This window comes from Antarctobacter sp., from assembly GCF_965277915.1.
Taxonomy (GTDB): Bacteria; Pseudomonadota; Alphaproteobacteria; order Rhodobacterales; family Rhodobacteraceae; genus Antarctobacter.
In genome coordinates this window covers 1703027-1753909 of the sequence record NZ_OZ255849.1, presented here as the reverse complement: position 1 = coordinate 1753909, position 50883 = coordinate 1703027, and the positions used below count along the sequence as shown (strand labels likewise).

Genomic DNA, 50883 nt, shown 5'->3' with positions numbered 1-50883 from the left:
TGATGACCTTGGCAGGGCCATGCACGATCTCGGGACCGCGCTCGCCCACGATCCCGAATTGTCCACGCGGGATGCTTCCGCCGCTGTCGAATAGCCCTGCAAACAAACTGCCGAAGAAACCGCCACCGCCACCGCCCCCAAATCCGAACATCGACATGAGCAGGCTGCGAATGCCGCTGGACAGGAGATCTGCCGCCAACTGGCGGAATACGTTGCGCAGCGCCTCGCCCATGTCTTCGCCTTGTACGATGGCGTTCGCCATGGCGTCGGACACGCTGTCGATGCCGCGGACAAAATCTTCGAAACGCGCGCGCTCGAACTCTTCCTTCACGTTGGCCACGGCGCGGGCATAAGCTTCTGGGTGGTCCTTGAAAAAGCCGTTGGCGTTCAGCTTTTCCAGCAAGGCCAATTCCGCGTTGTATTTTTCGAGGGCAGTACGCGTCTGCTCGATATAGCGTTCTGCAGCCCGGGCGTAGTCCTGGGTCTCCTTCGACGTCTTCGACGTTCCGCCACCGCTGCCGCCCTTGCCGCTGACAAGTTGCTTGTTGTAGCGCTCGATCGTGTCCTCGATCGGGATGTAATCAACGCTGGCGCTGTAATGGTCGCGTGACCCACGACCGCCCTCCATGAACAAGCGGGGGTCCTGCCCGCGCCCGCTGTAGGTCTTGGACTCGGCTGCAGAGATCTGGTTGAACAGCGCAGCAGCGGCGGCCAGGTTGCTGAGCAACTTGCCGGATTCTTCCGTTCCATTGGCGATGTTGGTGGCAATGTCCACGGCAGCAAGATCAAGAGCAGCTCGGACGGCCGCCAAAAGCTGATCGTAAAGTGCCTGCCCCTCTTCATCGGCATCGCCCAGGTTCCCGCTGACATCGCTGATGTACCCGGCCAGCGCGATCATCGCGTCGGCCCGGGCGCGCGCGTCGTCGGTCTGTTCGATCTCGGCGAAACGGGCTGCGACTTCGCGCGCCTCGCGTTCCGTGATGCCCAGCATGGCCGCCAGATCGTCGAAGTTCCGGGTCACAGACCGCAGGTTTCCGGCTCGCTCCTGCAGTTCCAAGATCCTGTTGTTCAGCCGCAGGAACGCCTCGTCTGACAGCTTGCCGCCCGAGGTTTGCAAACGGTCGATTTCGGTCCGCAGCGCTTCCAGCGTGGCCTCTGCCGCCCGGATTTCTTCCGGCTCCAATCCCAGCACACCGCCAAGGCCGAGCCCCTGCCCCACGGCCCGCGTCGCGGCCTGCTGGGCCTCACGCGCTCGGATCTCGGCGATCTCGCGCTCGATGGCGATCAACTCGCGCGCGCGATCCGCCATGCCACCGTATTCGTCGATCAGCGATGACCGGCCACGCCCGCTTTGTCCTCGCGCATCGTCCAGCCGCTGCATGGCGGCGGACAGCGCCTTGACCTTGCGCTCGACATCCTCGGCACTGTCCCCGATCGAAATCAGATCGCCGACCATCGGCCCCAGCACCGTCAAGGCGATACCTGCGGCGATGCCGATGCCACCAAAGGCCATGCCCACGTCTGCCGCCTGGATCGAGAACGCCCGCAGCCAGTCGCCTGTTGCGGCCCCCTGCTGCGCCACCTGGCTCAGCTGCTGGCCCATCATCCGCAGACCACCATTGGAAAAGCCGCTGACCGCCTTGTTGGCCCGGTTGGCACCGCGCACGAACCCTGCGTTCTGCTTTTTCCATGCGGTCTCAGCTTGCTTTGCCGATTTCAGCGACTGGGATTCCATCCGCTTCAGCGCCGCGAGGTATTCCTTTTCGGTCAGTCCAATTCGGACCAAGAGGTCTTCGTCAGCCACTCACAGAATCCCCAAGTCACGCATCCGCGTTTCGCTCATGACCGCGCCTGTCCCGGTGTCCTTGGCGCCATGCGCGCGGGCGTAGCCCCTGGCGCAGGCCGCAAACTCCCAAGCGCTCATTTCATCCACTTGCGCGGGCGTGAATCCCATCACGGCGCCGCCACCGTAGAATTCGGAGAAGCTCCATTTTCCTGGGGCGTCTCCGTCGCCCCTTTGTCCTCCCCCACCTGATCGTCCTCAACCTGGAAGAGCGCGTGCGCCAGAACCGCCTGCGCGGTCAGTTTGAACTGTACGAGCGGATGAAGGTCGATCAGCGGCGTTACCAGCGTGGCGGCGACGTCGGGCGCCATACCTCCGCCGACAAGGCCCCAACGAATTACCTGCACCAGGTCGTCGGCCTCCCAGCGGCCAGAGTGAAAGCGCAGATAGATTTCCTCGGGGCCGGCCTTACGCGCAGACTGCAACGCGCGCAGCTCGCCCAATCGCAGGCGGAACGGATGCGATCCGCCCGGCCAAGTCAGCGTGATAGGCTGCATCAGGCCAAGGTCCCGTAGACAACTGCGCCGTTACGCTCCAGCGAGATTTCGGCCGACACGACCTGCCCCTTGGTGCGCGCGTTGTTCATGCCGGCCAAGATCATCGGGTAGGTCTCGGTTTCGGTGTCACCCGAAGTGCCGTCTGCCGTGATCACCAAGTGGGTCACCCGGACATTCTTCGTTGCCCCACTATCGAACCAGTTGATCATCTGCTGGTGATTGGTGCGCGCCCAGACGCCGGTTCCGCTGATCGTCGCGTCCTGCGAGCGAACCGACCGCTTGATGCTGTGCGGCAGGCTTTCGTCGGAGCAATCCGGGACCTCGGACGTCTCGGTCTGGTTTGTCCTGCTGATGGTATAGTCGACCATCCCGCACACCTTGGTGTAGACCCCGCTCCCAGCGGTGAACTCGACTTCGAACACCAGTTCGTCAAAATCGGCCGTCGGTGCATTTGCCATGGCTTGCTCCCTTAATCCTATGCCTTGCCCAAGGGCCTACAGGGCGTTGATGTTGCGAACGGCGCGGCGCAGCGTGCTGCGCAGCCCCGACAGGATGCGGCGCCGGTTGGACCGGTAGGTGCCGAAGAAAAACGATGCGCCCGAGATCCGGCCCGTGGGCCGACCGGTCTTTTTCTGGACGCGCGGGGCTGTGCCGAATTCGAACCAGGCCGCGCTGATGCCGCTGCCGGATTTTGCCTTGGCGTAGACGGTGACGACCATCTGGTCGAACTCGTTGCGGCCCACCTGACCGACCGTGATCGACCCCGCCGGGGCCTGCCCCCAGGTCCAGGCGATGTCGACCTTCGCGGCCACCGCCGGGTAGGATAGCGCCAGCATGGCGCGCATTTCTGCCACGACACGGTCCGCCCAACGTTCGATCGCGCGGGTCAGCTTGTCGTGGACTTCGGTTTCCATCGCCCGCATCTTGCGGGTGAACCGCGCGCTATCGACCACGCCGCGCCCGACCGATGGAGACCGCCATGTTCCGAACCGCCCTGACCTGCCTTGCCTTCGCTTCGAGCGCTGCGGCGCAATCCACGCCCGAGGACAAGCTGGCCGTGGCCTGCGCGGGATGGCAGGCCGACCGCCTGATGCTGGCCACGGTCGCGCAGAAGAACGGCGAGATGATCGTGGCCCTCGACAACATCAGCACCGGAAACCCCGGCAAGAAGCTTGCCAGCGCGATGTCCGACAACCTGAACACGATCAACGGCGCGATCGACAAGGGCAGAAACGCCACAGCCACGGTCATGGAAACGGTCTGCCGGGCCGACTAGGCGCTGCGCGCCAGGATCGCGACCTGGTAGGTGGCCGCGCCGCCCGAACCGTTCGCGATCCGCAACTCGTCGGCGCTGCCGCCGGTCACGGTCCCGATGCCTGCGGCGTCCCCCGCCCCGATCATGACGAACCCGCCGGGCTTGATCGGCCCGATGGTCGGCGACGTGCCGCCAAGGAACCCCTCGAAGGCATTGGTGGCGCCGCCGATGGTCAGGTCCGAGGCATTCGCCGTCCCCGTGCGCGGCGCGTTGATGATCAGGATCGCGACGACCTCTGCCGCGGCGACGGTCGCGCCGAACGCATCGGACAGGGCACCCGCAAGGTCGAGATCGTCATTCGACGATTCCGAGACTTCGCGCTCATCCACGAAAACGATGTCGGCCTGGTTCGCGCCGGTCCCGTTGGCGGTGTTCAGAACCGCCTCGACCACGGGCGAGAACTTGTCTGTGCCAAAGTCATTTCCGCCGCGCTGGACGATGTCCATCCGGGCCGTCACGGTTGCTTTCACGGTCATCTGTCTGTCTCCTGTCTGACGGGTGAATTACCCGGTGATTTCCGTTTCGATCTGCACGATCCCGTGCGTGGTGATCCCGTCCGGATCGTCGATCACCCGCGCCAGGATCACGTCGCAGCGCGACAGGTCGTGCGGATGCGCAAGATCGAGTTTCGCCTGGTCGAGGGCGCCCACGATCGCATCGACCAGGTCCTTGCAGGGCACGCGGTCGTATGCGTCGCGGGTCCATGCGTCGATCTGCAGGACGGCCACCCGCCGCTTGAAACAGTCTTGTCGGAGGGGCTCGAAACTCTCGGGCCCCATCGAGATGTAGGGTTTCGGTGTTCGCGGCTCGGGCCGGTCGAGCACTTTCTGACCAACGATCGCGGCAACGCCCGGATCTCCGCGCAGGGCGGCGACAACCGCCACCTGAAGGGCGCGAGACGCGCTCACACCGCCACCCCGCTTTCGACAACCAGGTAGACCCACGCACGGCTGGTGATCGTGTCGACCTCGACCACGTTGTAGACGCCGGCGATCAGCTTGCCGGTGTCCGGGTCGCGCTCTTCCCGCAACGGGTGACGCATCCGCCAGTCGGCCCTGATGCCCCGCGTTCCCGTGGATGAGGCGACGCGAACCTTGAACCGCCGGGTGCCCTCGTTGGCACCGGCCAGGACTTCCTCGTCACCGCGCTGGTAGATGAACTGCGCCGAACGACTGAATTGCTCGACGAATGTCCGCGTCATCCCGCCCGAGTCTTTCGGCGCGGTCACCGGCTTGTCAAAGGCGACGCGCTCTCGCAGCGGCCCCACGCCGCGCCCCTTCACAGCCATAGCCGCCACGGGTTCAGCATGGCCTTGACCTGCCCTGGAATGTCATGGCCGGCATCGCGTCCGGCCAGGAACCACCAGTTCACCATCAGCCGGATGGCCTGCACGATGTCCTCTGGCACGTCATATGCCGTGTCACCGAAGCCGACCACCAGGTCGATACGCACTGCCCCCTTGTCCGGACGCGGGACGGGCCAGGACTCACCATACGGCGGATGCAGTTCGACCGGCAGCCCCGCCGGGATCAGGCGGTACGCACTGGGTGCCAGCGTCTGGTCCACGCCTGCGCCATCCGTGTAGACGACCTGGTCGACACTCTGGATCGGGTCGACCGGCAACGGTATCCCGCCAAATCCGAAACAGTCGCGCGTGAGCCGCACGGTCTGCGTGATGAACCGCCGCTTTGTATAGCCTTCGGCCAAGCTCACGGCGGCAAGGCACAATCCGTCGATCAGGCTGTTCTGGTCGTCCTCATCCGGCTCCAGTCGCAGCTGCTGGCGCAACTTGTCGTCCAGTGCATCCAGAAGGACTGCAGGCTTGGAAATCGTGGTGATCATTCTGCCATCTTTCAGCGGGCCGCGTCACCACGGCCCGCATCGCCCGATCAGGGCGTCACGATCGCGGCGACGGTCGCGGCATCGCTGTCCGACGCGGGCGCATAGCGAGGCGACATGCCCAACACCAGGGCCGCGACATCGGACGTGGCCGTGCCCACGGTCATCGACAGGCGCGCGTGCGTGAAATCGTTCGCCAGGTCGAGGTCGTCGGAATGCAGGTTGATCACCACCTGCTTGTCGTCGTCGCTGCCCGCCTTGGTCAGCTGCGTGATGTCGGTTCCGCTGACATCCTTGGCGCCGGTGCCACTGGAATCGGTCGCCTGTTCGAATTTCGCGTCCAGTGTCGCAGAGGCGCCCAGCGTGCCTGCCATCACGACCCCCATCAGCATCTGGAACGTGCTCATGTCGATCCAGTCTGTGGTGTAGGTCGCGGCGGTGTTGGCGTCGGGGTCGATCACGCCGACAACGGCGGCCAGATCGGAGGGGTTCAGCATTTTCATGGTTCTGTCCTCGGTCAGGAATGAAGGAAGCCCCGCGGCCTGCGCGGACGCGGGGCCGCCGGATCAGGCGCGGGCGGCCAGGGTGACGAAATGCGACTTGGTCGCGTTGCCGTTCTTGGGGCTGACCGGCGCCGACAGGTGCGGCTGACCGCCATAGCGGAAGGTCCAGCGGAACGCCTCGGTGTTGTAGTCGAAGTAGAGGTGGATCGACGATGCGAACTTCACCCCCTCCGACCGGCGCACGCCGTAATAGCCCTTGGGCGAGATCAGCTGGAGGTCACCCTTGTCACCGACGGTCTTGGCGAATTCCGAGAACCGGACCGGGCGGCCCAGCAGGAACCCGCCCGGCGCGCCCGCGAACCCGTTCGGCGGGATCCAGATCGGCTTGTCGCCGATGGTCATGGTCATCAGCTCCGGGATGCAGTCCTGGTTGGTCAGCCAGAACGGGCTGTCCCCCGGCACCGTCATCAGGCGAGAGTACATCTTGACCACGTTGGTGGCATTGATCGTATCCGCCGACTGCCCGCTCTCCTTGGCCACGGTGACCAATGCATCGGAATTGAACCAGCCCAAAGGCTGACCGGCACCGGAACCTTCGACGATGGCCAGGTTCTTTTTCCAGGCAATCGCCATTGCGGCCTTGCGGGTCAGGCGGTTGCGCAGGCGGGCCGCGTCTTCCAGCAGTTCCTCGGACGCCGTCGCCATGCAGTAGAGCTGGTGCAGCGGCACGTTGCGGCCTTCGTCACTCAGCTGGCTGGCGGTCATCTGGTTGCCTTCGGCGCGCCAGTAGGCCTTGATCCCTGCCGTCCCCCAGGGCGTGGTTTCGTCTGCAGCCAGCTTGACCTCGCGCGCGCTGGTCGGCTCTTCGTCGATCATTGACCCGAATTCGTCGAACTCGGTGACCAACTCCCAAACCTCGTCGCGGAAGGCCGGCGGCAGGCTGTAGCCCTCTCCGGACGATCCGCCGCCCTCGTGCGAATTGGCCAGAGCGCCAAGCCGTTCGTCGACCACACCGCCGACACGGCCCGCCTGCACGGCACCGTGCACCGCCGTGGCGAATTCACCCAGGTCGGCGAAACCGGCGGTCAGCGCCGGGTTGGTGTCGTTGACGGTGTTGTGCCCCGCGGGCGCGGGCGTGGGTGCGCCTGCCGGCAGACCCTGCATGGACCGGCGTCGCTCCGCCAGCTTTTCGGCCTTGTCGATGTCGGCGCGCAGGCCCTCGATCTCGTCCTCGATCGCGGCGAACCGCGCATCCTGGTCCTCGGTGAAATCACCGCCTGCGGCCTCGGCCGCCTTGACGATCTCTGCGCCCTCCGCCTTCAGCTCGGCGAGGCGCTTCTTCAGTTGTGCCAGTGTCATGTTGGCCACTCCTTTTTCGCCGGGAATAGTGTGTCCGCCCCGTGGCGCCCGGCGCGCCACAGGTCGCTGCTGCCAGCCCCGCCGGGCAGGTCAGTCGATCAGGGAAAGCCGCGCGCGGGCGACAGAGGCGCGGCGCGGACGCCGGGCCTCTGCCAGCCGCTTCACGGCAGCGTCGAAGGTCTCGACACGGTCGGCCATGCCCAGGCGCACCGCGACGCGCGCGTGATAGGCCCGCCCGCCGCCGAAATGCGCCTCCGCCTCTTCGGGGTCCGCCCGGACCACGTCCTTGCCGACACCGCGATGGCGGGCAACGGCATTGACGAACATGTCATAGGCGTAGCGCGCGCCCTCCTGACGATGGCGGCGCGCCTCATCCGTCAGGGGGCCAAATGCGCCTTCCGCCTTCCGCGCGCCCTCGGAAATGATGGTCCTTGTGACCCCGGCCTTTTCCAGCGCCTTGGAAATATCGTTGTGCTGTCCCAGCACGCCGATCGACCCGACAGTGCCCGACGGCGAGACCACGATCTCGTCTGCGGCACTACCGATCCAGTAGGCAGCCGAGGCCATCATCGTATTGGCCACCGCCACGATCGGGCGTCCGGGACGGCGCGCGGCATAGACCATGTCTGCGGTCTCCGACACCATGTCGACGATGCCGCCCGGGCTGTCCACGTCCATGACGATGGCCGTGGCATTCGGATCTCCCGCCGCCTGCGCAAAGGCCGCCCGGAACCCCTCCAGCGACGCGGCGCCGGACATGCGCGACATCATCCCGCCCCGTGGCACGATGGTGCCGTGAAGGCGCAGGACGTGCACCGTCCCGCCGCGCCCCCTGACCGGCTCACCCGCATAGCTGGCCTTGCGGGGCTCTTCGTCCCAACCACCTTGGCCTTCGGCACGCAGCGCCAGCATATGCGCGATCTCTGCCGCCTTGGCTTCGTCGATGGCCCAGGTGCTGGCAGCCACAGCCGCCAGCACACGCGAAATCTCATGTGCCATCGCGCGCCTCAGAAATTGCCGACCGCGATCCCGTGGATCACGTCGTGTTCTGCCAGGCCCGGCCTGGTGCCGCTCTCGACCTTGAAGGCCTGCTTGATGTTCTTCATCTCTCTTGCCCTTTTCTCTGTTCCGGTTGGTCAGGCGGCGTCTTTCACCAGCTCCAGGCGCGGACGCCCGCGCGATCCCCCGGCCGACGCCCGCAGGAAGGAAATCGACCGGTTGATCGACTCCTGCGAATCCCGCTCGCGTTCGCTGGTCCCCGTGCCCACGGGCACCATGTTCAACGGCTCGACATACCGGTCGCCCGCCGGGCCGATGCTGTTGCGCTTTTCCAGCGCCAGCACGTCGTTGACGCTCAGCCAGCCCCATTGCCGCCCCAGGGCATAGGCCTTGTAGCGTGCCTCCAGATCGCCACGCAGAAGCGTCTCGACGTTGAATTCGAAGTACACGCCCGGCACGCCGATCAGGTGCTTGGTCACGCTGCGCTCGATCAGTTCCAGGATTGGGCGCAGGGTGTCGGTGACGAACTCAAGGCTCTGGTGCTCGATGTTCGAAAACGTTGCCTTGTCCAGCAGGCCCACCTTGTGCGGAGGCACGCGCCAGATGCGCGCAAGGTCGATCCACAATTCCTTGCGGGTTTCCAGGAACTGAGCCTCTTCCGCCGTCAGCCCCATGCGGTGCGGTTTCAAGCCATATTCAAGAAGCGACGGCGTATGCCGGTTCCTGCCTGTCGCCCATTTCCGGATGGCGTCCAGCATGTTCTCCCGGCTTGCTTCGTCGCGGAAATGGCTGTCGGTCGACAGGGCGTATGGCGGCGTTGCATCGTTGGTGAACAGGATGTTGGCGTAGCGCTGCAGCGCGATCCCAACGGCCACGGCCTCGCGCCCGTCCTCAAGAATCGGCGAGGTGCCGCGGATCCCGTCCAGCAGTGGCGGCAACGGAATGTGCCAGACCTCGTCGCGCAGCAGCTTTCGCTCGCGCCCCCAGCGGTCGCGCACGGCGAAACGGACAGATCCATCCGGCAGTTCCTCGACCGTCATCCGCTCGGGCGACGGGTCCAGCCGCCGCAGGCCGACCGTCTGCCCCATGTTGTCAAAGATCCGCTCGGCCAGGAAATCTCCGTGCGCCGCCAGGTCATCGACGATCTGGTAGACAAATTCGAACCCGGTGCGATCTTCGTTCGGGTCCTGCAGCAACATTGCCGCAGGGTGATCGTCAATCCGCTCGACCTTGGTTGCGCTGATCTTGCGGAATGCCCCGTGTTCCAACCCGGCCACCGAGTCCGCTAGGCATTTCAGCGCGCTGCGCACCACCGGGATTTGCCGGGCCCGCTTAACCGTCACGGTCACGTCGATTTCCGATCGGGCCCCGGACATGCCGGTGAACCAGCGGTCGTCGCCCGCGTCCCGCTGTGTCATGTCGCTGGCGGACAGGCCGCCCCGATTGCCCCAAAGCCAGCCCATCATGCCACTTTGTACCCCGCCGGAATCACGATTTCCTTGTCCGACCCGCCCGCCACCGGGTTGCGGCTGATCAGCATGAAGGCGTTCAGCATGGCGATCACCGGGTCGATCTTGGCCCGCCCTGCCGCCTGTTTCGTCACCGTCACCGCCGATCCCCTCTGTTCGATCTTCACGTTGCCCATGCACCAGCCCATGATCGGCTGGCCGCAATGGCGCAGTGTCCCGTCCTTCAGTTTCCGTTCCATGCCCCAGATCGCTGGTGACAGCCTGGCGCCCTGCCCCACGGCGACGACCTGCCCGTCCTCGATCTCGCGCAGCGCCAGTTCATCGACGATGGCCGACACACCCCAAGGGTCGAGGCCAATGGCCCCGGCATCCGGCAGCAACTGAGCGTCCTTCAACCGCTCTGCGACATCGGCCACACCGATCACGTCGCCGGTCGGGTCGTCTTCTTCGAGGATCGTGAGGTCTGCCGCCTCCGCGAAATCCTGCAGGCGCGGCGCGATTTCCTTGCGTTGGCGCAGGACCTCCGGATGCGCCCAGGCATGCACCCAGCCCAACCACTGCCGCGTCTCGGCACAGCGCCCGATCACCGCAGCGCCCAACAGGTCATCCAGCCCGCCGCCGTCGACGCCCATCACCGCCACGTCGCTGCGCGCGATGATCTCGTCCAGCGTCAGGGTCTGATCCCCGGCCTTTTCCCAGAACCGCGCCGCCATCCATTCGCCGCCCAGCCCGACGCCGATCTCGACATTCAGGTGCAGGCTTGCAAACAGCGCCAGTGCCGCGGGCCCGTCCTTCTTGGCTTTGCGGAACTGTTCCTCGAGGAAGGCGGTGGAGACCGAAACGCCGAGGTTCGGATTGACCGCGCCCCAGATGTCCGGGTTTTCCCAGGCCTTGTTTTTCATCAGCTTGGGCGGGAACTCGTACAGCACCGGCAGCAGCGGCGCCTGTTCCTCGCCGTCGCGCACCCGGCGCGCCCAGGAGAGTTCTTTCTTGAACTCGCCCGCCGGCGGTTCCTTCGACTGTGTCGTGATCGTCAGCAGGAACCCCTCGGGCCGCGCCGCGAACCCGCCGCGCAATTCGGCCAGGATTTCCGCCGCCCGGGGCTTGGCGCCCAGGACGTGCATCTCGTCGATCAGGATGCCGCTGGCCTTGGACCCCGTGACCACGTCCCCGTCGGCCGAGACGATGGCCAGCACCGCCCCGGTCTCGATATGCTCGATCCGTTTCAGGTGATCGCGGATATGGAACAGCCGCTCGATCTCGGGGTCGGACTTGATGATCCCCTTGACCGCCCGAAACGAATAACTGGCGATCTGATGCGAGGCCGAGATCAGGTAGAACTCGGCATCCGGGCGGTCGTTCAGCAGGATCGCCACCAGCATGATCGCCGCCGCCGTTGGCGTCTTGCCGTTCTTCTTGGGCACCAGCACGAAGAACTCGCTGATCGCGCGGCTCCGCGTGGCCGGATCGTAGGATCCGAACAGGGCCTCGACCAGCTCGAACTGCCAGGAACTGCAGATCTCCGCAAAGCGCGGTTTCTCCGGCATGTCCGGCATCCGGAACCGCTTGAACAGCGCCAGCGCCTTCGCGGCAGAACGCTCATTCAGGGGCAGGTCCGGAAAAATCGACTCGCCGGCCATCAGCCGGTCCTGCCAGTCAGGGCAGGCCGTCGACCATTCGCTTGGCTGGGCGTTCATCTCAGTGCGGACCGAAACCCGGTTTCAACAGATCGTTTTCGTCGATGGTTTCCGCCGCTGCCCGCCGCCGGGCCTCTTTCTTGCCCTCGGGCGGGCTGTCGTCGCCCGCCGCCTGCATCTTTTCGTGCAGCAGCTGGCGGTCCCGCCGATCCACGATCCTGGTCAGTTCTTTCATGGCCCCGACGTCACCATCGCGCGCTTTCTTGGCCAGCGTCTCTGCCCGCCACAACTCGAACCGCGAACGCTGCATGTCTCGGCGTTTCAGCTCCGAAAAATAATACTTCCGCAGGGTCGGCAGACTGACCCCCAGTCCTTCGGCGATCTCCTGGTCGCTGTAGCCCATCGCCAGGCCCATGATCACCCTGTCGGCGTTTCCTTGCGACCAACGATGGGCAGGCCTCCCACGACGCCCTGACGGCAGCGTGGTGAGGTCCCCAAACAGGTCCCTGGTCAGATTTTCGTCTTCCACAAAAAAATCTCCGCATGGGTAGGGAGCGGGTTTCCCCTTTCGGCCCGAATCAGCGATCCGACCCCCCCTACCCTCCGGCACCGCCGTCAATGGAATTCGACCCGGCGCCCGTATTTTTCTCACCGCCCCGAGTCGATCTCTTCCCGCTGCTTGTCCCGGCTGTGGCACGTCCAGCAGAGGCACTGCAGGTTGCTCCGATCCCAGAACCGCACCTCATCCTCCCGGTGCGGCTCGACGTGGTCCGCGACCAATGCCCGTTTCTCCAACGAGGCAAAGCCACACCGTGCGCAGGTGAACCCAGCTTCCAGCAGCACCTGCCAGCGCAGGTCCTGCCACCGCTTCGAACTGTACCAGGCGCGAGAACGCTTCACCGCAGCGCGGGCCTGGTCCCTTGTCCGATCCATCGTCGACAAGCGCGGGGCAAGGCCGGTCAGCCTGCCTGCCATCGGTTTCAGCCGCGCCATCCGATCTCCTGCTGCACGTATCCAAGGGATGGGGCGCCGCCCAGCCGCTGCAGCGCCCCGGCTCTGCTCGCGCCTGTCGGCTGGCGCGCTCGGGGTATCCCGAAACGAGAAGCGCCCGGCGGCATCTCTGCCCCGGGCGCACTTCTGTTCAGCGGCACTATGTCAACATGAGCGGATCTCAGTCAACCCCCTTTGTCCCACGGCGCCACCGCAGGCAGCGCATCGGTCAACTCGAAGAGGTCGAACGTCACCCCGCGCAACCCGGCCTGCACGTCCATCAGCGCCCCGCGCCAATCCAGATACCGCCGCCGCGCCGCCGCCATCTGAGAGGCCGAAGGCTCCACCGTCACGGGACAGACCGTCACCGCCTTGCGCACCTCGCCGCGCCGCGTCCGATATCGCACCTCGCCGATGACCTCGGTCTTGGCCAGCCTCTGGTTCTGGTTCGCGCCGCGCCAGCCACAGGGCACCATCCGCTGAGGCCCGATGTCCCAGCGCGGACAGGCACAGCAGCGCGCCAGTTCGGCAACCTGCACCGCCACCGACCACGGCACCGACCGCCGCAGCACGCTGACCACGACCTCGGCGTCATGGTGCGGCAGGCTGCGCCCGCCCGACTGATCGACCCGCAGGCACGACCCCGGCTCACCCGTCGACAGCGCCATCGCTTCCATGATCCGCCGGGTCGAGTCGCAGCCGACAGAGGCACCGCCGCCGACCTCGTCGAACTCCAGCGCCGCTTTCTCGCGCGCAAAGGCCCATTCCAGCAGCAGCCGCACGCTGACCCGCTCGCGCCCGTCCGGTCCAATCGGCTGCCCACAGCGCCCGACACCTTCCGCCCGCACCGCCGCGCGCGCCCCGATCCCGCGATAGGCCATCATGCCGACACCCCCGCGCTCATCGCCGCGATGGCCCGGCACCGGTCCACCACGGCCAGCCGCCGCTGGCGCCAGGCCACCTGGTCGGGCGGCAGATCATCCCCGCGCGACAGCTTGCGCTCCAGATCCCGCAGATGGCGGATCGGGTCCTCCGCCTCATCCTTCAGCATCTTGCAGGCATAGGCCGCCGGCCAACGCCGCGTCCGCTTGACCGCCGCCAGCAGCTCCGGCGCCCAGCCCTCGGCAATCGCGTTCTGACCCAGCGCATGTGCAAAGACCGCCCGCACCAGCGGCGAGGCGCTGTCCTCCGGCGGCTGGATCTCTGCGGCCCAGTCCAGGATCACCTTGGCAATCGGGAACCGGTCCTTGCCCTTGCCGCCCGGATGCGCCGCCACCTGTTCCGCCAGCGCTTCCAGGCTGGCCTCGGTCATGTAGGCCAGGCGCTCGCACAGATCCTCGACCATGTCGTCGAACTCCGCCTTGGTCAGGCTGGACGGCTTGGCCAGCCCCAGCCGCTTCAATCCATCGACCAGCACCCGCTTCACACGCGCCTCGCCGTCCTTCTGCTCTGCGGCGTCCATATCGCCCCCTTTCTCAGCCCTTGTCCCGACTTATCCACAGCAACTGGCGCCCGATCCGTGGCGCCACGCCATTCTGTTCTTTTCTTCTGTGTTCTGTTCTTCTCTCCTCTATGCAGCACAGTTCCATTTCGTGCGGACTTGTGGCGCCATGTGGAAATCTGTGTTCGCCACAGATGGCCGGATTTTCCGTTTGTTTTCAGCGCCCCTTGTTCAGACGTCCCTCAGCCGCCGCCGCGCGCAACGCCCGTTCCACCGAATGCTGGATCTGGGGAAAGCGCCGCTGGCCGTGATGGTTGGCCGCAAGCCAGTCGTCGATCCAGCAGACCAGCGCCCAGTCCTTGGTCATCGGCTCGCTGCACCCGCATTGGCGCAGCGTGCCCACCAGCCGCCGCCGCCGCTCCTGCACGGCCTTGTCGTCATTGGCCAGCTTGCGCGCCTCGCGCCGGTCCAGCGCATCCTGCGCCACCTCGATCACCACCGGGTGCCCCAGGACAACACCGCCGTCGTGGCTGTACTCGCGCCACCCATGCAGCGGCGTGATCTCCTGGTTCATCAGCTCGTGCCACTGCCCGTCAGAGATCCGCAAGAGCCGCGCCAGCATCCGGTGATCCACCGGCAGCGACCCGATCGGGTTCTGCTTGCGCGCGTAGAAGAACAGGTTGAGCGCCGCCGCCTGCACCTCCAACGAGGCCGTCAGGTGCAGCCGCGACGACAACCAGCGGTCGTGCCAGAACTTGGTGAAATAGTCGGTCGCGCCGGACGGGTCGCACAACTCCTGCGGATACTCCGGCATGTCCTCCACCTCGATCGGCCGCAGATGCTCTCTCACGCCGCCACCTCGCGCAGCTTCAAGGCCCAGTAAGCCGCCAGCCGCAGCTGCAGCGCATCCTTGGCATCGCCATAGGCCAGCGCATCCCCGGCAAGCCGCGCGTCCAGCAGGGCCTCGCAGGCCGCCCGCACCGGGCCGAGCGCGTCACCCGCAAGCAAGCCCGGCAGTGCCTCGCAGGCCGAGGCCAGCGGCGACAGCAGGTGCGAGTCCCAGGTCATTCCGCCCCGGTTGGCCGCCAGCGCGGCGGCGCAGATGACGAACCGCGCCCGCGGGGTCATGCGTCCACCTTCTCTGGCAGCGTGGCCAGCCAAGCGTTGACTTCGCTGGCAGGGAGGACGCAATGGCCAGGTTCACGCCCCGGCCACGATCCTCGGCATTCTTCCTCCCGATACTTTTCGCGAGCCTCTTCGATCAGAGCCCGGCACCCAGCATTTGTAACGGGGTAAACTGCCCACTCTCCCTCAGATCGTCCGGCATTGCCACCGTACTTGCGAGGCATGTCGTCGATGATCCCGTGAAGAACGTCCTTCCGTGCACCGCGCAACGGCATAAGCCGCCAGTAAGTGTCCGCCCCTCCACTCATCCCGCATCCTCCGCCATTGCCTTCTCGAAAACCGCCACCTGCGCCGCCAGCTCGAACAGCCCGGCAGAGGTCAGCCCTTCATCCCCGCCGACCATGCCGCTCAGCAGCACCTTGTCCGGCGCGGGGCTGTCGGGCGCGGAAAAGACGCCGAACGTCCCCTGCCCGCCCGCCAGCACCAGCTTGACGCGCAGATGCGCCAGCGGCACCACGAGCCGCAGAGTACCCGGCGCGCTCATGACGCCCGCACCCGATGCCAGATCCCCTCGACGGACCGGATCGGCAAGGCATGCGTCGCCGCCACCTCGGACAGGCGCCGATAGCTGCCCTTGCGCCCGATCCGGGCCACCGCCTGGACAACCTCGACACCGAACCGCGCACGCAGGTGATCCAGCGGGTCGGGTTCTGCCTGGACGACAGGCTTGGACGGCACCGCCGCCACCCGCGGCGCGTCCGGCACAGCCGCCACCCGCGGCGTCGCGTCCAGCGGCGGCAGGGCGCCGCGCTTGCGCAGCCGCACCTGCCAGTTGCGCACCGTCGCCACCGAAATCCCCAGCGCCTGGGCGATTTCGGATTGCGTACAGCCCGCCCGCGTCTTTGCGACAATCGCCTCCGCCCGGCGCCGGATTTCCTCGCGCCGCTCTGCGCCGAACTTGATCCCCGCCCGCGACGCGGCCGAGACCACGGCGCTTTCCGTCGCTCCGATTTCGCGCGCGACAGCGGCAGAGGTACACCCTTCCCCGGCCCGCTGGCGGATCAGGTCGATGTCCGACGTGCCCAAACGGTCCGTCGGCGTATTCGCGGCCAATTTCATCGCCCGGCGGTTGCGCCAGACGGTGTTCACCGCCAGCCCCAGCGCCTCGGCGATCTCGCGGTCGCTGCGTCCGCGCGCGTGCAGCAGGCGCAGCCGGTCCCGGTTCACAATGGCTTGTCCCATCAGTCCCTCCTGTTCAATCGGGGCATCACAGCGGATCCCCCTGCGGCGGGCGGTCATCGACCGCAAAGAACGCCTCGCCAAAGTCGACGACGCAGGCCATGCCATCCGGCCCGACCCGCAGCGCCGTCCATTCGCCCAGTTCCGGATGCGCGTAGATTTCCACGACAGAGCCCTGCGACAACATCACCGCCACCCGGCGCTGGCCGAACCTTTCCGCCAGGTCGCGTTTGATCCGGTCACGCGCCTCGCAGCCCTGCACCGCCTGTGCCTGCACGCCGGAAGCCAGCAACAGAAAGGCCCCGGCGGCCATGAGGCACCGCCGGGGCAAGTGCCGCGCGCAAGACGAGGCAGAAGCGCGCGGGGAAGTGACCGTGAAACCAAGGCGCAGGCCGGAAGCATCCTTGGGAGGAGTCTGCACGCCCCCGGCCTGCTGACCGGCGCCATGCCCAAGCGCCGGTATTCCGTGAGTGATGGGCGGGCAGATCATGGGCATCCCGCCAGCTTGGACCGCGCCGCCGTCAGCGCCTCGATCGCCTCGTCGACCTCGACAATCGCCTGCCCCGTGTCGCGGGCAGAGTCCGATTGCTGGGCGGCAAGAATGGCCGCCACGGCCTCGCCGGATTCCTTGCTGATGACCCCGGCATGTTCGAACAGATGGCCCGAGGCCCGGTCCCTGTCCGGGTTCAGCCGCCGCGCCATCATCCGCGTGACCGGATAGCGCCCGGCCGCATCCTCCAGCGCCCAGACATAGGCCAGGGGCCACTGCAACTGCCCGCTCAGGTACTTGGACAGGGTGCCCTTGCCGACCTGACCGCCAAGACGGGCATTGATCGTCTCGGCGGCCGCGTCGAGGCAGCCGAACGTACCGTCGATCAGCGCCGACATGGCGGCATTGATGGCCCGCGCGTCACTCATCCGGAAACCTCGTTTCCTGTGCAGGCGTGCGCAATGCAGTCAGGCTGCTTGCATGGGACAGACAGACCGACATCGTGTTGACGAAACCAAACCACGGGGCGAAGACTACGGGCGCGCCGGGATGCCCCCCGGACACGCCCAACCACATGACGCCACAAGGAAAACGTCACATGGAAAGAGACGAAGACATCGATCCAACGGTCGCCAAACTGACCGCCGAAATGCTGGGCATGAAGCTGGTCCTCTCGAAGCTGATTGCACAGGTGGCCCAGGACTACGAAGACCCGACCCGCTTTGCCACGTCGGTCACTTCCCCGCTGAGGGGACTGGCGGACGCGGCTCAGCCGGACGATCCCGCCGCAACTCACATCACGAACGCCCTTTGCGACCTCGCGGACTTCCTCGAAGAGAGTTCGACAAGCTAGATCACACATCCCGGCCCCCATTACGCCTGACGCACGTTATTTCGACACCCCGCGCCGCTTCCCGCGACCGCGACTCTGCAGCCGCAATCGCGCGCTCCCATTTCAGCCGCGCCTTGCGCCGCGCAACCTCGGATCGGTACCGGATCACGCGCGCCGCAAGCCAAGCAGCACCGAACCCGGCGAGCGCGCCGACCAGAACGGCAAGGAAGAGGAAAGCAGCGAAGGCGGCGGTCATGCGGCAGTCTCCTGCTCATTGTCCGGATCAGGAACCCAAGACTCGGCCGGAACGGCCCCGCCGGTCAGCCGATGAATACGAACGGCCAGAACCAGTCCGGGCACTTTCTTGCCGCCCAGCAGGTCACACAGGTAACCGGGGGAGATTTCGAGCCGGCGCGCCCAGGCGGCCTGGCTATCTCCGGAGTTTTTGATGAAGTCAGCGAACATCTTGCGAAACTTCTCACACAGAGAAGATTGACCCGTCAAGGAGGGAATTCTTTGTCAGCGAATATTCTCTCCCAGCGTATTGCTCGGAGCGCCCAGCCAAAGGACAAGGCGCGCATGGGCCCGATTATCCTCAAGCAGTTGAAAACGCTGCGCATGACGCAGACCGCGCTGGCCGAAAAGGTCGGGATCAGCGCTGGCTATCTCAGCGAACTGATTTCGGGCAAGAAACAGCCCTCCATGTCGACGCTCAGCGCGATCGCCGAGGCGCTGGAGATCTCGACTGCCGAACTGCATGGCGCGCCGACACCCTCGTCGGGTTTCCAGGAACCGACAGAGAGCTTTGTGTCACCCGTAAAGGAGACACCGGCGGACCTGCGCAAGGCCCTGATGGAACAACCGGGCCATGCCTCCTACCGCGTGAACCGTGCAGCGTTGCCGTTCGGGATACTGGCGGGCGACATCATCATCCTGGAACTCGGAAAAAGCGGCCAGTCCGGCGATCTGGTGATAGCGACCCGTGTTGATGACCAAGGCGCCGCCGAGACCTTCCTGGCGCGGAAGATCGCGGAAACCTTTGTTCTGCCCGATCCGCAGGACGCGCCTCTAAAGTCAAACGGCGCCGCAACTATAACCGTTATGGGCCGGGTTTCAGCCGTCTTCAGGAGTGCGTCTCCGACGTCCCGCTAAGCGCCTTTCGCGCAGCCGACATGCTGTCAAAGACCCCTCCCTCGACCCAGTAGCGACCATCGCCGATGTCGCGCAGCTCACGCCCATAGCGCACCTCGACAATCCGACCCGGCGCCTTACCGCCACCAGGCGCGGGGACGGCCCTGCGCTCTGCATCGACGGTTTCCGCGATAAAGGCGACCGCGCGCGCGACGTGCGCCACCAACGCCAACATCAGACCACCCACCAACGACGGAACGGCCGCCATGATGCCCGGCAACGGCTCGCGCTCGCCCAGGCTCAGCGCGATCAACACGCCGCCACCGGCGACCGTCAGCCATCCAGCAAGCTCGATCAACGCGGACAATTTCCGCAACCCCTCAAACATGAGACCCTCCTGAAAATCACATGGGCGACGGTAGCGAGGCACCTGTCACCGCTCAACGATTCGCCCCAAGCTCGCGCGATATTCTCTTGTGGCGAACATTTCTCTTGACGCGAATATTCGCTGTCAGCTAACTCTGCCCTATCCCACCCCGGCCACATCCCCCGTGATGCACCCGCCGGGACACCCCGCGCGCTTCACGGCGTGCCCTTGGATGGAGGCCCACATGGCAGAAACAGTTTCCAGCACCGGCGACAACCGCACGGCGAACAACGCAGTCAGGCACCAGTACCGCAAGCTCTCTGAGGCCGAGAAAGCGCAGATGCAGCGCATCAAGGACATGGGCGCGGCGCTCATCACCGAACTGCATGTGATCGGCGGCACCGACCCCACCCTAGACCGCTTCGCCTCCCGCGACCTGTCGCTGGCAAACACGCACATCGAGGACGCTGTCATGCGCGCCGTCCGCCACATCACGCAGTGAGGCAGCCCACATGCAACGCATCCCCCGCGACTTCACCGCCGACCTGATCGTGCCGCCCTCGGGCAAGGTCCACCGCATCACCGCCATCGACGCATGGCTGCGGCCCGGGGATCGCGTGATGGGCACGATCTTCTCCCTCGTCGCCGCCACCGTCCTGATCACCACGCGGGTCATCACCTGGCGCATCCTGGCCGACTGGCCCGCACTGTCGGCCCCCGAACGCTGGGCGGGCGGGATCTTCAACGGCGCGCTCTGGACGATCTGTCTGCTGCTGATAGCCGCCGCGAGGGCCCTGACATGAGCGCCCTCACCCGGCAAGACGCCGACCCGCTCTGGTACGCCCGCGCCGTCCTGGCCGACATCGCTGCCCAGGACACGGCCACCGTGATCGAGGCCTGCCGCCAGATCGAGCGGCACAGCACCGACAATGCCGAACGCAACGACGCCCGCGCCCTGCGAGACCGGCTGGAACCCGGCACCACCCCGCCGCCTCTGTTTCACAGCAAGCGCAGAGAACGCGAAGGGAGCAACTGACATGACCACCGCCGAGGCCCGCAAAATCCTCGCAGCCCCCGCGGACCACGACGACGCCACGATCCGCGACGCCGCCTGCCTGCTGATCGACGCCGGCGACCCCGAGGACACCCAGAAAGCCCGCAGGTTCGTCAGCTTCGGCCTGCGCCATCAGAAAGGGACAGCGCAATGACCGACGCGACGATGACGATCACCGGGCCAGACGGGCAGACCTCGGAACCCTTTACGCACAAGGACATGATCGGGGCCATTGACGTCGCGAAGGAAAGCAACGACCCGCACTACATCAAGGCTGCCGCACTGGTGATCCGCGAAGGGAAGTGCAGCACCTCCTATGTCCAGCGCGAGCTGGGGATCGGCTACAACCGTGCCGCCCGCATGGTCGAGACGATGGAGGAACGCGGCATCGTCAGTCCCGCCAGCCAGATCGGCAAGCGTGACGTCGTAGCACCCGAGGATCTGCGCAAGGCCGTCACCGTCGCCTATCATGCTCAGGGTCAGATCACCCGCGCAATGGCAGAGGCTACCGCCAACCTGCCCGGTCGCACCCCGATGAAGGAAACGGAGGCAGACCGCGCCGTGGCCGACAATGCCTACGGCATCGCGGCGGGCGAGCTGAAGCAGTTCATCGAGCGCGTCGAAAACCTGGAAGAGGAAAAGCGCGAGGTCGCCGAGCAGATCAAGGAGGTCATGGCCGAGGCCAAGGGGCGCGGCTACGACACCAAGATCCTGCGCAAGGTGATCGCCCTGCGCAAGCGCGACCCCGACGACATCGCCGAGGAAGAGGCGGTGCTGGACATGTACAAAGCCGCGCTGGGGATGGGGTGATGGCAGCGACAAAGGGCAAACTCCTGGCTGCCGCCAGCGCGTCAAGCGCTGCCACCACTGACATGATCGAGGCCGCCCGCGACAAGGAAATCTCGCCCGTGGGCCGCGTCGGCAGCGGCGAAACACTGACTGAACTGGCAGACGCCATGCGACTGCTTATGGAGGCCAACCCGGTTGTCAGAGACGACGCCAACCAATTGCATGGCGCGCTGATCCGCTTTCTGGAGGACAGGACATGAAGAACAAACTGACTGACCTGAACAACCACCTCTTCGCCCAGCTCGAACGCCTCAGTGACGAGAAACTGGACGCAGACAAAATCGAGACCGAGTGCAAGCGCGCGGAGTCCATCGTTCAGGTCGCAGATCAGATCACGGCCAACGCCGAGTTGCAGCTCAAGGCGGCGAAACTCTTTGCCGAGCATGGTCAAGCGGTCCTACCAATGCTGCCCCAGATCAGGAGCAAGAGCGAATGAAAGGCCGGGCGATCACCTATTCCGACGCCGAGCTCTTCTGGATCGGGGACAATTGCCACCTGCCCCGCCGTGAGCTGCACCGCGAATTTGTCGACATCTGGAGCCGCCCGGACGTCAGCCAGTCCAACCTGACCGCCCTCTGCAAACGCAAGGGTTGGCTGACCGGTCGCACGGGGCGCTTCCAGAAAGGTCAGGCACCGCACAACAAGGGCAAACCTTTCAATCCGCCCGGCAGTGAAAAGGGTCGGTTCAAGAAAGGGGAGCGCCGCGGTGTTGCGGTCGACCTCTACAAGCCGATCGGCACAGAACGCCTGAGCAAGGATGGCTACCTAGAACGCAAGATCCACGACGGGATGCCGCTGCAGTCACGCTGGCGCGCCGTCCACCTGATCCGCTGGGAAGAAGCACACGGCCCCGTGCCGGAGGGCCACGCCCTGAAATGCCTGGACGGAGACCGTGCCAATACCGACCCGACAAACTGGAAATGCATCCCCCGATCGATGCTCCCCCGTCTCTCCGGTCGCTGGACCACCGGCTACGACGACGCGCCCGACGAGTTGAAGCCGACAATAATGGCCACGGCAGAATTGGAACAGGCCGTGCGCACGGCACGCAAGGGAGGGGCGGACTGATGGGGGCGCCAAAACCGACTCTGGGCTTTCCCAGCCGCACGGCCGCCGCGCTGGCACTCAGGGCCGATGGCCAGAGCGATCCGCAGATCGCCAAGAGGCTCGGGATCTCACTCAACGCCCTGTCCGGCCTTTTTGCATCGGCGGAACGTCAGAAAACGGCCAAACGTGCGATCCGTCCCGCGGAGGTCAACGGTCGCACCGTGCTTTTCCCGAAAGACATCCTCGACCGCCTCGTGCCCCACGCCACCGGGCGCGGCATCTCGGTGAATGAGCTGTGCCGCCGCTTGGTAGAAACCGTGGTCGAAGACGGAATGATCGACGCTGTGCTGGACGATCAGGAGACCGCAGCATGACCGTCTTCGTCGACGACATGCACCGCACACCGCTGGGCCAGTACGGACGGATGAAGATGTGCCACATGATCGCGGACACATCCGAAGAACTGCTGGCGATGGCCGACAAGATCGGCGTGGCCCGACGGTGGATCCAGAAACGCGGCACGGCCAACGAGCATTTCGACATTGTCAGCAGCAAACGCGCCCTCGCGGTCCAGCACGGCGCCGTCGAAATAACGATGCGCGAACTGGCGATGAAGTGCCAGGACAGGAGGAAAGGATGACCACGCCGCGCCCCCTGACACCGGACATGCTGGCCGAACGCTGGCAGTGTTCGGCAGAAACCGTGCGGATGATGGTCAAGCGGGGGGAGTTGCGCGGCTTTCGAGTCGGGCGCATGATCCGAATCCCGTTGGCCGCGGTAGAGGAACACGAATGCCAGACATCAGCATCGGACGCCTGCGTGGCGGATTCTGCGTCTACTGGGACGACCCCGACACCGGAAAGCGGCGGCGTTATCAGCTTGCGGCACGCACCCGAGCGCAAGCCGAAGCGGAAGGCAGGGACAGATACCTGAAGGAGACTGCCACACCCGGCGGCATGACAGTGGCAGAGATCTGGGAAGCTTATCGCATTCACCTCGGGTCCAAGAAAACCGCCGAGACGATGGGCTACACCGGCAAGGCGATCCTGCCTGCGTTCGGCGCGCTACGCCCCGATCAGATCACCGTCGAGGATTGCCGGGCCTACCTGCGGGACCGCCTGGCCGCCGGCCGCAAGATCGGGTCCGCGCATACCGAGCTGGGACACCTGCGATCTGCGCTCCGCTGGGCCGCCAAGGTCCGCGTGATCGACCGCGCGCCCCATATCGAACTGCCGCCCAAACCGGACAGCGACGTGCGACCCCTGACAGACGCCCAGATCCGCGCGCTGCTGGATGGCTGTGGCTCTCCCCATGTGCGGCTTGCGGTGGTCCTCCTGCTGACGACAGGCGCGCGTGTCGGCGCCGTCCTCGATCTGGAATGGTCACGGATCGACTTCGACCGTGGCGTGATCGACCTGCGCCTGCCGGATGGCGTCACCAGGAAAGGACGGGCTGTCGTACCAATGAATCGCATGGCGCGCGCCGCACTGGAATCTGCCTACCCTGCCCGGCTGACCGATCATGTCGTCGAGTGGGCGGGGAAGCGCATCAAGTCCATCCGGACCGGCTATGCCGCAGCGCTGGAACGCGCGGGCCTGGGCGAGATCCACATCCACCAGATCAGACACACCGTCGCCGTCCGGATGTTGACGGCTGGTCGGCCAATTGAGGAAGTTTCTCAATACCTTGGGCATTCCAACATCGCGATCACGCACAAGACTTACGCGCGGTTTATGCCAGAACACCTTGCGGGCGCCGCCGAGGTCCTTGAGTTCATCGAACCGGCACGCACTTCGCAAAAGCCGCGTAAGTAGTTGAAAACATGGTGGGTGATGAGAGACTCGAACTCCCGACATCTTCGGTGTAAACGAAGCGCTCTACCAACTGAGCTAATCACCCGGCAGAAGGCGATTTAGCGAAGGAACGCTCAGGGCGCAAGTGGGTCTGGTGGCGCTTCGCGTTCTTCCTCTTCTCCGAGCCAGCGACGCGGGCCCGCGCCGTTGTCACCCAGGCGATCCTGCGCATTGTAGAGCGGGCAGTTTTCCAACGACAGACAGCCGCAGCCCATGCAATGATCCAACTGCCCCCGCAACCGCGCCAGAAGCTCCATCCGGCGGTCGATCTCTTCGCGCCAGATCTCGGACACCCCCTGCCAGTCGGCCTTGCGTACCGTGCTGTCCGAGGGCACCTGCGCCAGCACCTCGCGCACCTGGGCGAGCGGAATGCCAAGGGTCTGGGCAATCCGGATCACCGCCACGCGGCGCAGTTCTCGGCGATCGTAGCGGCGGTGGTTGGCCTCCGTCCGCCAGCTTTGGATCAACCCCTCGGACTCGTAGTAATGCAGGGTCGAAACCGCCACGCCGGCTCGGCGCGCCATTTCCCCGACGGTCAGGTCGTTGCTGCGCACGCGGCGCGGGCCACTGTTTGCGGACATTTTTCTTGACCTCAAGTTTACTTGAGGAAGCAGCCTAGGGAAACAAACCGAATCTGCAAGGAGAACCGCAATGACCGCCCAAGCCCTCAGAGAAATCGATGAAAGGCGCCAGTCCCGCAGGCACCCCACCCGCTGGCGCGACCGGATGGCCCGCCTTTTCCGCCGCGGCGCAGACCGCCGCAGACAGGCGCGTCTGCGCGCCGATCCGCGCCTGTTGCGGGATGTCGGCCTGCGCCCGGAGGATCTTGAGCAAGGAGGCCCGTCATGAGGGGTTTCCTTGCCCGCCTCACGGCCCCTGCCCCGCGGTGCGGACCACTTTGCCAACAAGTGCAGGAAGAACTGGCCGCGATGCGCCTGACCGACAACCTGCAAACCCTGTCCGACCGGCAGAAAGCCGGGTGAACGAAGGTGGCCCGAAAAGCAGGAAAGCGCGCCATTCACGGCGCGCTTTCCAAGAAACCTGGTGGGTGATGAGAGATTTGAACTCCCGACATCTTCGATGTGAACGAAGCGCTCTACCACTGAGCTAATCACCCGGTGGCGGACCTATTACCGACAAGCGCAGCCCTGCGCAAGAGGCTTGGCACGCAAAAAATACCCCTCTTGCCACCGTCCCGGGCCGGACGCCCACCGAGGCAGCATCAGCACAGTCGATGCGCGAAAACAACAGGATGCCCGTGGGTTGCTTGACTTGCAGCGAATCTCCAAGGCAGGGTTTCCCAATCTGCCACTTGGGTTTGGAGACTCACATGAAAAAGACAATTGCTGCCGCAAGTCTTCTGATCGCTGCAACGACCACCACGTCGATCGCCGGAAGCTATGAAACCCCCTATGTCGCACCGCCGGTCGTCGTCGAAGAGACGCAACAGACCAGCAGCAGCGCCGGCATGCTGCTTGCGCTGATGACCATCGTGGTCTTTGGCGTGGCCGCCACACAGTAAGGTACCCATAGCCCGGGGCGCCGCGCTCTCACGGAATTTTCGTGAGGGCTTGGCCGGGGGACGCGGGGACGATACCGAACCCAATACGGGACCAACCGGGGACAAGGGCCTCGCAGCATGGCTGCGGGGCCCTTTTCTTTTGGCTGTCCGGAGATGTTGCATCTTGGCCGCGTCGGACTGCCTCGCATGAATTTTCGTCTTGCCCCAACGTCAGTAAGGCGCAGACTAAACACAGCGCCTTCGGGTGCATTGGTTGCATATGCGGTTGACTGTTTATTGAACCAATCACGGGGAAAAAGATGAAAAAACTCGTACTCACCACCGCGCTGTGCCTGTCGGTGGCCAATGCCGCCGTGGCCGAAGGCAAGCCCGCACCCAAGATGAGCCCTGAGCAACTGCGCAACGACATGATCGTTTCGTCGCAAAGCGCCGAACTAAGCACCACGTCCTCTGGCGCGGCACTGCTGATACCGCTGATGCTCTTGATCATCATCGCGACGGCGGTTCATTCCGGCGGGGGCGGACACAGCTATTACTACCCTGAATAACGACGGGCTCTTCAGCCCCTATTGGGAAAAAGAAAACGCGCGGTGGAGGTCCACCGCGCGTTCCCATTTTCAGGCATTGTGGCCGATGTGATCAGTGCGCGGTTGCGCCCGCCACCGAATCTTCGGCTTTCTTCGCGGATGCCGCGGCTGCCGCTTCCTCGGCCGCTTCGTCCCATTCCACCGGCTCGGGCTTGCCGACCAGCGCAATGTCCAGCACCTCGGAGACGTGCTTGACCGGGATGATCTCCAGCCCGTCTTTCACGTTGTCCGGCAGTTCAGCCAGATCCTTCTCGTTCTCCTCGGGGATGAGAACTGTCTTGATCCCGCCGCGCAGGGCCGCCAGCAGCTTTTCCTTCAATCCGCCGATGGGCATGGCGTTGCCGCGCAGGGAAACCTCGCCGGTCATGGCGATGTCCTTGCGGATCGGAATCCCGGTCAGGACCGAGACGATGGAGGTCACCATAGCCAGACCAGCCGAGGGACCATCCTTGGGCGTGGCGCCGTCGGGAACGTGGACGTGGATGTCCATCTTGTCGAACCGCGGCGGCTTGATCCCGATTTCCGGCGCGATCGAGCGTACATAGGACGAAGCCGCGTCGATCGACTCCTTCATCACGTCGCCCAGCTTGCCGGTGGTCTTCATCCGGCCCTTGCCCGGCAATTTCAGCGCCTCGATGTGCAGGAGATCCCCACCGACCGAGGTATAGGCCAACCCGGTGACGACACCGACCTGGTTTTCCTCTTCGGCCAGGCCATAGCGGAATTTCCGCACGCCCAGGAAATCGTCGAGGTTGTCAGAGGTCACTTCGACCACTTCGGTCTCTTTCTTGACGATCTTGGTCACGGCCTTCCGCGCGCATTTGGCGATCTCGCGTTCGAGGTTCCGCACACCGGCCTCGCGGGTATAGTACCGCACCATGTCGGTCAGCGCGCCGTCGGTGATCGAAAATTCCTTGGCCTTCAACCCGTGGTTCTTGACCTGCTTGTCCAGCAGGTGCCGCCGCGCGATCTCGATCTTCTCGTCCTCGGTGTAGCCCGAAAGCGGGATGATCTCCATCCGGTCCAGAAGCGGCCCCGGCATGTTGTAGCTGTTGGCCGTGGTCACGAACATCACGTTCGACAGGTCGTATTCCACCTCGAGATAGTGGTCCACGAATGTCCCGTTCTGCTCGGGGTCCAGAACCTCCAGCATGGCGCTGGCCGGATCGCCACGGAAATCCTGACCCATCTTGTCGATCTCGTCGAGCAGGATGAGCGGGTTGGTGGTCTTGGCTTTCTTCAGCGCCTGGATGATCTTGCCCGGCATCGAACCGATGTAGGTCCGGCGGTGGCCGCGGATCTCGGATTCATCCCGCACGCCACCCAGCGAGATGCGGATGAACTCGCGTCCCGTGGCCTTGGCAACCGATTTGCCAAGCGAGGTCTTGCCGACACCCGGAGGCCCGACGAGGCAGAGGATCGGCCCCTTGAGCTTTTTCGAGCGTGCCTGAACGGCGAGATACTCGACGATCCGCTCCTTGACCTTTTCCAGGCTGTAGTGGTCGTGATCGAGGATCTCCTGCGCCTTGTTCAGGTCTTTCTTCACACGGCTCTTCACGCCCCACGGAATGCTCAGCATCCAGTCGAGGTAGTTGCGGACCACGGTCGCTTCGGCCGACATCGGCGACATGTTCTTGAGCTTCTTCAGCTCGGCGTCGGCCTTTTCCCGGGCTTCCTTCGACAGCTTGGTGGCTTCGATCTTCTCTTCCAGCTCGGCGATTTCGCCTTCGCCGTCCTCGCCGTCGCCCAGCTCCTTCTGAATGGCCTTCATCTGCTCATTCAGGTAATATTCGCGCTGGGTCTTCTCCATCTGCGACTTGACGCGGGTCTTGATCTTCTTCTCGACCTGCAGGACCGACAGTTCGCCCTGCATCAGGCCGTATACCTTCTCCAGCCGCTCGCTGATCGAAAGCGTTTCCAGCAGTTCCTGTTTCTGCTCGACCTCGACACCCAGATGGCCGGCAACCAGATCGGCCAGTTGCGCGGCGTCATTGGCCTCGCCCACGGCGGACAGGGCCTCTTCGGGGATGTTCTTCTTGATCTTGGCGTACCGTTCGAACTCTTCGGCAACCGTGTGCACCAGCGCCTCGATCGAAGCGGTGTCGCCCGGCATCTCGGTCAGGTGCTCGGCCTTGGCTTCGAAGAACTTCTCGTTTTCGATGTATTCGTCGATGCGCACACGGCTCTGGCCTTCGACCAGCACCTTGACGGTGCCGTCGGGCAGTTTCAGCAGTTGCAAGACGTTGGCCAGCACACCGGCCTTGTAGATACCGCTGGTGTCCGGATCGTCATCGGACGGGTCGATCTGGCTGGCAAGCAGGATCTGCTTGTCGTCGTTCATCACCTCTTCCAGCGCACGCACGGATTTCTCGCGCCCCACGAAGAGCGGCACGATCATATGCGGGAACACGACAATGTCGCGCAGCGGCAGCACCGGGTAGGAAGGATTGAGGGGTTGTTTCATGCTCGTGTCCTGTTCTTGGCAAGACGTCCCTGCCCCGCTTCGCGGCAGCTTGAGGTCGCCTCCGGTCATGAGGGTCAAAGATGGGGTCGCTGCACCGGAATTCAAGCACGCACACCCCTGACCCTGGATCGGCAGCATGGCCCTACGCCCCCCGGTGTGCAAGCGCCCATCGCGACCTCGCCCCGTGCCACGGCTGCTATCTGCGGAGAATTCCCGGAAAAACGCCGGCCTTTCCCAATCCAGGAAACTCTGCCCGTGCCCGGAAGGCCACAGCAACCACCATCGGGGAGAAAGTTGCGCCGCGAGGTCTCGACGAACACGGACGGGATTCCGGACAATGCCCTGCCCCCCGCTCTAGGGATCGCTAAGGCCGCTCGTGATCCTTGTAGGGCGCGTTCAACGACCTGGCAAACATCCACCCTGCGGCTGGGGGCAAAGATTGGTGTCCATGAGCCTGCCTCTCGTCGCCGCGGGCGACGATCACCGGACACGAGTGTCGCGAACCTGCTGTTCAGGGCGTTCCGCCGAATGGCCGCCTACCCCGCCCGATCTGACGGACGGCGGTGATCCGCCGATATCACACCTGTATCAATTTCGCCTGCCACCCTTGAAAACAAATGACTTTCAAGGGCAGAAAGGTCTTCTTATGACAGCAATTGTCAAGAAAGCTTCATTTTACTTCCCCGGTTGTGCACCCTAGGGCCAACCGTTAATGCGGCTTTGAACGCGCGAAAACATCCATGAGGAGACCCCAGATGCGTATCGCGATCCTTGGCGGCGACGGCTTCGTCGGCTGGCCCACCTGTCTGCATCTTTCGGCCCAGGGGCACGAAGTGCACATCCTCGACAACCTGTCCCGGCGCTGGATCGACACAGAACTGGGCGTCCAGTCACTGACACCGATGGATTCGATCCAGGAGCGTTGCCGCATCTGGAAAGAGGTCACCGGAGAGACGATCCATTTCCACCTGCTCGACCTCGCCAAGGAGTATGAGCGCCTGAAACAGTGGCTTGGCGAAACCCGCCCCGAGGCGGTGATCCATTTCGCCGAGCAGCGCGCCGCGCCCTATTCGATGAAGACCGACCGCCACAAGGTCTACACCGTCAACAACAACACCAATGCGACCCATAACCTTTTGGCCGCGATGGTCGAATCCGGAATAGACGCGCATCTGGTGCACCTCGGCACGATGGGGGTCTACGGCTATTCCTCGGTCGGCGCGCCGATCCCCGAGGGTTACCTGGACGTGACCATCGACACACCCACGGGTCCGAAAGAACAGGAAATCCTCTACCCGACGCGCCCCGGCTCGGTCTATCACATGACAAAGAGCCTGGATCAGATCCTGTTCCAGTTCTACGCCCAGAACGACGGTCTGCGTATCACCGACCTGCACCAAGGCATCGTCTGGGGCACCCATACCGACCAGACCCGGCGCCACGAACAGCTGATCAACCGCTTCGACTATGACGGCGACTATGGCACGGTGCTCAACCGTTTCCTGATCCAGGCCGCGATCGGCTATCCGCTGACGGTGCATGGCACGGGTGGGCAAACGCGCGCCTTCATCCATATCCAGGACTCGGTGCGCTGTATCGAACTGGCGCTGAAGGACGCACCGGACCGGGGCGACCGCGTCAAGATCTTCAACCAGATGACCGAAACGCACCGCGTCCGAGACCTGGCAGAGAAGGTGGCGGGGCTGACCGGGGCAGAGGTGAAATACGTGCCCAACCCGCGCAAGGAAGCGCCGGAGAACGACCTGATCGTCAAGAACGACCAGTTCCTGGACCTGGGTCTGAACCCGACGACACTGGCCGAGGGCCTTCTGTCCGAGGTCGTGGACGTGGCCAAGAAATACGCCCACCGCATCGACCGCTCTCGCGTTGCCGCCGTATCCGCCTGGACCAAGGACATCGCGGCCAAGGTCGATCATGACCCCGAAGGCAAGGCACTGCGGTCCGTATCGTGAAGCGCGCGTATGTGACACTGGTGACCAACGCGGATTTCGCGTTGGGCGCCAAGGCCTTGCTCCACTCTCTTAATGCCAGCGGGACAGCGGCGGACCGCGTCGTCCTGTACACTGGCGGCGTGCCTGCCGAGTCGCTTGCACCGCTCACCGCCCTTGGCGCGCGGCTGGTGGAAACTGAACTTCTGCCCACATCGGAGGCTCTCAACGCCGCCCACGCCCGCGAGGCCCTGCACGGCGCCGCCCCCTTTACCAAGGGCGAAAAGCCGGCCTTTCACACGCCGCTCGACAATTTCTGCAAGCTGCGCGTCTGGCAGTTGGACTATGATCGGGTGGTCTTTCTCGACGCCGATACGCTGGTCCTGCGGAACATCGACAAGCTTTTTGACTACCCCGAGTTCTGCGCCGCGCCAAACCTGTACCAGACCCTGGCCGATTTGCACCGCTTGAACTCCGGCGTTTTCACGGCCCGCCCGTCGCAGGCGACCTTCGACGCCATGTTGGCCCGGCTCGACACCCCCGGCGCCTTCTGGCGCCGCACGGACCAGACCTTTCTGCAAGCGTTCTTCCCCGACTGGCATGGGTTGCCCGTTACCTTCAACACGCTGCAATATGCCTGGTTCAACATGCCTGAACTCTGGAACTGGGGGTCGATCAAGGTTCTGCATTTCCAGTATGAAAAGCCCTGGCAGGACCACGCCAAGGTTGATCGACTGCGCCCGCTGATCGAGCTCTGGCGCGCCTATGCGGCGGGCGAGACTCCCGACCTCGACGCTCTGCCAAACCCATCATGATCGCGCTGACCGGTGCCTCGGGCCTTGTGGGCCGCTTTCTCTTGGCGGGCCTTCCCGGCCCGGTCACGGTTCTGGGGCGCCGCGCCCTGCCCGGCCATGGGTTTCGGCCGTGGGATCTGACCGGCCCGGCACCGGATTTGGCAGGTGTCGATACCCTGATCCATGCCGCGTTTTCCCACGTTCCGGGCCGCTATCGCGGCGGCGAGGGCGACGACCCGCGCGGTTTCCTGCAGGCGAACCTGGACGGCACGAGGCACCTCTTCGATGCCGCGGCCGAGGCCGGTGTCACCCGCATCCAGTTCCTGTCGTCCCGGGCGGTCTTTGACGGCGCGCCGGATGCCACGCCCCTTACCGAGGACAGACCGCCCGATGCCGCCTCGCTTTACGGGCAGGTCAAGGCGGTGGCGGAGGCACATCTCTTTGCTATGCCCCTCATCGGGCAAAGCCTGCGCGCAACGGGCGTCTACGGCCCCGGCCCGGACCACAAGTGGCGGGACCTCTTTGCCGACTACCTCGCCGGCCGTCCCATCGCCCCCCGCCGCGGAACCGAGGTTCACGGCGCCGATCTGGTCGCCGCCGCACACCTGCTGCAAGGCAGCGCCGAGCGCGGGGCCTTCCACCTTTCGGACCTGCTGCTCGATCGTCACGACCTGCTGACCGCGGTTCAAAACCTCACTGGTTGCCCACACGCGCCGCCGCCGCCAAGCGACCGGCCGGTCAATCCGCTTGTCTGCCAACGCCTGCCCATGCTGGGCTGGAGCCCCGGCGGCATGGCCCGGTTGCGCGCCGATCTGCCAGCGATGCTGCCCCGGGACTGACAGGCCCCTTACATGAAGGAACAAGGCGGCCCGCGTTCCAGCGGGTGCTCGATGGTTACCTCCGTTGGGGTCCAGTCAAAGATCGCCAGCGCCTGCCCCGCATCGAACCCGATGAAGAGCGTCCCTGTCTCCGGCTGCAAAGCCACCCCTTCGGCGTCATAACCCCAGGGCGACAGCGGCGTGACCGAAATCACCCGCCCGTCCGGCGCCAGTTCGAACAGGGCGTTCAGCCCCTCGTTGTCGTCCACCACCAGGATATTGCCCGAGTAGGGATCCCGCGCGACGCCCTGCGGCTCGATCATCGGCGGATCGAAGCCATCGCCCCAGAGTTCCATCAGGACCGTCCCGTCCGGCGCCACACGCAACAGCCGCGACGGGTCGTCCTCGACCACGAGGAAGGTGCCATCCGCATCTCGATGCATGCCTTCGGTGTCGCGCACCGTCGCACTCAGGGAAAACGGCGCCTCCAATGCGCGCCCCGTCCGGTCGACCCACTGGAAATCCCCCCAGCCATTGGCGATCAGCACGCCCTCATCGGTCACCGTCACCGACCGGACATAGCCCATGTCGGTCTCGAACCGCAGGATCTCGCGCCCGGCTGGAGAGAGCAGCACCAGGTCCGAGCTTTCGCTTGCCACCCAGACACCGCAGACCTGCGCGTCATAGGCAAGGCTTACCGCCCGCACACCCGGAAAGGTCTCGAGGTGGCGCAGGTCAGCACTGGCACTGCCTGCCAGAAATATCGTCAGGACCAGACCCAAGACACGCATCATCCCCTCCCTCGATCACTCGGAAAAGGATGGCACGCGGGACGCGCGCTTCAAGTTTTGAAGGCTGGATCAGACCGGTTCGATGTCGCCTTGGGCGCGCTTTGCATGGAAATCCGCCTCGAACGCGGCGAAATCGCCCGCTTCGATGGCGCTGCGCATGCCCTGCATCAACTCCTGGTAATAGTGCAGGTTGTGCCAGGTCAGCAGCATCCCCGAGATCATCTCGCCCGAGCGGAAGACATGGTGCAGGTAGGCGCGTGAATAGCCCCGGCAGGCCGGGCATGTGCAATGCTCATCCAGGGGCCGGGGATCGTCCGCGTGCCGCGCGTTCTTGATGTTGACCTGCCCGCGCCGCGTCCAGGCCTGCCCCGTCCGGCCGGAACGCGAGGGCAGCACGCAGTCCATCATGTCGATGCCCCGCTTGACGGCGCCGACGATATCATCCGGCTTGCCCACGCCCATCAGGTAACGCGGCTTGTCCTCTGGCAGCATGTCCGGCGCATAGTCCAGACAGCCGAACATGGCCTCCTGCCCCTCGCCCACGGCAAGGCCGCCCACCGCGTAGCCGTCAAAACCGATCGCCTTCAGCGCCTCGGCGCTTTCGCCGCGCAGGTCCTCTTCCAACCCGCCCTGCTGGATACCGAACAGCATATGTTCCGGTCGGTCGCCGAAGGCATCGCGCGAGCGTTGCGCCCACCGCATCGACAGGCGCATCGACTGGGTTATCCGGTCGCGATCCGCCGGCAGGGCCGGGCATTCGTCAAAGGCCATGACGATGTCCGAGCCCAGCAGTTTCTGGATCTCCATCGACCGTTCCGGCGTCAGCATGTGTTTCGAGCCGTCGATATGGCTGCGAAAACTCACGCCTTCCTCAGTCAGCTTGCGCAGGTCCGCCAGGCTCATCACCTGAAAGCCCCCTGAATCCGTCAGGATCGGTTTGTCCCAGTTCATGAACTTGTGCAGCCCGCCAAGGCGCGCCACCCGTTCCGCCCCCGGGCGCAGCATCAGGTGATAGGTATTGCCCAAAAGGATGTCCGCCCCGGTTGCGGCCACGCTTTCGGGCATCATGCCCTTGACGGTGGCCGCCGTGCCCACGGGCATGAAGGCGGGGGTGCGGATTTCGCCGCGCGGAGTGCGGATCACACCACGCCGCGCGCGCCCGTCGCGGGCTGTCAACTCGAAGGATGTCTGTGCCATGCGCGCTCCTCTACACGCTTCGCCTGCCGGAACAAAGATGCAATCGCCGCCGCCCGTGCGCGGATTTCGCCGGTCCGACACTTGCCCAGACACGCGCCCAAAGCCACTGTAGCGGCATGAGCAGGACACCCACCTACAAAGGCGGCATCAAGGCCGTTCTGGACCAGTACGAAGCCCGGCGCGCGCCCTTGCCGGGAAATGGCGGCTTGCCGGGTTCCGATGTCGATCTGGCCGCGCTGGCCGCGACGCCGGTGCCCGATCCGGCGCCGGGACCGTTTGCGCCACCTTTTGCCGACAACCTGCAGCGCAAGATCTTTCAACTGCGCGAAGAGTTGCAGGGACAAAGCGAATTGACCGTATTGCACGGTCTGACCATCTCGCACCTGCGCAAGCGGGCCTTTCCCGGACAGGCGCCGCACCTGTTCCAACGCATGTGGGCGGAACAGGGCGATCACCTGCTGGCGCAGCTCGACGCACGCTGGCTGGTCTCTGCCGTGACGACATTCGGCGATCACGGGGAGACGCCGGTCCAGCGCAGCACAGGGTTGGCCCTGACGGCTCTGTTCGGGATGATGAAACTCTACGAGAGCGAACGCCTCTACAGCGGCAGACCTCCGGAAAAGCCCTTTCCGGTCACGGATCGCATCAAGGCCAAGTTGCCGCTGCAGATGGACAGCTATGCGCTGGTGGGCGGCGGGCTGGACGTGAACCTGATCGCCCGTCTCTGGCAGGAGGCCGAGGGCGACGCGGTCATCCGCCCCCTCGCCCATCACCTGCTGGACCTGCTGATCCACGACCCCGCAGGCGTCTTTCGCCGGCTCGCGGTCATGGCCGCCCGCAAGGAGAGGCGCAACCGCCAGGCCGGCCCACGGAACAACGACGCCCCCGTGCCCGCGCGTCCCCGCAAGACCGCAGAGACGCTGCGCTGGGGGCTTGTCAGCACCGTCAAGGCGCCGCTGCCACAGATCGCGCGCTTTGCCGCCCATCACATCGACATGGGCGCCCAGGCCCTGCACCTCTATCTTGATGCACCCGATGCGGAGGCGGCGGCATTCCTGGGCCGCCATCCCCGCATCCATGTTACGCAATGCGACGCTGCCTATTGGCAAGCCTCCGGTCGGGACCGTATGGCCCAGCACCAGTTGCGGCAGGCCTTCAATGCCACCCGCACCCTGCGCGACACGTCCGAGACACTGGATTGGCTGGGGCACATCGACCACGACGAATTCCTGATCACCAACCGCCCCATGGCCGAGATCCTGGCCAGAGTCGGGCAGGACAAGGCCATCGCCCGCGTCCCCCCGGCCGAGGCACTGGCCCGCGAGGACGGACCGCCGCGACATTTCAAGCTGACGCACAAGCAGGCGGGCATCAAGAAATCCCTGCTGCAGGAAATCTACCCCACCTTCGGGCTGCATCTCTTTGGCGGCTTCCTCAGCCATACCGGCGGCAAAATCTTTGCCCGCCCCGGCATTCCCGACACGCGGCTGGGCATCCACACGCTGAAATACAAGGGCGAGGACGCCACCAACCGGATCAAACCGGACGGCATCTACCTGGCGCATTTCCACGCCCCCGATTGGGCCCATTTCCGAGACCACCTCGATTTTCGCCGCGAAAAAGGGTCGTACCGGGCCAATGACGCGCGTCCCGAAATGGGACAGGGCGAATTGCTGTCTTACCTGCAAGCCGAAGAAGGCGAAGCAGGCCTGCGCGCCTTCTTCGATGAGATCTGCGCCGATACGCCGGAACTGCGCGACCGCCTGTCGCGGCACGGGATGCTTCTGGCGCATGAGTTCGATTTTGACGCCAGCGTGCGGCGCGTCTTCGGGACGCTGCCGTGACCCGCTGGGGCACCGTCACGACGGTCAAGGCACCTATGCGCGCGATCCTGGATTTCGCCGCGTGGCATCTCGAGCTCGGCGCACATCGGGTGTATCTTTACCTTGATGACGACGCGCCCCGGACCTTTGCGGTGCTCAAGGCGCACCCGAAGATTCGCGTGATTCAGACCGACGACGCCTGGTGGGCGAAACGCAATGGCCGACCCGATAAACACCAGGCGCGCCAGACCGCCAACGCGCGCCACGCCAACAACCGCAAACCAGAGGTCGACTGGCTCGCGCATATCGACGTCGACGAATTCCTGCTGCCGGACTCGCCGGTGAGCGAGCAGTTGTCAGCGCTGCCCGCAGACGCGCTTTGCGCCCGGATCCGCCCTGTAGAGGCGCTGGCGCCGGGGAGCGGCACCGCCCCGGGTGAGACCGCATTCAAGGCCTTCCACCTCGACCAGGGCGCCCGCCAGCGGGCCGCACGGGTCTGTTTTCCAACTTGGGGACCGCAGTTGTCAGGCGGCTTCCTCAGCCATGTTGCGGGCAAGCTGTTCTTTCGCGCCGGCACCAAGGGTCTGCAGGTCAGGATTCACAACGTGATCCTGAACGGGATACAGAACCCCGGACAGGTCCCCCTGACCGGGATCGAACTGGGCCATTTCCACGCGCACAGCTGGGAGCATTTCCTGGCCTCCTTCCGGTTCCGCCTGTCCCGGGGATCCTACCGCGCGGACCTGAAACCCCAGGTCCGGCAGGCCGATGTGGTCAACCTCCACGCGTTGTTCCGAGGCATCGAGGCGGCGGGCGGCGAGACCGCGCTGCGCGCTTTCTTCGACGAGGTCTGCGTGGCGGACCGCGCCCTGTGCGACCGGCTGGAGGCTGAGGGACTGCTGCGGCGCCGGACGATGAACCTTGGCCAGCTGCGCGCGCGGCACTTTCCCGGGGTCAATGCAGGCTGACGGCGCGGATTGACCCGAATAAAGGCCGGAAAACGCCTGCCTTCGCCCCATCGGTGCAAGCTTTGATTGACGTTTCTGTGTGTTTTCACTAAGGGATGCGCCACCAAGGGGAAGAATGCACTGCCACCGGGCCACACGGGTCCGCTCCCCATCAGACGCGCGGGCCAGGCAAAGTGTCCGCAAACCAATCGGACATAAATGACCAAATTCTCTGATCTGAACCTCAGCCCGAAAGTCCTGAAAGCCGTCGAAGAGGCCGGCTACGAGACACCCACGCCGATCCAGGAAGGCGCCATTCCGCACGCGCTCGAAGGCAAGGATGTCCTCGGCATCGCCCAGACCGGCACCGGCAAGACCGCCAGCTTCACCCTCCCGATGATCTGCAAGCTGGCCCGTGGGCGCGCCCGCGCCCGGATGCCGCGCAGCCTTGTCCTGTGCCCGACCCGGGAACTGGCGGCACAGGTGGCGGAAAACTTCGACACCTATTCCAAATACGTCAAGCTGACCAAGGCGCTGTTGATCGGCGGCGTTTCCTTCAAGGAACAGGACCAGTTGATCGACAAGGGCGTCGACGTTCTGATCGCCACACCGGGCCGCCTGCTGGATCATTTCGAACGCGGCAAGCTGTTGCTGACCGGCATCGAGATCATGGTAGTGGACGAGGCCGACCGGATGCTCGACATGGGGTTCATCCCGGATATCGAGCGCATCTTCAGCCTGACCCCCTTCACCCGCCAGACGCTGTTCTTCTCGGCGACGATGGCGCCCGAGATCGAGCGCATCACCAACACCTTCCTCTCCGCCCCCCAGCGGATCGAGGTTGCCCGTCAGGCCACCGCCTCGGAAACCATCGAACAGGCCGCCGTTGTCTTCAAACCCAGCCGAAAGGACCGCGAGGGCAGCGAAAAGCGCAAGGTTCTGCGCGCGCTGATCGACGCCGAGGGCGAGGCCTGCACCAACGCCATCATCTTCTGCAATCGCAAGATCGACGTGGACGTGGTGGCGAAGTCGCTCAAGAAATACGGCTACAATGCCTCGCCGATCCACGGTGACCTGGACCAGTCGCAGCGTACGAAGACTCTGGACGGTTTCCGCAGCGGAGACGTTCGCCTGCTGATCGCCTCTGACGTGGCCGCGCGCGGGCTGGACATTCCCGCCGTCAGCCATGTGTTCAACTTCGACGTGCCCAGCCACGCCGAGGACTACGTCCACCGCATCGGCCGTACCGGTCGCGCCGGACGCTCGGGCAAGGCCTTTACCATCTGCACCCCGCGGGACGAGAAATACTTTGAGGCGGTGGAAAAACTGCTGCAGAAGGACATTCCGCGCATCGACAATCCGGTGGCCGGCGCGCCCGCTCCGGCGGCCCCTGTCGAGGTCAAGGAAGACACCCCCAAGGACAGCACACGCAAGAGCAGCCGCAGCCGGCGTTCGGAGAGTGACAAGGGCGACTCGCGCCCGGCGCCGACGCGTTCCAAGGATAGCGGTCGGTCTTCGGACCGTCGCAGCGGCAGTGGCCGCGACAAGACCGTGGTCGGCATGGGCGATCACATGCCCGAATTCATCGCGCTGAGCTTTGAAGAGCGCCGCGCCAGCTGATCCCTGAAACCGGGCTACGGCAACAGCCGAAGCCCGGATCGCGCCTCACTCGGGCGCCTCGATCGCTTTCAATCGATGTTCGATCAGCGAGGTGCGCAATGGGGCATCCTTGCTGGGCGCGCTGCGGTTCACGCTCTTGGATCCGGTCCACCATCCAAGCTCCGGATCGTAGAAATAGGTGAAATCACCGCCGGCCACGCGGTTCGACTGTACCTCCTCAAACTTGTATGTCAGCGTCCATACCTCGTCGGAGTGTGCAAGCGGGTTGTCCGCGGGCACGCAACAGTTCTGCTCGACCGACATGTGATAGACCGCGTTGAAATCGTCCGAAGCCCAGGTCTCGGTCCAGGTGACGCGCTTGCCGTCGACCAGGGGAAAAATGGAACCGCCCGTCTGGTCGGAAACGGTGATCTTCTGCACCATCTCCATGTCGTCAAACGCATCGGGATCGTAAGTCCGAGAGGGATCGAAATTGCCCGCATCGGGATAGGCCGCGCGGACGTATTGAAACAGCCCACGACGCAGAGAGACCATGCAGAACGTCGGCCCGCGACATTCCGAAAACGCGTTCAGACCCTCGGGCGCGCGCAACAGCGTCAGCCGCATCTCCTCCTGGTCCGGAGTGTCGCCGATCACGGCGCTCAACGTATCATAGACCAGAACGGTGCCCGGCGCAGGTTCCGCGCCAGTACTGGTGGCGGCAACAAGAGAGAAAGCAATCAAAGTGGGTCGAAACGGCATAATGGACTCCTGGACAGGTTACATCCGCAACCTGCCCAAGCCTTTCCTTGCCTGCAACCCGCCTGCCCGGATCAGCTGAGACGGCTGACGACCACCGTCACCTCGGGTTTCTTGCCGATCTCGTTCATCGAGGTCTGTCGCGCGACCCGCCGCAGGCCTTCTTCCAGCTTGTCATCGTCGGTCAGCGTCTTGCCACCGGCACGGCCCATGAACTGCGCCAGGTCCTCTTCGAGGATATCGACCAGCGGCGCGTGGCTGCGGCCCTGCTCGGGCAGGCCCATCAGGTCGCACCAGGGCTCTCCCAGCGGTTCGTCGTCCTCGTCCAGGATCACGGTCACGACCACATGGCCATTCAGCGCCATGCGGATACGGTCGCGCACGATGCCGTCCAGGGCGCCGATCTGCACGCTTCCGTCCAGGTAGGTGCGCCCGGTTTCGATGTATTCCACGACGCGCGGCTCGTTGCCGCTCAATTCGATCATCATGCCATTGACCGCCAGAACGCCCGCGCGGCCGTTCTGACCTGCCAGCTTGACGTGTTCCCGCAGGTGGCGGTGTTCGCCGTGCATCGGCACGACCATCTGCGGCTTGACCAGGTTCTGCACGGTTTCAAGGTCAGGCCGATTGGCGTGGCCGGAAACGTGGTAATCGCCCATCGCGTCGTCCACCACGTCCACGCCCTTTTCGCTGAGCTGGTTCATGATGCGGATCACGTCGCGTTCGTTGCCCGGAATCGTCTTGGAGGAGAACAGGAACAGATCGCCTTCTTTCAGTTCGATCCCGTTGTACTTGCCCCGCGCCAGCTGGGCACTGGCCGCGCGCCGTTCCCCCTGGCTGCCGGTGACAAGCAGCATGACGTTCTCACGCGGGAGTTGCGCGGCATCCTCGGGTCCGATGACCTTGGGAAAGCCTGACAGGACACCGGTTTCCACCGCCGCTTCGATCATCCGCCGCATGGCCCGGCCCAGCAGGCAGATCGAACGCCCGGCGCGGTCGCCCGCCTCTGCCAGCGTCTTGACCCGCGCCACGTTGGAGGCAAAGGTCGTCGCGACGACCATGTTCCGCGCCTCGCTCACCAGCTTTTCGACCGCCGGGCCAACCGTCGCCTCGGAGCGTCCCGCGTGTTGCGAAAACACGTTTGTGGAATCGCAGACCAGTGCCTTGACCCCGTCCTTGGACACGGACTCCCACAGTGCGGGATCCCATGCTTCGCCCACCAGCGGCGTCGGGTCCAGCTTGAAGTCTCCGGTATGGATCACCCGGCCCGCGGGCGTGTCGATCACCAGCGCGCTGCTTTCCGGAATGGAATGCGAGATCGGCAGGAATCCCACTCTGAACGGGCCGACTGTGACGGTCTCCGGCCAGGCCGAGACGGTCCGCACGGCCTGCCCCTCGACGCCGTATTCGGCCAGCTTGCCGCGCGCGATATTGGCGGTGAAGGCCCGGGCGTAAATCGGCACCCCCAGCGCGTCAAAGGTGTGGCCCACGGCGCCGACATGGTCCTCATGCGCATGGGTGACAAAGAGCGCCTCGATCCGGTTCTTGTTCTCTTTCAGCCAGGTGATGTCCGGCAGGATCAGGTCGACGCCGGGGGTCGTGTCCATGTCGGGAAAGGTCACCCCCATGTCCACGACGATCAGCCGCTCTTCGCCGGGTTTGCCATAGCCGTAGACATAGCAGTTCATGCCGATTTCACCGGCGCCGCCCAAGGGCAGGTAGATCAGTCGGGACTCGCTCATGCGTGGGCCTCTTTGTTCTTGTTGTGATTGTAGATGCGGACCAGGCCATGCATGGTCAGGAATTCCTCGAAAGCGTCGAACAGGGGGTCCGCCTGCTGGAACAGCGGCGCCAGGCCGCCAGTGGCGATCACCTTCATGGGGCGTTCGCGCTCGGCCTTGATGCGCGAGCAGATCTCGCGCACCAGTCCGACATACCCCCAGAAGACGCCGGACTGCATGCAGGTCACCGTGTTGGTACCCACCACGCGCTGCGGCTTGGTGATGTCCACATGCGGCAGGGCGGCGGCCGCCAGGTGCAACGCCTCCAGGCTGAGATTGACGCCGGGCGCGATCACCCCGCCGACATAGGCCCCGTCCACGTCGACCACGTCAAAGGTCGTGGCCGTGCCGAAATCCACCACGATCAGGTCGCCCCCGAAAAGGTCATAGCCCGCCACGGTGTTCACCAACCGGTCGGGGCCGACCTGCGTGCCTTCGTCGACGCGCACCGCCACAGGCAAGGCGCAGTCGGGTTTGCCGACGACGATGGGCCGCGTGTTGAAATAACGGTCCGCCAGAACCCGTAGGTTGAAGACAACCCGCGGCACCGTGGTCGAAACGATGACATCGGTGATGTCCGCCTCGATGCCCTGGAATTCCATCAGGGTCGACAGCCAGACATAATACTGGTCCGCCGTCCGCTGATGCTCTGTCGCGGTCCGCCAGGTGGCGACGAAGTCCTGTCCGTCCCAGATCGAGAAGACGGTATTGGTGTTGCCACAGTCGATGGCCAAGAGCATGAGGCCCGCCTATTCGAAAAAGATCTCTGCCGCAGCCACGCTGACGCGGCCTTTGGGCGTCTTTAGGACAAGTTGGCCGGTGCCGTCCACTGTCTCGAAGACGCCAGTGACACTGTCGCGGGTCGTGCGTGCGGTGATCACCTCTCCCAGTCGTGCCGCCCGCGCCAGCCAGAGCGTCCTGATCGGTTCGAACCCGTAGCTGGTCAGCCGGTCCTCATGGGTGGCATAGGCGGCTGCCAGCGCCTCCAGAAAGGTCTCCGGCAGGACCCGAATCCCGGTTTCCCCCAAGAGCGATACCGGCGGCACCGCGCCCGGTTCCACGGCCTCCCGCCCCGGTGCGGCCAAGAGGTTGACCCCGATCCCGATGGCCAGGTGCCCCCCCGGGCCCCCGATCCCTTCCAGCAGGATCCCGGCCAGCTTGCCGCCGTTCAACAGCACGTCATTGGGCCATTTCAGCGCCAGCCCGGTTTCCGTCCCGGTGACAGAGGTCAGGGCATCGTAAAGCGCGAGCGCGGCCACGAAGGACCGCAGGGCCATCTTCTCAGGCGTGTCCTTGGGACGGATGACCAGTGTCGCCGCGAAATTGCCTGCCGGGTTGACCCAGGGCCGCCCTCGCCTGCCGCGCGCGGCGGTCTGGCGCAGCCCGAGGATCCATTCCGGGCCGCTCAGCCCGGCGGCGATCCGTGCCGCTTCGGCATTGGTGCTGTCCACTTCGGCCAGCACACGTCGGCCGTAGCCCTCGGGCCAGTTCATGGCGCGCACCCCTGTTTCTCAGGTTTCGAAAAGACCTCGGGGACTGTCTGTCGGGGACAGACGGGGGCATGCCAGATGCATGACGCCCCCCAAAGCGCAGCGCGCCCGAATGGGCGCGCTGCTGCGGGATCAGTTGACCAGCGTCGCAGCCGCGGCCTGCGCCGCGCCCTCGATACCGAAGAGATTGACCACACCGGCGACCATGATCACCGCCGACACCATCAGGAACCCCCAGAGAACCGGAGATTTGCCCCCGTCCAGCGCATCCTCGCGGTCCTGGCCAAAGTACATGTAGTAGACGATCCGCAGGTAGTAGAAGGCGCCGATCACCGAGGCGACGACACCGGCAACCGCCAGCCAGGCCAGCCCGGCATCGTAAGCCGCCCGCAGCACGTAGAGCTTGCCGAAGAAACCCACCAGCGGCGGCACGCCCGCAAGGCTGAACAGCAGCACCAGCATCGCCAGTGCCTTGCCCGGCTCCTTGGTCGAATACATGCCCAGGCTCTGGATATCCGTCACCGGCTGGCCGTCCCGTTCCATCGACAGGATAAAGGCAAAGGTGCCGACGTTCATGGTGACGTAGATCGCCATGTAGATCAGCATCGCCTGCACACCCAACTCGGTGCCCGCGGCCAGGCCCATCAGCGCATAGCCCATGTGCGCGATCGAGGAATAGGCCATCAGGCGCTTGATGTCGCGCTGGCCGATCGCGGCGATCGCGCCCAGGAACATCGACAGGACCGACAGCAGGGCAATGACCTGCCCCCAGTCGCTGGTCGCTTCGCCGAAGGCGTCGTGCATCAGGCGTGCGAACAGCGCCATCGCCGCCACCTTGGGCGCGGTTGCAAAGAAGGCCGTCACCGGAGTGGGCGAGCCTTCGTAGACATCCGGCGTCCACATGTGAAAGGGCACCGCCGAAACCTTGAAGGCCAGGCCCGCGATCAGCATGGTCAGGCCGATCAGCAGACCAACCGGCATGTCGCCATCGGTCGCGGTCTGGATGATGCCCGAGAACAGCGTGGTTCCGGCAAAGCCGTAGGTCAGCGAAGCACCATAGAGCAGCAGACCCGAGGACAGCGCGCCCAGTACGAAGTACTTGAGGCCCGCCTCGGTGGACTTGGCGCTGTCCCGGCGCAGCGAGGCCACGACGTAAAGCGACAGCGACTGCAGTTCCAGCCCCATGTAAAGCGCCATCAGGTCACCGGCAGAGACCATCATCATCATGCCGACGGCGGCCAGCGTGATGAGCAGCGGATATTCGAACCGCAACAGGCCGCGGCGCTGCATGTAGCCTTCGCTCATCAGCAGCACGGCACCGGCGGACACCAGAATCACCACCTTGGCAAAGCGCGCAAACCCGTCGTTCACGAACATGCCGTTGAAGGCCACCTGCGTGCCCTCCCCTGTGGTCGCGATCCAGAAGGCCAGCGCCAGGAACAGCGCCGAGGTGATCCAGACCAGCAGCGGCGCCAGCTTGTCCTTGCCCGAGTAGACCGCGCCCACCAGCGCTGCCATCGCAAAGACCGACAGCAGGATTTCCGGCAGGATGATGTTCAGATCGGCCGAGATCATGTCCCGCTCTCCCTCAGTGTTCCGCGACGGCCACTTGCGTGTCGGCCTCTGTGCGGCCGGCAGCGGCAAGCGCCGTGTCGTATTTCGTCACCAGCGCCTCTACCGCGGGGCCGGTCCGGTCGAGGATCGGTGCCGGGTAGACACCCATCCAGATCGTCATGACCACCAGCGGCGCAAAGATCGCCTTTTCGCGCGTGGTCATGTCCTTGATGGTCTTCAGGCTTTCCTTGATCAGATCGCCCATGACAACGCGGCGGTACAGCCACAGCGCGTAGGCCGCCGACAGGATCACGCCGGTCGCGGCGCCTGCCGCCACCCAGGTGTTGACCTGGAAGATGCCCATCAGCGTCAGGAATTCCCCGATGAAACCAGAGGTCCCCGGCAGGCCGACGTTCGCCATGGTGAACAGCATGAAGATCAGCGCATAGGCCGGCATCCGGTTCACCAGACCGCCGTAGGCCTCGATTTCGCGGGTATGCATCCGGTCATAGATCACGCCGACGCAAAGGAAGAGCGCGCCCGAGATGAAACCGTGGCTGATCATCTGGAAGATCGCGCCATCAACGCCCTGCTGGTTGGCGGCGAAGATGCCCATGGTGACATAGCCCATGTGCGCGACGGACGAGTAGGCGATCAGCTTCTTCATGTCCTCCTGCACCAGCGCCACCAGCGAGGTGTAGATGATCGCGATCACCGACAGGGTGAAGACGAAATTCGCCATCACGTCACTGCCGACCGGGAACATGGCCAGCGAGAAGCGCAGGAAGCCATAGCCGCCCATCTTCAGCAGGATCGCCGCCAGCACGACCGAGCCCGCCGTCGGGGCCTGAACGTGCGCCTCGGGCAGCCAGGTGTGAACCGGCCACATCGGCATCTTGACCGCGAAGCTGGCGAAGAAGGCGATGAACAGCATCGTCTGCATACCACCGATGATCTGCACACCCAGGATGCTGAAGCTCTCGGAGGCGAAGTTGTGTTTCAACAGCGAGACATCACAACCGCCGATGCAGGTGGTGCCCGCGTCGGAATACATCGCCACCATGGCAACCAGCATCAGCACCGAGCCGAGGAAGGTGTAGAGAAAGAACTTGAAGCTGGCGTAGATCCGGTCCTTGCCGCCCCAGATGCCGATGATCAGGAACATCGGGATCAGGCCCGCCTCGAAGAAGAGGTAGAACAGGACCAGGTCCAGCGCCATGAAGACGCCCAGCATCAGCGTTTCCAGCACAAGGAAGGCGATCATGTATTCCTTGACCCGGTGGCTGACGTCCCAGCTGGCCGCGATGACCAGCGGCATCATGAAGGTGGTCAGCATGACAAACAGCACGCTGATCCCGTCAACGCCCATGCGGTAGCTGAGGCCCAAGAGCCATTCGCGCTCTTCCAGCATCTGGAAGCCGGTGTTGCCGGCGTCGAACTGGAACAGGATGAAGAGCGAGATGACGAAGGTCGCCGTCGTCGCAATCAGCGCAAGCCACTTGGCATTGCGTTGTGCCGCCGCGTCGTCGCCGCGCAGGAAAAGGCCCAGGATCAGGGCCGCCAGCGCGGGCAGGAAGGTGACGATGGAAAGCAGGTTATCCATTGGCTTTCTCCCTTTTGTCCAGGCTCAAGACCGCCACACATAGAGCAAGACACACACAGTACACGACGATTGGCAACCAAGAGAATTTGATCGACACGATCAAACCAACAACGCCCAATCCCAGAAAAAGCGCCAGAACCATGACGATCCCACCGATCATCCGCGTCAATCCCCACCGCCGGGATTGGTCGGTGCCACGATCAAGCCAAGCGCCCAATGCGGACGCAATCACGCCCAGCACGAACAGTAGAAAAACAAGCGCCATTAGTGCGCCCCTCCGCTGAGCGTCATCCAGGTGATGAAGACCGCGATCCCGATCACCATCCAGAAGGCATAGGTAAAGATGTAACCGGACTGTGCCCTGCCGGCGAGCCGGGTGAAGAAGGGGATGATCCCCATGGCAAGGCCGTTGATGCCGCCCTTGATGATCGACTCGTCACCGCCCTTCCACAGGATGCGCCCCAGCGCAAAGGCAGGCCGGACGAAGAGAAAGTTATAGATCTCGTCGATGTACCACTTGTTCAGCAGGAAGAGGTACAGCGGGCGCTGGTTCTCGGCCAGGGTCGCGGGCAGTTTCGGGTTCACGATGTAGAACCAGAAGGCCACCACAAAGCCGAGCACCATGGCGATGAACGGAGAGATCTTGACCCATTTCGGGACATAGTGCGCGTCGTGCAGGACGTGGTTGTCCGGCGCCATGTAGATGGCCCCAGCGCCGGGCGCGGCGACCGCCGCATGATCGCCCGCCGGCGCGGCGTGATCGTCCCCGTGATCGGCCGCCGGTGCGGCATGATCATCCGCGGCCCCGTGGCCCGCATCGGCGGCTTCGCCATGCTCTGCCGCCTCTGCCACCGGAATGCCGAAGAACTTGTTGACGTAGTCCTCCTTGCCGAAGAACGAGGCGTACCAGATCATCCCCGAGAAGACTGCGCCAAGCGCCAGCACGGCCAGCGGGGCCAGCATGACGGTCGGGCTTTCGTGGGCATGCTCATGCGTATGCTTGTCGCCGCGCGGCTTGCCGTAGAAGGTCAGGAACATCAGGCGCCAGCTGTAGAAGCTGGTGAACAGCGCCGCGATGACCAGCGCCCAGAAGGCAAAGCCGCCGTTGGTGCCGGCATAGGCGCTCTCGATCACGGCGTCCTTGGACAGGAACCCGGCAAAGCCGATGGTGGTCAGCGGAATGCCGACACCGGTGATGGCCAGCGTCCCGATCATCATCGCCCAGAAGGTATAGGGCAGCTTTTTCCGCAGTCCGCCGTAGTTCCGCATGTCCTGTTCGTGGTGCATCCCGTGGATCACCGACCCGGCCCCAAGGAAGAGCATCGCCTTGAAGAAGGCATGCGTGAAGAGGTGGAACATGGCGACCGAGTAGACGCCCACGCCCGCCGCCACGAACATGTAGCCCAGCTGCGAACAGGTCGAATAGGCGATCACGCGCTTGATGTCGTTCTGCACCAGGCCCACGGTCGCGGCAAAAAAGGCCGTCACCGCCCCGAGGAAGGTGATGAACGCGGTCGCGTTCGGGGCGAATTCCATGACCGGCGACATGCGGCAGACCAGGAAGACACCCGCGGTGACCATGGTTGCCGCGTGGATCAGGGCCGACACGGGGGTCGGGCCTTCCATCGCATCCGGCAACCAGGTGTGCAGGATGAACTGGGCCGATTTGCCCATCGCGCCGATGAACAGCAGGAAGGCCACCAGCTCGGCCGCGTTCCAGCTGGTCCAGAGGAAGGTCAGCTGCGTTTCCGCGAGTTCGGGCGCGGCGGCAAAGATGTCGTCGAACTTGATGCTGTCGGTCAGGAAGAACAGCGCGAAGATCCCCAGCGCAAAGCCGAAGTCGCCGACCCGGTTGACCACGAAGGCCTTGATGGCGGCGGCATTGGCCGAGGGCTTGCGGTAGTAGAAACCGATCAGCAGGTAGGAGGCGACGCCCACGCCTTCCCAGCCAAAGAACATCTGCACCAGGTTGTCCGAGGTGACCAGCATCAGCATGGCGAAGGTGAAGAACGACAGGTAGGCGAAGAAGCGCGGCTTGTAGCTCTCCTCGCCTTCCTTGAAGTTGTCGTCATGCGCCATGTAGCCGAAGGAATACAGGTGCACGAGCGCCGAAACCGTGGTGACGACGATCAGCATGATCGAGGTCAGCCGGTCCAGCCGGATCGACCAGTCGGTCGACAGCGTGCCGCTTTCGATCCAGCGCATGACCTGGATGTGCTGCGTGTCCGGACCGTGGGTAAAGAAGATGATCCAGGAAAAGGCACAGGCCAGGAACAGCAGGCCGGTGGTGATCCACTGGGCACCGCGGATGCCGGTCAGCTTCCAGCCAAAGCCCGCGATCAGGGCGCCCGCGAGGGGCGCAAAGAGGATGATGCTCTCCATGAGGCTTTAGCCTTTCATCACGTTGACGTCTTCCACGGCGATGGTGCCGCGGTTGCGGAAGAAGCAGACCAGGATCGCCAGGCCGATGGCGGCCTCGGCGGCGGCGACGGTCAGCACGAAGAGGGTAAAGACCTGCCCCACGAGATCGCCCAGGTGGGTCGAGAAGGCGACGAGGTTGATGTTCACCGCCAGCAGCATCAGCTCGATGCTCATGAGCAGGATGATGACGTTCTTGCGGTTCAGGAAGAGCCCGAAGATGCCGATGACGAAAAGCACCGCCGCCACCGTCAGGTAATGTTCCAATCCGATCATGTGCGTCCCTCCGGGCCTGTCGCCCGCTTTTGGTCTTCCAAATCGTGCCCCGCGCGGATGCCGGGGCCCTCTTTCGCTCTTGCGGCCCGTCTGGATGCGGGCCCTGTGGGGTCCTCTGCCCCCTGTCCCGGATCTGATCCGCGACCTCTTGTCAGTCTACGCGCCGCGCGGGTCACCCCAAGGGGCGACGGCGCCCTCGCAGTTTCAGCCTGGCCAGCCGGTCCTCTGTCCAGACTTGGGCCCGGACGGGCAGCAGCAGCATGGCCCGCCGCAGGATCCAGGCCCCCGCCACGATCTTGAAGGCCCAGAACCCGGCGTAGAGCATCAGCCCCGTCGGGGACAGGACCACGTCCCAGAACCCGCTCAAAGCCCCTGCCCCGGCTTGACGTCCTTGAGTTCCATCGCCTTGGCCGGATCGCGGTACATCTGCGCCAGGATGTCCTGGCGCTTGACGTCTTGGCGATGGCGCAGGGTCAGAACGATGGCACCGATCATGGCAACCAGCAGGATCAGCCCGGCAAGCTGGAACAGCAGAAAGTATTCGTCATAGAGGATCATCCCCAGCGCCTGGGTGTTGTGCATCCCCTCGGGCATGGGTTGCGCCAATTGGCCCGCCGCCATGTCAGAGGCCTGCCATGCGCCAAAGGCCATTGCCAGCTGCATCAGGATCACCAGGCCGATCAGCAGGGCCAGCGGCATGTAGCGCGCCATTTCCGCCTTCAGTTCGGCGAAATCCACGTCCAGCATCATGACGACAAACAGGAACAGCACCGCGACCGCGCCGACGTAGACGATCACGAGCAGCATGGCGACGAATTCCGCGCCCATCAGCACGAAAAGCCCCGCCGACGACAGGAAGGCCAGGATCAGCCAGAGCACCGAGTGCACCGGGTTGCGGCTGACCACGGTGAACAGGCCGCCCGCGATGGCGCCGAGTGCGAAGAGGTAGAAGGCAAAGACCATCATGTCTCGTCATCCTTGTGTTCATTGATGACTTCGCGCGCAAGTTCCATTGCGCGGGTCATCGCGGGAATGCCTGCGAACATCGACATATGTCCGATGGTCTCGGCGATTTCTTCTTCGGTCGCGCCCGCTTCGAGCGCGTGGCGCACGGTCAGGCGGAACGGTGTTTCGGCCTGCGCGCCCTGCATGGTCAGACCCGACAGGGTCAGCAGCAGGCGCGTCTTGGCGTCCAGGCCCTGCTTGGAGATGCCCTTGCCGAACCACATCTCCATTGCGTCCTTGGACATGGTCGGCCAGAGCTTTTCGAAACCCTTGGGGTCGAAACTGCTCATGGCCGGATTGAAAGCCTTGGCCATTTCCTGGGCCTGGGCCATCATCAGCTCGAAAGGGGTCTTGTTACTGTCGCTCATTGGCCAGCCTCCAGCGCAGGGCATGTGCCGACAACCGCTGTGCGGGCCGACAGCCACTTGGTGCCGTCATACTCTCGCGGCTCAAGGATCGAAACCACTTCGACACCTTCGCGCCGGAACGGGGCCACGCTGGCCAGGCCATCGGGCAAACCGGTGAATTGCTCTCCGTGATCGGCGATCAGCCGGGCAAAGATCGCATCCACCATTCCCGCCTGATCCGGGGCCGACACGCTCATTATACAGTCGCAGAACCCGTCGTGTTCGACCAGGTTCACCACGATTTCCGGCTCGGCCACCCAGACACCATCCTGTCGGGTCAAACCGGCCTCGCGCGCGGTGGCCGCGAAATCGGCATATCCCGGCGCCGTCCCCATGCAGACCTTCGAGAACAGTGCCGCACGCCGCTCGTTCCAGGCGTCGCTGCCCGGCTCCTGCGCAACTCCGCCGCCCGCCGCAAGGGCAAGCGCGCTGAGAGCGATCAGGGAGTTCAGTCGGCGAGACATGGGGCGTGCGGGTCCTGTCGTGGGTCAGCGATACGGCGCGTCAAGTTCCAGGTTGCGGGCGATCTCGGCTTCCCAGCGTTCGCCGTTTTCCAGCAGCTTGGCCTTGTCGTAGTAGAGTTCCTCGCGTGTTTCGGTCGAGAACTCGAAGTTCGGGCCTTCGACGATGGCATCCACCGGGCAGGCTTCCTGGCAGAAGCCGCAGTAGATGCATTTCGTCATGTCGATGTCGTAGCGCGTGGTGCGTCGGCTGCCGTCGTCGCGGGGTTCCGCGTCGATGGTGATGGCCTGCGCCGGGCAGATCGCCTCGCACAGTTTGCAGGCGATGCAGCGCTCTTCACCGTTGGGATACCGCCGCAGCGCGTGTTCGCCGCGGAACCTGGGGCTCAGCGGACCCTTCTCGTGCGGGTAGTTCACCGTGGCCTTGGGCGCGAAGAAATATTTCAGGCCCAGCTGAAATCCCTTCACGAAATCCGCGAGCAGAAAGTATTTCGCGGCCCGGCCGTAGTCGATGGTCGCCATTCTATCCTTGCTCCTGTGCCGTTGGTTTGCCGCCGGGGCACGTGCCCTGCAGCGATCGCAGTTTCATGGGCTCGCGCAGCATCTCAGCCCCCCGTAACCCAGCGGGCATAGCCGTCAAAGAACCAGCCGAATTTCGCCGCGAAGGCAACAAAGACCACCCAGACCAGCGAGAACGGCAGGAAGACCTTCCAGCCCAGGCGCATCAGCTGGTCATAGCGGTAACGCGGCGTGATCGCC

General features: G+C 64.5%; 70 protein-coding genes, 2 tRNA genes and 1 pseudogene (2 of these 73 only partly in view). 25 read left to right on the top strand and 48 right to left on the bottom strand.

Annotation, left to right across the window (positions count from 1 at the left end; all coding sequences use genetic code 11):
• The 5 genes in view from ACQY5B_RS09505 to ACQY5B_RS09485 are tightly spaced (at most 36 nt apart) and all read right to left on the bottom strand, a layout consistent with a single transcriptional unit that may run on beyond the window.
• Positions 1–1804, bottom strand: the 5' portion of a protein-coding gene (locus ACQY5B_RS09505; RefSeq protein WP_420325464.1) for a hypothetical protein. Its footprint begins 191 nt before the window's first position; only the first 1804 of its 1995 coding nucleotides appear in the window; the start codon lies at positions 1802–1804; its stop codon lies off the left edge, out of view.
• Positions 1805–1954 carry a hypothetical protein gene (locus ACQY5B_RS09500; RefSeq protein ID WP_305972701.1) on the bottom strand — a complete coding sequence of 50 codons (150 nt, stop codon included), beginning with the start codon at positions 1952–1954 and terminating at the stop codon, positions 1805–1807.
• On the bottom strand, positions 1954–2340 hold the full coding sequence (locus ACQY5B_RS09495) for a gene transfer agent family protein (RefSeq protein ID WP_305972700.1): 387 nt from the start codon (positions 2338–2340) through the stop codon (positions 1954–1956). Before ACQY5B_RS09495 ends, ACQY5B_RS09500 begins: the two co-directional genes overlap by 1 nt.
• Positions 2340–2798 (bottom strand): phage tail tube protein, encoded by a 459-nt coding sequence (locus ACQY5B_RS09490; protein ID WP_305972699.1) that lies wholly within the window; start codon positions 2796–2798, stop codon positions 2340–2342. The genes ACQY5B_RS09495 and ACQY5B_RS09490 overlap by 1 nt, the downstream gene beginning before the upstream one ends.
• A 36-nt stretch (positions 2799–2834) precedes the next feature.
• Positions 2835–3293, bottom strand: coding sequence for a hypothetical protein (locus ACQY5B_RS09485; RefSeq protein ID WP_420325465.1), 459 nt, complete (start codon positions 3291–3293; stop codon positions 2835–2837).
• 26 nt (positions 3294–3319) lie between these two features.
• Here ACQY5B_RS09485 and ACQY5B_RS09480 point away from each other — a divergent pair, with 26 nt between their 5' ends.
• Entirely contained in the window at positions 3320–3616 is a 297-nt protein-coding gene (locus ACQY5B_RS09480) for a hypothetical protein (protein ID WP_420325466.1), read from the top strand.
• Here the strand turns inward: ACQY5B_RS09480 and ACQY5B_RS09475 are convergent.
• The 19 genes from ACQY5B_RS09475 to ACQY5B_RS09385 form a co-directional block, all read right to left on the bottom strand.
• Entirely contained in the window at positions 3613–4131 is a 519-nt protein-coding gene (locus ACQY5B_RS09475; RefSeq protein ID WP_420325467.1) for a hypothetical protein, read from the bottom strand. The genes ACQY5B_RS09480 and ACQY5B_RS09475 overlap by 4 nt on opposite strands.
• Positions 4132–4158: 27 nt before the next feature.
• On the bottom strand, positions 4159–4563 hold the full coding sequence (locus ACQY5B_RS09470) for a DUF3168 domain-containing protein (RefSeq protein WP_420325468.1): 405 nt from the start codon (positions 4561–4563) through the stop codon (positions 4159–4161).
• Positions 4560–4943, bottom strand: a complete 384-nt coding sequence (locus tag ACQY5B_RS09465) for a phage head completion protein (protein WP_420325469.1) — start codon at positions 4941–4943, stop codon at positions 4560–4562. The genes ACQY5B_RS09470 and ACQY5B_RS09465 overlap by 4 nt, the downstream gene beginning before the upstream one ends.
• On the bottom strand, positions 4934–5497 hold the full coding sequence (locus ACQY5B_RS09460) for a head-tail connector protein (protein ID WP_305972681.1): 564 nt from the start codon (positions 5495–5497) through the stop codon (positions 4934–4936). The genes ACQY5B_RS09465 and ACQY5B_RS09460 overlap by 10 nt, the downstream gene beginning before the upstream one ends.
• A 47-nt stretch (positions 5498–5544) precedes the next feature.
• Complete coding sequence (locus ACQY5B_RS09455) at positions 5545–5997, bottom strand: hypothetical protein (protein WP_420325470.1); 453 nt, start codon at positions 5995–5997, stop codon at positions 5545–5547.
• Positions 5998–6060: 63 nt separating this feature from the next.
• The gene (locus tag ACQY5B_RS09450; RefSeq protein ID WP_420325471.1) at positions 6061–7356 is read right to left on the bottom strand and encodes a phage major capsid protein; all 1296 of its coding nucleotides are present in this window, start codon (positions 7354–7356) and stop codon (positions 6061–6063) included.
• 90 nt (positions 7357–7446) lie between these two features.
• On the bottom strand, positions 7447–8355 hold the full coding sequence (locus tag ACQY5B_RS09445) for a S49 family peptidase (protein WP_420325472.1): 909 nt from the start codon (positions 8353–8355) through the stop codon (positions 7447–7449).
• Between the two features lie 137 nt (positions 8356–8492).
• Complete coding sequence (locus tag ACQY5B_RS09440) at positions 8493–9821, bottom strand: phage portal protein (RefSeq protein WP_420325473.1); 1329 nt, start codon at positions 9819–9821, stop codon at positions 8493–8495.
• A complete protein-coding gene (locus ACQY5B_RS09435; protein ID WP_420325474.1) occupies positions 9818–11521 on the bottom strand; it encodes a terminase large subunit in 1704 nt (567 codons plus the stop codon). The genes ACQY5B_RS09440 and ACQY5B_RS09435 overlap by 4 nt, the downstream gene beginning before the upstream one ends.
• Position 11522: 1 nt before the next feature.
• Positions 11523–11876, bottom strand: a complete 354-nt coding sequence (locus ACQY5B_RS09430; protein ID WP_420328667.1) for a hypothetical protein — start codon at positions 11874–11876, stop codon at positions 11523–11525.
• A 233-nt stretch (positions 11877–12109) separates the two neighbouring features.
• The gene (locus tag ACQY5B_RS09425; protein WP_420325475.1) at positions 12110–12454 is read right to left on the bottom strand and encodes an HNH endonuclease; all 345 of its coding nucleotides are present in this window, start codon (positions 12452–12454) and stop codon (positions 12110–12112) included.
• Between the two features lie 182 nt (positions 12455–12636).
• The gene (locus ACQY5B_RS09420) at positions 12637–13335 is read right to left on the bottom strand and encodes a hypothetical protein (RefSeq protein ID WP_420325476.1); all 699 of its coding nucleotides are present in this window, start codon (positions 13333–13335) and stop codon (positions 12637–12639) included.
• The gene (locus tag ACQY5B_RS09415) at positions 13332–13913 is read right to left on the bottom strand and encodes a hypothetical protein (protein WP_420325477.1); all 582 of its coding nucleotides are present in this window, start codon (positions 13911–13913) and stop codon (positions 13332–13334) included. Before ACQY5B_RS09415 ends, ACQY5B_RS09420 begins: the two co-directional genes overlap by 4 nt.
• Positions 13914–14109: 196 nt before the next feature.
• The gene (locus ACQY5B_RS09410) at positions 14110–14742 is read right to left on the bottom strand and encodes a hypothetical protein (RefSeq protein ID WP_420325478.1); all 633 of its coding nucleotides are present in this window, start codon (positions 14740–14742) and stop codon (positions 14110–14112) included.
• On the bottom strand, positions 14739–15020 hold the full coding sequence (locus tag ACQY5B_RS09405; protein ID WP_420325479.1) for a hypothetical protein: 282 nt from the start codon (positions 15018–15020) through the stop codon (positions 14739–14741). Before ACQY5B_RS09405 ends, ACQY5B_RS09410 begins: the two co-directional genes overlap by 4 nt.
• Before the next feature lie 301 nt (positions 15021–15321).
• Positions 15322–15561, bottom strand: coding sequence for a hypothetical protein (locus ACQY5B_RS09400; RefSeq protein WP_420325480.1), 240 nt, complete (start codon positions 15559–15561; stop codon positions 15322–15324).
• Positions 15558–16259 carry a sigma factor-like helix-turn-helix DNA-binding protein gene (locus ACQY5B_RS09395; RefSeq protein WP_420325481.1) on the bottom strand — a complete coding sequence of 234 codons (702 nt, stop codon included), beginning with the start codon at positions 16257–16259 and terminating at the stop codon, positions 15558–15560. The genes ACQY5B_RS09400 and ACQY5B_RS09395 overlap by 4 nt, the downstream gene beginning before the upstream one ends.
• Before the next feature lie 25 nt (positions 16260–16284).
• Positions 16285–16569, bottom strand: a complete 285-nt coding sequence (locus tag ACQY5B_RS09390) for a hypothetical protein (RefSeq protein WP_420325483.1) — start codon at positions 16567–16569, stop codon at positions 16285–16287.
• A 173-nt stretch (positions 16570–16742) separates the two neighbouring features.
• Positions 16743–17174 carry a hypothetical protein gene (locus ACQY5B_RS09385; protein WP_420325484.1) on the bottom strand — a complete coding sequence of 144 codons (432 nt, stop codon included), beginning with the start codon at positions 17172–17174 and terminating at the stop codon, positions 16743–16745.
• Positions 17175–17344: 170 nt separating this feature from the next.
• Here ACQY5B_RS09385 and ACQY5B_RS09380 point away from each other — a divergent pair, with 170 nt between their 5' ends.
• Positions 17345–17599, top strand: a complete 255-nt coding sequence (locus ACQY5B_RS09380; RefSeq protein ID WP_420325485.1) for a hypothetical protein — start codon at positions 17345–17347, stop codon at positions 17597–17599.
• Between the two features lies 1 nt (position 17600).
• On the opposite strand, the gene ACQY5B_RS09375 is transcribed toward ACQY5B_RS09380, so the two are convergent.
• A complete protein-coding gene (locus tag ACQY5B_RS09375) occupies positions 17601–17834 on the bottom strand; it encodes a hypothetical protein (protein ID WP_420325486.1) in 234 nt (77 codons plus the stop codon).
• A complete protein-coding gene (locus tag ACQY5B_RS09370) occupies positions 17831–18043 on the bottom strand; it encodes a hypothetical protein (RefSeq protein WP_420325487.1) in 213 nt (70 codons plus the stop codon). The genes ACQY5B_RS09375 and ACQY5B_RS09370 overlap by 4 nt, the downstream gene beginning before the upstream one ends.
• Before the next feature lie 114 nt (positions 18044–18157).
• On the opposite strand from ACQY5B_RS09370, the gene ACQY5B_RS09365 reads away from it, so the two are divergent.
• Entirely contained in the window at positions 18158–18730 is a 573-nt protein-coding gene (locus ACQY5B_RS09365; RefSeq protein ID WP_420325488.1) for a helix-turn-helix domain-containing protein, read from the top strand.
• Here ACQY5B_RS09365 and ACQY5B_RS09360 read toward each other — a convergent pair.
• Positions 18702–19097: a hypothetical protein gene (locus tag ACQY5B_RS09360; RefSeq protein WP_420325489.1), complete on the bottom strand. Its 396-nt coding sequence runs from the start codon at positions 19095–19097 to the stop codon at positions 18702–18704. The two genes, ACQY5B_RS09365 and ACQY5B_RS09360, sit on opposite strands and share 29 nt — an antisense overlap.
• A gap of 223 nt (positions 19098–19320) precedes the next feature.
• Here ACQY5B_RS09360 and ACQY5B_RS09355 point away from each other — a divergent pair, with 223 nt between their 5' ends.
• The 13 genes and pseudogenes from ACQY5B_RS09355 to ACQY5B_RS09295 all read left to right on the top strand — a co-directional run bounded on the left by ACQY5B_RS09355 (position 19321) and on the right by ACQY5B_RS09295 (position 23840).
• A complete protein-coding gene (locus tag ACQY5B_RS09355; RefSeq protein WP_420325490.1) occupies positions 19321–19578 on the top strand; it encodes an Acb2/Tad1 domain-containing protein in 258 nt (85 codons plus the stop codon).
• 10 nt (positions 19579–19588) lie between these two features.
• Entirely contained in the window at positions 19589–19879 is a 291-nt protein-coding gene (locus tag ACQY5B_RS09350) for a hypothetical protein (RefSeq protein WP_420325491.1), read from the top strand.
• Entirely contained in the window at positions 19876–20112 is a 237-nt protein-coding gene (locus ACQY5B_RS09345; RefSeq protein ID WP_420325492.1) for a hypothetical protein, read from the top strand. The genes ACQY5B_RS09350 and ACQY5B_RS09345 overlap by 4 nt, the downstream gene beginning before the upstream one ends.
• A gap of 1 nt (position 20113) precedes the next feature.
• On the top strand, positions 20114–20284 hold the full coding sequence (locus ACQY5B_RS09340) for a hypothetical protein (RefSeq protein ID WP_420325493.1): 171 nt from the start codon (positions 20114–20116) through the stop codon (positions 20282–20284).
• Positions 20281–20502 (top strand): annotated as a pseudogene (locus ACQY5B_RS09335) (DNA translocase FtsK); the annotation flags it as partial. The gene ACQY5B_RS09340 and the pseudogene ACQY5B_RS09335, both read left to right, overlap by 4 nt.
• 162 nt (positions 20503–20664) lie before the next feature.
• Positions 20665–20940 (top strand): DUF2312 domain-containing protein, encoded by a 276-nt coding sequence (locus ACQY5B_RS09330; protein WP_420328669.1) that lies wholly within the window; start codon positions 20665–20667, stop codon positions 20938–20940.
• On the top strand, positions 20940–21179 hold the full coding sequence (locus ACQY5B_RS09325) for a hypothetical protein (protein WP_420325494.1): 240 nt from the start codon (positions 20940–20942) through the stop codon (positions 21177–21179). The genes ACQY5B_RS09330 and ACQY5B_RS09325 overlap by 1 nt, the downstream gene beginning before the upstream one ends.
• Positions 21176–21415 (top strand): hypothetical protein, encoded by a 240-nt coding sequence (locus ACQY5B_RS09320; protein WP_420325495.1) that lies wholly within the window; start codon positions 21176–21178, stop codon positions 21413–21415. Before ACQY5B_RS09325 ends, ACQY5B_RS09320 begins: the two co-directional genes overlap by 4 nt.
• A complete protein-coding gene (locus ACQY5B_RS09315) occupies positions 21412–22047 on the top strand; it encodes an HNH endonuclease signature motif containing protein (protein WP_420325496.1) in 636 nt (211 codons plus the stop codon). The genes ACQY5B_RS09320 and ACQY5B_RS09315 overlap by 4 nt, the downstream gene beginning before the upstream one ends.
• Positions 22047–22400: a hypothetical protein gene (locus ACQY5B_RS09310; RefSeq protein ID WP_420325497.1), complete on the top strand. Its 354-nt coding sequence runs from the start codon at positions 22047–22049 to the stop codon at positions 22398–22400. The genes ACQY5B_RS09315 and ACQY5B_RS09310 overlap by 1 nt, the downstream gene beginning before the upstream one ends.
• Positions 22397–22666, top strand: a complete 270-nt coding sequence (locus ACQY5B_RS09305; protein WP_420325498.1) for a DUF4031 domain-containing protein — start codon at positions 22397–22399, stop codon at positions 22664–22666. Before ACQY5B_RS09310 ends, ACQY5B_RS09305 begins: the two co-directional genes overlap by 4 nt.
• The gene (locus ACQY5B_RS09300) at positions 22663–22959 is read left to right on the top strand and encodes an excisionase family DNA-binding protein (protein WP_424975884.1); all 297 of its coding nucleotides are present in this window, start codon (positions 22663–22665) and stop codon (positions 22957–22959) included. The genes ACQY5B_RS09305 and ACQY5B_RS09300 overlap by 4 nt, the downstream gene beginning before the upstream one ends.
• 23 nt (positions 22960–22982) lie before the next feature.
• A complete protein-coding gene (locus tag ACQY5B_RS09295; protein ID WP_424975882.1) occupies positions 22983–23840 on the top strand; it encodes a tyrosine-type recombinase/integrase in 858 nt (285 codons plus the stop codon).
• Between the two features lie 9 nt (positions 23841–23849).
• Here ACQY5B_RS09295 and ACQY5B_RS09290 read toward each other — a convergent pair.
• Positions 23850–23925 (bottom strand) — tRNA-Val (locus tag ACQY5B_RS09290).
• Between the two features lie 28 nt (positions 23926–23953).
• Positions 23954–24460, bottom strand: a complete 507-nt coding sequence (gene soxR / locus ACQY5B_RS09285; RefSeq protein ID WP_420325499.1) for a redox-sensitive transcriptional activator SoxR — start codon at positions 24458–24460, stop codon at positions 23954–23956.
• Positions 24461–24724: 264 nt separating this feature from the next.
• Here soxR and ACQY5B_RS09280 point away from each other — a divergent pair, with 264 nt between their 5' ends.
• Entirely contained in the window at positions 24725–24862 is a 138-nt protein-coding gene (locus tag ACQY5B_RS09280) for a hypothetical protein (protein ID WP_420325500.1), read from the top strand.
• 59 nt (positions 24863–24921) lie between these two features.
• Here the strand turns inward: ACQY5B_RS09280 and ACQY5B_RS09275 are convergent.
• Positions 24922–24996, bottom strand: a tRNA-Val gene (locus ACQY5B_RS09275).
• Positions 24997–25209: 213 nt separating this feature from the next.
• Here ACQY5B_RS09275 and ACQY5B_RS09270 point away from each other — a divergent pair.
• Positions 25210–25401: a ferrochelatase gene (locus tag ACQY5B_RS09270; RefSeq protein ID WP_305968336.1), complete on the top strand. Its 192-nt coding sequence runs from the start codon at positions 25210–25212 to the stop codon at positions 25399–25401.
• Between the two features lie 299 nt (positions 25402–25700).
• On the top strand, positions 25701–25949 hold the full coding sequence (locus tag ACQY5B_RS09265; protein ID WP_420325501.1) for a hypothetical protein: 249 nt from the start codon (positions 25701–25703) through the stop codon (positions 25947–25949).
• Positions 25950–26040: 91 nt separating this feature from the next.
• Here the strand turns inward: ACQY5B_RS09265 and lon are convergent, their stop codons facing one another.
• Entirely contained in the window at positions 26041–28452 is a 2412-nt protein-coding gene (gene lon, locus ACQY5B_RS09260) for an endopeptidase La (RefSeq protein WP_305968338.1), read from the bottom strand.
• A gap of 755 nt (positions 28453–29207) precedes the next feature.
• Between lon and ACQY5B_RS09255 the strand changes: the two genes are divergently transcribed.
• The 3 genes from ACQY5B_RS09255 to ACQY5B_RS09245 are packed head-to-tail and all read left to right on the top strand — an operon-like array spanning position 29208 to position 32034.
• Positions 29208–30425 (top strand): NAD-dependent epimerase/dehydratase family protein, encoded by a 1218-nt coding sequence (locus ACQY5B_RS09255; RefSeq protein ID WP_305968339.1) that lies wholly within the window; start codon positions 29208–29210, stop codon positions 30423–30425.
• Positions 30422–31216 carry a glycosyltransferase gene (locus ACQY5B_RS09250; RefSeq protein ID WP_420325502.1) on the top strand — a complete coding sequence of 265 codons (795 nt, stop codon included), beginning with the start codon at positions 30422–30424 and terminating at the stop codon, positions 31214–31216. Before ACQY5B_RS09255 ends, ACQY5B_RS09250 begins: the two co-directional genes overlap by 4 nt.
• Complete coding sequence (locus ACQY5B_RS09245) at positions 31210–32034, top strand: NAD-dependent epimerase/dehydratase family protein (protein WP_420328673.1); 825 nt, start codon at positions 31210–31212, stop codon at positions 32032–32034. The genes ACQY5B_RS09250 and ACQY5B_RS09245 overlap by 7 nt, the downstream gene beginning before the upstream one ends.
• A gap of 8 nt (positions 32035–32042) precedes the next feature.
• On the opposite strand, the gene ACQY5B_RS09240 is transcribed toward ACQY5B_RS09245, so the two are convergent.
• Entirely contained in the window at positions 32043–32804 is a 762-nt protein-coding gene (locus ACQY5B_RS09240) for an NHL repeat-containing protein (RefSeq protein ID WP_420325503.1), read from the bottom strand.
• Between the two features lie 69 nt (positions 32805–32873).
• Positions 32874–34001, bottom strand: coding sequence for a tRNA guanosine(34) transglycosylase Tgt (tgt, locus tag ACQY5B_RS09235; RefSeq protein WP_420325504.1), 1128 nt, complete (start codon positions 33999–34001; stop codon positions 32874–32876).
• Between the two features lie 116 nt (positions 34002–34117).
• Between tgt and ACQY5B_RS09230 the strand changes: the two genes are divergently transcribed.
• The 3 genes from ACQY5B_RS09230 to ACQY5B_RS09220 all read left to right on the top strand — a co-directional run bounded on the left by ACQY5B_RS09230 (position 34118) and on the right by ACQY5B_RS09220 (position 38391).
• Positions 34118–35845 carry a glycosyltransferase family protein gene (locus ACQY5B_RS09230; RefSeq protein WP_420325505.1) on the top strand — a complete coding sequence of 576 codons (1728 nt, stop codon included), beginning with the start codon at positions 34118–34120 and terminating at the stop codon, positions 35843–35845.
• Positions 35842–36792, top strand: a complete 951-nt coding sequence (locus tag ACQY5B_RS09225; protein ID WP_420325506.1) for a glycosyltransferase family 2 protein — start codon at positions 35842–35844, stop codon at positions 36790–36792. The genes ACQY5B_RS09230 and ACQY5B_RS09225 overlap by 4 nt, the downstream gene beginning before the upstream one ends.
• A gap of 198 nt (positions 36793–36990) precedes the next feature.
• Positions 36991–38391, top strand: a complete 1401-nt coding sequence (locus ACQY5B_RS09220) for a DEAD/DEAH box helicase (RefSeq protein WP_420325507.1) — start codon at positions 36991–36993, stop codon at positions 38389–38391.
• 45 nt (positions 38392–38436) lie between these two features.
• Here the strand turns inward: ACQY5B_RS09220 and ACQY5B_RS09215 are convergent, their stop codons facing one another.
• The 15 genes from ACQY5B_RS09215 to nuoH form a co-directional block, all read right to left on the bottom strand.
• Positions 38437–39132 carry a hypothetical protein gene (locus tag ACQY5B_RS09215; RefSeq protein ID WP_420325508.1) on the bottom strand — a complete coding sequence of 232 codons (696 nt, stop codon included), beginning with the start codon at positions 39130–39132 and terminating at the stop codon, positions 38437–38439.
• 71 nt (positions 39133–39203) lie between these two features.
• Positions 39204–40871, bottom strand: a complete 1668-nt coding sequence (locus tag ACQY5B_RS09210) for a ribonuclease J (protein WP_420325510.1) — start codon at positions 40869–40871, stop codon at positions 39204–39206.
• Positions 40868–41650 (bottom strand): type III pantothenate kinase, encoded by a 783-nt coding sequence (locus ACQY5B_RS09205; RefSeq protein ID WP_305968348.1) that lies wholly within the window; start codon positions 41648–41650, stop codon positions 40868–40870. The genes ACQY5B_RS09210 and ACQY5B_RS09205 overlap by 4 nt, the downstream gene beginning before the upstream one ends.
• A 9-nt stretch (positions 41651–41659) precedes the next feature.
• Positions 41660–42403 (bottom strand): biotin--[acetyl-CoA-carboxylase] ligase, encoded by a 744-nt coding sequence (locus tag ACQY5B_RS09200; RefSeq protein WP_420325511.1) that lies wholly within the window; start codon positions 42401–42403, stop codon positions 41660–41662.
• Between the two features lie 129 nt (positions 42404–42532).
• Positions 42533–43975, bottom strand: coding sequence for an NADH-quinone oxidoreductase subunit NuoN (gene nuoN, locus ACQY5B_RS09195; protein WP_420325512.1), 1443 nt, complete (start codon positions 43973–43975; stop codon positions 42533–42535).
• Between the two features lie 13 nt (positions 43976–43988).
• Positions 43989–45557, bottom strand: coding sequence for an NADH-quinone oxidoreductase subunit M (locus ACQY5B_RS09190; protein WP_420325513.1), 1569 nt, complete (start codon positions 45555–45557; stop codon positions 43989–43991).
• A complete protein-coding gene (locus ACQY5B_RS09185; RefSeq protein WP_094019776.1) occupies positions 45550–45822 on the bottom strand; it encodes a hypothetical protein in 273 nt (90 codons plus the stop codon). Before ACQY5B_RS09185 ends, ACQY5B_RS09190 begins: the two co-directional genes overlap by 8 nt.
• Positions 45822–47939 (bottom strand): NADH-quinone oxidoreductase subunit L, encoded by a 2118-nt coding sequence (gene nuoL, locus ACQY5B_RS09180; protein WP_420325514.1) that lies wholly within the window; start codon positions 47937–47939, stop codon positions 45822–45824. Before nuoL ends, ACQY5B_RS09185 begins: the two co-directional genes overlap by 1 nt.
• Positions 47940–47945: 6 nt before the next feature.
• A complete protein-coding gene (gene nuoK, locus ACQY5B_RS09175) occupies positions 47946–48251 on the bottom strand; it encodes an NADH-quinone oxidoreductase subunit NuoK (protein WP_023849383.1) in 306 nt (101 codons plus the stop codon).
• A gap of 172 nt (positions 48252–48423) precedes the next feature.
• The gene (locus tag ACQY5B_RS09170) at positions 48424–48618 is read right to left on the bottom strand and encodes a hypothetical protein (RefSeq protein ID WP_305968353.1); all 195 of its coding nucleotides are present in this window, start codon (positions 48616–48618) and stop codon (positions 48424–48426) included.
• Positions 48615–49217, bottom strand: coding sequence for an NADH-quinone oxidoreductase subunit J (locus ACQY5B_RS09165; RefSeq protein WP_305968354.1), 603 nt, complete (start codon positions 49215–49217; stop codon positions 48615–48617). Before ACQY5B_RS09165 ends, ACQY5B_RS09170 begins: the two co-directional genes overlap by 4 nt.
• Positions 49214–49624 carry a carboxymuconolactone decarboxylase family protein gene (locus tag ACQY5B_RS09160; RefSeq protein ID WP_305968355.1) on the bottom strand — a complete coding sequence of 137 codons (411 nt, stop codon included), beginning with the start codon at positions 49622–49624 and terminating at the stop codon, positions 49214–49216. Before ACQY5B_RS09160 ends, ACQY5B_RS09165 begins: the two co-directional genes overlap by 4 nt.
• Positions 49621–50127: a hypothetical protein gene (locus tag ACQY5B_RS09155; RefSeq protein ID WP_420325516.1), complete on the bottom strand. Its 507-nt coding sequence runs from the start codon at positions 50125–50127 to the stop codon at positions 49621–49623. Before ACQY5B_RS09155 ends, ACQY5B_RS09160 begins: the two co-directional genes overlap by 4 nt.
• 24 nt (positions 50128–50151) lie before the next feature.
• A complete protein-coding gene (gene nuoI, locus ACQY5B_RS09150; protein ID WP_043143624.1) occupies positions 50152–50646 on the bottom strand; it encodes an NADH-quinone oxidoreductase subunit NuoI in 495 nt (164 codons plus the stop codon).
• An 83-nt stretch (positions 50647–50729) separates the two neighbouring features.
• A protein-coding gene (nuoH, locus tag ACQY5B_RS09145) for an NADH-quinone oxidoreductase subunit NuoH (protein WP_420325517.1) crosses the window boundary here: on the bottom strand, positions 50730–50883 show its 3' end. Its footprint extends 884 nt past the window's final position; only the last 154 of its 1038 coding nucleotides appear in the window; its start codon lies off the right edge, out of view — the gene reads right to left on this strand; its stop codon occupies positions 50730–50732.

Excerpts from the sequence above, each read along its gene's own strand:
- ACQY5B_RS09500 (WP_305972701.1), bottom strand. The coding sequence starts at position 1,954 with ATGGGATTCACGCCCGCGCAAGTGGATGAAATGAGCGCTTGGGAGTTT.
- ACQY5B_RS09495 (WP_305972700.1), bottom strand. The coding sequence starts at position 2,340 with ATGCAGCCTATCACGCTGACTTGGCCGGGCGGATCGCATCCGTTCCGC.
- ACQY5B_RS09490 (WP_305972699.1), bottom strand. The coding sequence starts at position 2,798 with ATGGCAAATGCACCGACGGCCGATTTTGACGAACTGGTGTTCGAAGTC.
- ACQY5B_RS09480 (WP_420325466.1), top strand. The coding sequence starts at position 3,320 with ATGTTCCGAACCGCCCTGACCTGCCTTGCCTTCGCTTCGAGCGCTGCG.
- ACQY5B_RS09475 (WP_420325467.1), bottom strand. The coding sequence starts at position 4,131 with ATGACCGTGAAAGCAACCGTGACGGCCCGGATGGACATCGTCCAGCGC.
- ACQY5B_RS09465 (WP_420325469.1), bottom strand. The coding sequence starts at position 4,943 with ATGGCTGTGAAGGGGCGCGGCGTGGGGCCGCTGCGAGAGCGCGTCGCC.
- ACQY5B_RS09460 (WP_305972681.1), bottom strand. The coding sequence starts at position 5,497 with ATGATCACCACGATTTCCAAGCCTGCAGTCCTTCTGGATGCACTGGAC.
- ACQY5B_RS09455 (WP_420325470.1), bottom strand. The coding sequence starts at position 5,997 with ATGAAAATGCTGAACCCCTCCGATCTGGCCGCCGTTGTCGGCGTGATC.
- ACQY5B_RS09450 (WP_420325471.1), bottom strand. The coding sequence starts at position 7,356 with ATGACACTGGCACAACTGAAGAAGCGCCTCGCCGAGCTGAAGGCGGAG.
- ACQY5B_RS09445 (WP_420325472.1), bottom strand. The coding sequence starts at position 8,355 with ATGGCACATGAGATTTCGCGTGTGCTGGCGGCTGTGGCTGCCAGCACC.
- ACQY5B_RS09440 (WP_420325473.1), bottom strand. The coding sequence starts at position 9,821 with ATGATGGGCTGGCTTTGGGGCAATCGGGGCGGCCTGTCCGCCAGCGAC.
- ACQY5B_RS09435 (WP_420325474.1), bottom strand. The coding sequence starts at position 11,521 with ATGAACGCCCAGCCAAGCGAATGGTCGACGGCCTGCCCTGACTGGCAG.
- ACQY5B_RS09430 (WP_420328667.1), bottom strand. The coding sequence starts at position 11,876 with ATGGGCCTGGCGATGGGCTACAGCGACCAGGAGATCGCCGAAGGACTG.
- ACQY5B_RS09425 (WP_420325475.1), bottom strand. The coding sequence starts at position 12,454 with ATGGCGCGGCTGAAACCGATGGCAGGCAGGCTGACCGGCCTTGCCCCG.
- ACQY5B_RS09420 (WP_420325476.1), bottom strand. The coding sequence starts at position 13,335 with ATGATGGCCTATCGCGGGATCGGGGCGCGCGCGGCGGTGCGGGCGGAA.
- ACQY5B_RS09415 (WP_420325477.1), bottom strand. The coding sequence starts at position 13,913 with ATGGACGCCGCAGAGCAGAAGGACGGCGAGGCGCGTGTGAAGCGGGTG.
- ACQY5B_RS09405 (WP_420325479.1), bottom strand. The coding sequence starts at position 15,020 with ATGACCCCGCGGGCGCGGTTCGTCATCTGCGCCGCCGCGCTGGCGGCC.
- ACQY5B_RS09400 (WP_420325480.1), bottom strand. The coding sequence starts at position 15,561 with ATGAGCGCGCCGGGTACTCTGCGGCTCGTGGTGCCGCTGGCGCATCTG.
- ACQY5B_RS09395 (WP_420325481.1), bottom strand. The coding sequence starts at position 16,259 with ATGGGACAAGCCATTGTGAACCGGGACCGGCTGCGCCTGCTGCACGCG.
- ACQY5B_RS09390 (WP_420325483.1), bottom strand. The coding sequence starts at position 16,569 with ATGGCCGCCGGGGCCTTTCTGTTGCTGGCTTCCGGCGTGCAGGCACAG.
- ACQY5B_RS09385 (WP_420325484.1), bottom strand. The coding sequence starts at position 17,174 with ATGAGTGACGCGCGGGCCATCAATGCCGCCATGTCGGCGCTGATCGAC.
- ACQY5B_RS09380 (WP_420325485.1), top strand. The coding sequence starts at position 17,345 with ATGGAAAGAGACGAAGACATCGATCCAACGGTCGCCAAACTGACCGCC.
- ACQY5B_RS09375 (WP_420325486.1), bottom strand. The coding sequence starts at position 17,834 with ATGACCGCCGCCTTCGCTGCTTTCCTCTTCCTTGCCGTTCTGGTCGGC.
- ACQY5B_RS09370 (WP_420325487.1), bottom strand. The coding sequence starts at position 18,043 with ATGTTCGCTGACTTCATCAAAAACTCCGGAGATAGCCAGGCCGCCTGG.
- ACQY5B_RS09365 (WP_420325488.1), top strand. The coding sequence starts at position 18,158 with ATGGGCCCGATTATCCTCAAGCAGTTGAAAACGCTGCGCATGACGCAG.
- ACQY5B_RS09360 (WP_420325489.1), bottom strand. The coding sequence starts at position 19,097 with ATGTTTGAGGGGTTGCGGAAATTGTCCGCGTTGATCGAGCTTGCTGGA.
- ACQY5B_RS09355 (WP_420325490.1), top strand. The coding sequence starts at position 19,321 with ATGGCAGAAACAGTTTCCAGCACCGGCGACAACCGCACGGCGAACAAC.
- ACQY5B_RS09350 (WP_420325491.1), top strand. The coding sequence starts at position 19,589 with ATGCAACGCATCCCCCGCGACTTCACCGCCGACCTGATCGTGCCGCCC.
- ACQY5B_RS09345 (WP_420325492.1), top strand. The coding sequence starts at position 19,876 with ATGAGCGCCCTCACCCGGCAAGACGCCGACCCGCTCTGGTACGCCCGC.
- ACQY5B_RS09340 (WP_420325493.1), top strand. The coding sequence starts at position 20,114 with ATGACCACCGCCGAGGCCCGCAAAATCCTCGCAGCCCCCGCGGACCAC.
- ACQY5B_RS09330 (WP_420328669.1), top strand. The coding sequence starts at position 20,665 with ATGAAGGAAACGGAGGCAGACCGCGCCGTGGCCGACAATGCCTACGGC.
- ACQY5B_RS09325 (WP_420325494.1), top strand. The coding sequence starts at position 20,940 with ATGGCAGCGACAAAGGGCAAACTCCTGGCTGCCGCCAGCGCGTCAAGC.
- ACQY5B_RS09320 (WP_420325495.1), top strand. The coding sequence starts at position 21,176 with ATGAAGAACAAACTGACTGACCTGAACAACCACCTCTTCGCCCAGCTC.
- ACQY5B_RS09315 (WP_420325496.1), top strand. The coding sequence starts at position 21,412 with ATGAAAGGCCGGGCGATCACCTATTCCGACGCCGAGCTCTTCTGGATC.
- ACQY5B_RS09310 (WP_420325497.1), top strand. The coding sequence starts at position 22,047 with ATGGGGGCGCCAAAACCGACTCTGGGCTTTCCCAGCCGCACGGCCGCC.
- ACQY5B_RS09305 (WP_420325498.1), top strand. The coding sequence starts at position 22,397 with ATGACCGTCTTCGTCGACGACATGCACCGCACACCGCTGGGCCAGTAC.
- ACQY5B_RS09300 (WP_424975884.1), top strand. The coding sequence starts at position 22,663 with ATGACCACGCCGCGCCCCCTGACACCGGACATGCTGGCCGAACGCTGG.
- ACQY5B_RS09295 (WP_424975882.1), top strand. The coding sequence starts at position 22,983 with ATGACAGTGGCAGAGATCTGGGAAGCTTATCGCATTCACCTCGGGTCC.
- soxR (WP_420325499.1), bottom strand. The coding sequence starts at position 24,460 with ATGTCCGCAAACAGTGGCCCGCGCCGCGTGCGCAGCAACGACCTGACC.
- ACQY5B_RS09280 (WP_420325500.1), top strand. The coding sequence starts at position 24,725 with ATGAGGGGTTTCCTTGCCCGCCTCACGGCCCCTGCCCCGCGGTGCGGA.
- ACQY5B_RS09270 (WP_305968336.1), top strand. The coding sequence starts at position 25,210 with ATGAAAAAGACAATTGCTGCCGCAAGTCTTCTGATCGCTGCAACGACC.
- ACQY5B_RS09265 (WP_420325501.1), top strand. The coding sequence starts at position 25,701 with ATGAAAAAACTCGTACTCACCACCGCGCTGTGCCTGTCGGTGGCCAAT.
- lon (WP_305968338.1), bottom strand. The coding sequence starts at position 28,452 with ATGAAACAACCCCTCAATCCTTCCTACCCGGTGCTGCCGCTGCGCGAC.
- ACQY5B_RS09255 (WP_305968339.1), top strand. The coding sequence starts at position 29,208 with ATGCGTATCGCGATCCTTGGCGGCGACGGCTTCGTCGGCTGGCCCACC.
- ACQY5B_RS09240 (WP_420325503.1), bottom strand. The coding sequence starts at position 32,804 with ATGCGTGTCTTGGGTCTGGTCCTGACGATATTTCTGGCAGGCAGTGCC.
- tgt (WP_420325504.1), bottom strand. The coding sequence starts at position 34,001 with ATGGCACAGACATCCTTCGAGTTGACAGCCCGCGACGGGCGCGCGCGG.
- ACQY5B_RS09230 (WP_420325505.1), top strand. The coding sequence starts at position 34,118 with ATGAGCAGGACACCCACCTACAAAGGCGGCATCAAGGCCGTTCTGGAC.
- ACQY5B_RS09220 (WP_420325507.1), top strand. The coding sequence starts at position 36,991 with ATGACCAAATTCTCTGATCTGAACCTCAGCCCGAAAGTCCTGAAAGCC.
- ACQY5B_RS09215 (WP_420325508.1), bottom strand. The coding sequence starts at position 39,132 with ATGCCGTTTCGACCCACTTTGATTGCTTTCTCTCTTGTTGCCGCCACC.
- ACQY5B_RS09210 (WP_420325510.1), bottom strand. The coding sequence starts at position 40,871 with ATGAGCGAGTCCCGACTGATCTACCTGCCCTTGGGCGGCGCCGGTGAA.
- ACQY5B_RS09205 (WP_305968348.1), bottom strand. The coding sequence starts at position 41,650 with ATGCTCTTGGCCATCGACTGTGGCAACACCAATACCGTCTTCTCGATC.
- ACQY5B_RS09200 (WP_420325511.1), bottom strand. The coding sequence starts at position 42,403 with ATGAACTGGCCCGAGGGCTACGGCCGACGTGTGCTGGCCGAAGTGGAC.
- nuoN (WP_420325512.1), bottom strand. The coding sequence starts at position 43,975 with ATGATCTCGGCCGATCTGAACATCATCCTGCCGGAAATCCTGCTGTCG.
- ACQY5B_RS09190 (WP_420325513.1), bottom strand. The coding sequence starts at position 45,557 with ATGGATAACCTGCTTTCCATCGTCACCTTCCTGCCCGCGCTGGCGGCC.
- ACQY5B_RS09185 (WP_094019776.1), bottom strand. The coding sequence starts at position 45,822 with ATGGCGCTTGTTTTTCTACTGTTCGTGCTGGGCGTGATTGCGTCCGCA.
- nuoL (WP_420325514.1), bottom strand. The coding sequence starts at position 47,939 with ATGGAGAGCATCATCCTCTTTGCGCCCCTCGCGGGCGCCCTGATCGCG.
- nuoK (WP_023849383.1), bottom strand. The coding sequence starts at position 48,251 with ATGATCGGATTGGAACATTACCTGACGGTGGCGGCGGTGCTTTTCGTC.
- ACQY5B_RS09165 (WP_305968354.1), bottom strand. The coding sequence starts at position 49,217 with ATGATGGTCTTTGCCTTCTACCTCTTCGCACTCGGCGCCATCGCGGGC.
- ACQY5B_RS09160 (WP_305968355.1), bottom strand. The coding sequence starts at position 49,624 with ATGAGCGACAGTAACAAGACCCCTTTCGAGCTGATGATGGCCCAGGCC.
- ACQY5B_RS09155 (WP_420325516.1), bottom strand. The coding sequence starts at position 50,127 with ATGTCTCGCCGACTGAACTCCCTGATCGCTCTCAGCGCGCTTGCCCTT.
- nuoI (WP_043143624.1), bottom strand. The coding sequence starts at position 50,646 with ATGGCGACCATCGACTACGGCCGGGCCGCGAAATACTTTCTGCTCGCG.